Source organism: Pedobacter sp. Leaf250 (assembly GCF_920984735.1).
Classification (GTDB): Bacteria; Bacteroidota; Bacteroidia; order Sphingobacteriales; family Sphingobacteriaceae; genus Pedobacter.
The window spans coordinates 1-57,671 of record NZ_CAKLBU010000007.1; the positions used below are offsets into that span (position 1 = coordinate 1).

Sequence of the window (57,671 nt, forward strand, 5' to 3'; positions counted from 1 at the left end):
ATCCTTTTGTTTTATCCAGGCTCGCTCTGCGGCCTTAAGTACTGTTCAGACTCCTGAGAATAAAATCGTGTGGGCTAAACCTTTTTTACGGTATAACTCAAAGTTTACCTAGCCTCGAATGGCCTCAAACGAACAGTCAATATATTTTGCATAACAACAATATAATGACCTTTTTAAAATTCTCAGTAAAAATAAAAGCCTCGATTTCTGATCGAGGCTAGTGTGTTATTTAACTTCTTCGTAATCTACAAAGTCGCCAAGTTTATCCGTTTTACTTTGATCGGGTTTAGGGGGCATGTAATCTATAGAGATCGCACCTTCTGGTTTTGATCGTCTTTGTTGCTGCTGCCCTTGCCCGCTTGCTTGCTGTTGCATTTTGCTTGCCAAATTACTAAACAGCATAGGCAATATCAATCGAATCAACATTCTAATGATCCAAAGAACTAATATTGCAATGAAAATGAATTTAATAAATGCCATTCCTAAATTTATCGTTGTTATAAATATAGACGAACCAAAGCCTATTTTGTTACTTTTTTAGCCATTAATTGCATTTTGATTACAATTATAGCATGTTATAAAATTTCAAATAGAGTTATTCTTCTACAATTTCTGCCACTCTACCAACTTGTCCATCTACCAACCTTACTTTAATTCCCCTTGAATGAAAAGCTGATGATGTAAGTAAATTTTGTACCACTCCATAAGTAATATTTCCCGACCGCTGATCTTTTTTTAAAATAATGCCTACTTCTAAACCTGGATAAATATCTTTTCTATTTTGACCGTTCATTTATTGATTTGTAAGTTTCAAAATTCTAAATAAATTTCCAATTTCAGTAATATCGAAGTGAAAACGTTACTTTCCAAACTTCTCACTAAACATTTTTTCTAGTGCAAACATTTCATCACGCAGTTTTGCGGCCTGTAAGAAATCCATATCCTTGGCAGCTTTTTGCATATCCTTTTTAGTATTATCAATTGCTTTTTGCAACTCGGCTTTACCCATATATTGCACAATTGGATCTGCAGCGATACTGATTTCAGCATTCTCTATATAAGCTCTGGCTTTATTATCACTGGCCTTTTGAGAGAAATCCAATACCGAGGTTTGCTCTAAAATCGCTTCGCGAGATTTTCCAACCGTTTTAGGTGTGATGCCATTTTCCAAATTGTAGGCAATCTGAATATCTCGGCGACGGTTAGTTTCGGAAATTGTTTTCTCCATACTATCTGTAATCCCATCCGCGTACATAATCACACGCCCGCGATCGTTACGGGCAGCACGACCAATAGTTTGAATCAATGATTTCTCTGAACGTAAAAAACCTTCTTTATCTGCATCGAGAATAGCGACTAATGTTACTTCGGGCAAATCCAATCCCTCACGCAGTAAATTAATACCCACCAAAACATCAAACTCTCCCAAGCGTAAACCACGAAGAATTTCTACACGCTCCAGGGTTTTAATTTCGGAATGGATATAACGCGTTTTTATATTTAAGCGATCCAGATATTTAGTCAATTCTTCGGCCATACGCTTAGTTAGCGTGGTAACCAAAATCCGACCACCATCTTTTATGGTTAAATCAATTTCGTCTAACAAATCATCCACTTGATTAATGGCGGGTCTAATTTCGATCACAGGATCTAATAAACCCGTTGGGCGAATTACCTGCTCTACCACAACCCCCTCCGACTTCTCCAACTCATACTCTGCTGGAGTAGCACTCACATATATGGTTTGTGGTGCCAAAGCCTCAAATTCATTGAAATTTAAGGGCCTGTTATCCAGTGCAGCAGGCAAACGAAAGCCATATTCTACTAATGATAACTTGCGTGATCTATCGCCACCGTACATTGCCCTGATCTGCGGAACGGTTACATGGCTTTCATCGATAACCATTAAATAATCATCAGGAAAATAATCAAGCAAACAGAATGGGCGCATGCCTGGTTGCCGGCCATCAAAGAAACGCGAATAATTTTCGATACCCGAACAATAACCCAATTCTTTCATCATCTCAATATCGAAATTGGTCCGTTCTTCTAATCGTTTCGCTTCCAGTAAATGCCGATCTGCTATTAATTGGTTTTTACGAATTTCCAGCTCCTCCTGAATGCCCCAAATAGATTGATTGAAACGATCTTTTGGTGTAACAAAAAGATTGGCAGGGTAAATGGCCATATCAGTTAATTTTTCAAGCGTTTTTCCAGAAACCGGATCGATTGCCGAAAGCTCTTCAATATCATCACCAAAAAATGATATGCGATATGCATGATCTAAATATGCTGGGTAAATATCAACAGTATCTCCTTTTACCCTAAAAGTTCCACGTTTAAATTCAGTTGTGGTGCGAGAATATAAAATCTCTACCAAACTATGTAAAAATGCATTCCTAGAAATTCTTAATCCTACCCCAAAACGAAAAACCATTCTAGAAAAATCTTCAGGATTTCCCATACCATAAATGCAGGAGATAGAAGAAACTACAATAATATCCCTTCTCCCACTCATTAAAGATGAGGTAGTGCGCAAACGAAGTTTTTCAATCTCTTCATTTATGCTTAAATCTTTTTCGATATAGGTATTGCTCGACGCGATAAAAGCCTCTGGCTGATAGTAATCATAATAGGAAACAAAATAATTAACAGAATTTTCAGGGAAAAAATTTTTAAATTCTCCATAAAGCTGCGCTGCCAAAGTTTTGTTATGACTTAAGATTAGTGTTGGCTTTTGAGTTTGCTCAATTACATTAGCAACAGTAAAAGTTTTTCCCGAGCCCGTTACGCCTAATAATGTTTGATAGTGTTCGTTGGCATTCACACCATCAACCAATTGTTTAATTGCACTTGGCTGATCTCCGGTGGGTTTATATTCTGAAGTGATTTGGAATTTCATCGTTAATCAAATATACGAGTTTAGGGGTTAAAGAGTAAACAGGAGAAAGTCAGGAAAGTTCGAAATTGATTTAGAACTTTCAATTGAAGGTTTAGCTCAAAGTGGCTCATTGATTCTTAAACAAGATACAACCTAGTAAATCAAAAGTTAAACTTTTGATTTACTAGGTTAAATTGTATATTTGTATATGATTGTTACTAGAAATTTAGCTCAGCAATTAAGAGATCGATTAAAAAAATCTCCAGCAATAGCAATTTTAGGGCCAAGGCAAGTTGGAAAAACCACATTGGCGAAACAGTTGGAAGATCATTATATCTACCTGGACATGGAAAATCCAAGAGATATTGCTAAACTGCAGGATGCTTATACTTTCCTAGAAAACCTTGAAGATCAAACTGTAATTATTGATGAAGTGCAATTACTACCAGAATTGTTTTCATTATTACGACCTTTAATAGATGCCAAACGAACACCTGGAAGGTTCATACTTTTAGGCTCTGCATCACCAGAATTAGTTAAAGGTGTTTCTGAATCACTTGCCGGAAGAATTTCTTATAACGAATTAAGTCCGATTGGGCTAACAGAATTGCCAAAATCAATAGGTTATGAAGAACATTGGTTTCGAGGAGGTTTTCCTGAATCCCTTTTGTCGGAAACGGGTGATTTGAGCAAAGCATGGATAGATGATTTTATTGTAAGCTATGTGGAAAGAGATTTGGCAAAAATGTTTGGAGTAGATTTAGCGCCAACATTACTGCGAAATTTTTGGAGCATGCTTGCTCACTTAAATGGCAATTTGTTCAATGGAGAATCTTTTGCGAGATCACTAGGTGTAAGTGCACCAACTGTGAATAGGTATCTTGATTTTTTAGAAGGTGGCTACTTAATTAGGAGGTTACAGCCATTGTTTGTAAATGCTAAAAAACGTTTAGTAAAGTCACCTAAAACATATATACGGGATACTGGAATATTACATAGATTATTAAACATCCCAAGCTACAATGAATTATTTGGCAATCCAGCTATTGGTGCATCTTGGGAAGGTTATGTTATCGAACAAATTTATCAGCTAAAAACAAAGCAAACTGAACTTTTTTTCTACCGCACGCAAACAGGTGCAGAATGTGATTTGGTTTTAGTGCAAGGAATTAAACCCTTAGCTTGTATTGAAATTAAGCTATCTAATGCACCTACAGTTTCGAAAGGTTTTATAAGTTGTGCAAAAGATCTTGAGCCTAAATACAAATACATTATTACACCTAAAAGCGAGACATACAAAACCTCAAACGAAATAACAGTAACCAATCTCGAACATTTTCTAGTTAAAATTTTTCCTGAAATTCAATAAAAAAATCCTCGCTGAAATTATTCAACGAGGATTTAATCCATTTATAGATTGATAATATTAAACTATCAACCGAACTATTTACTTCCTGCTACTTTCATTGGGTTTGATCCAACTGATTGGCCTCTAACAGCTGTAGTGGCTTTCATTTTAAACGTTTTAAATTTACTTTCTTTGGCTTTGCCTCCCCAGCCATTATTGCTGGTATCAATATCTGCCGTTTCACGTAATGGATCTACCAAAATGGATTCCACTTCTTTATCTTTTACATAGAATTTAGATGTTTTCAATTCGTTATGCCTCCAGATTTGTGCAGGAATACGATCAATCTCTTTTGTACCATCTTTATAAGTGAACTCTACAATAATTGGCATTACCAAACCTCCCCTATTACTAAAACTTAGTTCGTAAAGGAATTTATTAGCATACTTAGCCTGGTCTGCCTCTGGAACAACTTCGTAAGGCATCGCCATTTCGGTTTTTGTTGCTGTTGTCGTATCAACACTTACTAAGCCTCTATCATATTTATAGTAAAAATCTTGGGCAGCAGTGTTTTTATCAACATAGAAATTAATCTTTTTATCCTCACGGTTTCTGATTTTGGAAATATCATCAAATGCATTTAATGCTGGTTTGTCAACTTTTACCATCCTCGATCTTGCTGCAGGCACATCTTTCGGAAAATCGGCTTTGGCAAACTTTACGCTATCTAATGAGATGTCGCAAGGATCAGTTCCGTAAAACCAACCTCTCCAAAACCAATCTAAATCTTCGCCGCTTGCATCTTCCATAGTACGGAATAAATCTGCAGGTTCTGGATGTTTAAATGCCCATCTTCTAGAATATTCTTTAAAAGCATAATCAAAAAGCTCTCTTCCCATAATGGTTTCACGAAGAATATTTAAACCTGTTGCTGGTTTAGAATAGGCATTTGGACCGAAACGAGCAATATTTTCAGAATTGGTCATGATTGGTTCCAACTCATCCTTTGGCAATTTCATGTAATCTACAATGGTGTAGGCTGGGCCTTTTTTACTAGGGAATTTATTATCCCAAAGCTCTTCTGTTAAATATTCAACAAAAGAATTTAAGCCCTCATCCATCCAGGTCCACTGGCGTTCATCACTGTTTACAATCATTGGAAAAAAGTTATGGCCAACTTCGTGAATGATTACGCCTAGCATTCCATTTTTTGTACTCTCGCTGTAAGTTCCATCAGCATCTGTGCGACCATAGTTGAAACAAATCATTGGGTATTCCATTCCATTTGCCGCCTCAATGCTTTGTGCTACCGGATATGGATAAGGAATTGTAAAATCAGAATAAGTTTTAATGGTATGCGCCACAGCACGGGTAGAAAACTTACTGTATAAATTATAGGCTTCTTTACCGTAAAAACTCATACACATTACTGTATTATTATTGGCTTGGATTTTTTGAGGCATGGCATCCCAAATAAACTTACGTGAGGATGTCCAGGCGAAATCGCGAACATTGTTTGCATTAAAAACCCATGTTTTTTTAGCAGTTGATTTTTTACCTTCAGCAGTTTTTGCTTCAGCCAGTGTTTGAATCTCTACTGGTGCTGTTGCCGTTTTTGCTGTATTGTATCTGCTCAATTGTGTTGGATTTAAAACAGCGCTGTAATTGATGCATTCACCAGTTGATCCAACCAAGTGATCGGCGGGAACAGTCATTTGAACTTTGAAATCGCCAAAGGTTAAGGCAAATTCGCCTCTACCTGTAAACTGATGATTTTGCCATCCCTGAAAATCGCTATACACACATAAACGTGGATACCATTGCGTCATGGTAAATAAATAGTTTCCATCTGCCGGAAAAAATTCATAACCTCCACGACCACCAACACTCATCCGATCAGAGATTTTATAGTTCCAATTGATATTAAAGATAAATTTTTGTCCGGTTCTTAGCGCAACTGGCAAATCTACCCGCATCATGGTTTTATTTACGGTATATTTTAAGTTTTTGCCAGTAGCATCCGTAAGCTTAGTGATATTAATTCCGAAACCGTTATCAGCTTTTGCACTTAACTGATCTAAATTTTGGGTGGTTCCTCCAGCAGGCATTTTAGTAGCATCTTGATAGTTGGCATTTTTGCTGGTACTGTGTTCATTTTCATCCAACTGCAGCCAGATATATGTTAACGGATCAGGCGAATTATTGGTGTAAGTAACCGTTTCAGAACCAGTTAACATCAAATTTTTCTCATCCAATTCACATTTGATATTGTAATCGGCACGTTGCTGCCAATATTTAACACCCGGTGCACCGCTGGCCGTACGCTGTTCATTTGGCGTTGGTAAAATGGTGCCCAGTTGCTCAAACTTGTTCCCATGGTTGCTTCCCGGGTTATTTTGAATGTTTTGTGCCATGGCCAAACCACCTGAAAAAAGCAGCAAGCCGGTTAATGTAAACAGTTTATTCATTGTTGTAGTTAGTTTAAAAAAGGAATTCGCTCTAAAGCCATTTTTAAAGCCAGGCTAAATACGGCTGCCGAAATAAACAACACCCAACTTAGGCGTTTGATTCGGGTATAATTAAAAATAATAAATGTAATGATCAAAATAATCAACACCATAAAAATCTGCCCAGCTTCCAAACCGATATTAAAGCCAAAAAGCCCCCAGCCAATATGCTGATCTTTGGCTAGCATCATTCTAATGGAATTTGCAAAACCCATTCCATGTATCAAACCGAAACCTAATGCTAAAAAGTAATTTATCTTCACAGATCTCATGGAGAAATTTCTTCTAAATAAATTACTAACAGCTGTTATTACAATGGTACAAGGTATCAAAAACTCTACCCATTTACTATCAAACCTGATCACATCCATTACACTCAAAAATAAGGTTAGTGAATGGCCAATGGTAAATGCAGTAACTAAAATTAGTACTTGCTTAACATTTTTGTAACTGTAAATGGCCACCAATGCCAAAATAAATAACTGATGATCTAAAGCATCAATACTTATAATATGCTCCCAACCTAACTTGAAATAGAAAATAAAGTCCTGTAACGGCATGAAAAATTCAAAAATAAAACGGGATGTGATTTTTTAAAACTTAAAATTAAATTAATAATTCTGAAAAGCTACCATTTTAGATAAACATCAGATCATTTTACTGAAAATGTTACCGTTAAGCAGGTAAAAAATGTGGTTATGATGCCTATTTTATTCAAACGATAACGATTGAATTGGATAGATATGTTATTAATGTGGTTAGCGTAATGATTTAAGTTGTAAATTCGTATTCATTGGATTATTATATGAGTAAAATTAAATTCATCTTCGCCTTTCTGCTATGCGCTTATGTTTGCCTTGCAGCTAACATTAAACATCCGCTGCATGTAAGCACAACCGAATTAAATTATAATCAGCAAGACAAGACGATTGAAATAAGCTGTAGGATTTTTACAGATGATTTTGAATCGATATTGGCCAAAAACTACAAACAAAAAATAGATTTATCTAAACCTGCAATGAAAAATGCAATGGATGAGGTGATTAAAAAATATATTGCTGCCCACTTGCAAATCAGTGCCAATGGAAAACCCATTTCCATGAATTATATTGGTTTTGAAATTGATCATGAAGCCACAAATATCTTTTTAGAAGTAGAAAAAATTTCCAATTTTAAATCGGCTGAAGTTACCAATACAATTTTATACGATTTGTTTGATGATCAGATGAGTATCGTTCATATTGTGAGAGGTAAAACCCGAAAAAGTAGTAAAATTTTATATCCCGACAAGAAGTTTGCAACAAACTTTTAACTGTAATTTTTGTATTAGATATTAAATTACCGTTAAAATAGTGCTAATTTTATTATCCCGTTAACAATGAAATCGTATCCGCGGGGAGAATTATTTATAACCTTAGTTTATACATTACCCTGTTAAAATAAGTTATGCATTTAATCATCTTCTCATCTGTTTTAACACCCAGAATAAAATATATCTTCAATTTTATTTTTAAGGATATTCTCAAAGCCGAAATAGAATTTACCGGAAATGCTCAATATTTTTTACAGAGTGAACAGATTAAAATAAGTTATGGCGAAAAGGCACTTGGAAATGAAATTTTCTTCAAAAGCACAACACTACTTTTTTCAAACAAAGTTGATGAAATCAACATAAAAACAACTTTATTTAGTGATTATCAAGTACCTTTTCCAGTAACTAATTCCCTATTTCCTTTCGATGTATTTGCAGCATCATTTTTTATTGTTACTCGCTATGAAGAATACCTGCAGCAAAAAAAATCGAATGAAGATTTTTTGGCCAGTAAGAGTTATCAATACAAATGGAAAATTCTAGACAGACCGATAATTGATGAGTGGGCATTATTGATTAAAAACATTATCCGCAAAAAACACCCGGGTTTTAAGTTTCACGATAAAACTTTCATCAATCAACCAGGTATAAATTTTAATATAGGCGCTAACGTTCCGGCAGGGTTTTTGAACAAAACCAAATTTATCTTTAGTTCTGTTTTTAATAAGGAGAACAATTATCTAAGTTCAAAATTAGATCGATTAACTGGCATGGGCGTTCGAAACGAGACGGTTTTAAGCGAATTAAACATTACACTGGATAAAACAAAAACCAACCCTATATTCTTTATTAATTTCCCTAATGTATCAAACGACTACATTAAAATAAATGGCGTATCTAAAATCCTCACCAATAGAAATGTTGGCTTATTAAGACCATGCGCCAGCACCAAAGAAAAAATGAATGAGATTAAAGAAGGTTTGTTCAAACTAAAAAAGATATTACCAGATCAAATCAATTTAATCAGTCAGCAATTGGATGTTTTAAAATTCCCAATTTGCTACCTTAATTTACTAAACTCTGGCATTACAACCGATTATTCAATGGGTTATCCAGATCGGGCTGGTTTTAGGGCTGGAACTTGTACACCATTTAACTGGTACGATTTACAACTCGAAAAAGTTACCCCATTACTGGTTTACGCTTATTGCTTAAATGATGCATCATTCGAACATCTTTCTACAGATGCCATTGGCAATACCATTAAAGATTATAGCGATGCCGTAAAATTTGTGAACGGACATTTTCTTAGCAATTGGCAACTTCGCAGCCTGTCAAGCCATCTGAAATACAAAAAACTAAAGAGGGCTTTTGATGAAATGAGCAGCTAAGTTAAAACCTACAGATCTTTCTTTATCAGAATTAACCTTCCGATATGAATACGATTTTTATCCTTATCGGTTTTAAAATGTAAGGTGATTGTGTTTCGAAACTCATTGATTTCAAGATCACACAAAAACGTTTTCTTCCTGGATTCTTTCTGATCACTGAAAAATGAAATGGGATTACTTACTTGAGTTTGCCTTTGCCATAAGGTAACTTCTGCACCATCAGGAGCTGTTTCCAAATCAGCATATAGCTTATATTTTCCATTTGGAATTTCTTGTAAATCAATCCTAATCTGCGCACCATTCCGAGATATAATATTATTTCCATCAATCGTTGCCTGGCCATTGAAACTAAAGTTCATTAATTGAGGGTAAACCATCATCGTATCTGGAAGGAAAACAGTTGTTGTTTTATCGTCTGGTGCCTGTGATGTTGAAATCGCTTTTTCAGCATAGTAAAAAGCAACGGAAGTATAATCGACAGGTTTATTATTCTGCTCCGGACCATGCTCTATCGTATGCAGGATACTTTTTTGAAAAGGCATTTTATCGGTTAAAAACAGTCGGTAACCGCCAGTGCGACTAAAAGGAAGTGAATAATCTAACGAGCCATGAAGCGGCAAACTCATTTTACGATCCCAGCGATCGAGCAAAGCATACCAACCACCATTAAAATAATCTTCCGATCCCGTTCCATGCATGGTCATTTTACCATCAATTGCGGTATAGTCGTCGCCCTCGAAAAACAAAGTCATGCCTGGGTTTAATCCTTGTGCCTGCAAAATCGTACCCACATAATGGCCCTTACCTTCACCATTCAAAAGCACATGTGGTTTTCCAGAATTCGCGTTTTTATCACTATTCCAAAAGGCATAAAACTTTCCTTCCGTTTTCGGATCTCGAACAAGAGGTGAAAAATACCATTTGGCTTTGATTTTTAAAGGCTCTTCATTTTTAATTGAAGTACCTTTTCTATAAATCAATTCTACTTTTGCGTTCTTATCAAACGGCATTGGAAAATAGTTATAGTCGATATTATTGGATGTTCCGCTAAGTAAACTTTGCATAGAAATTTTGCCAAAAGCGTAGCCAAAAAAATCGGCAAGTGGCAAATAAACTGCAGCCTGGTTTTCATCATCCCAGGTTATTTTTATATCAATTAATTTTTCTAATCCCTCAAATTGTTTGGCGTTTTCTATTTCAAAACCTACAAAACGACCTGGTTTTGATATTTCGATTAGAGATAAACGCTGCCCGGGAGCAATTGTCTTATCTATTGAAATGGTTTCTACCCCAGAAGCGGAAAGGCTATTTTTTTTAATATCCGACCATGCAGTGCTTACTTGACTTAAGGCTGACTTTTCTTCATCAGATAAAGTGGAGTTAAATGTTTTTACACTAACATTTTTGCCAAAATTTCGATACTGAATTTGATAAAATTCTAATTTCTTGCCCCGGAATACAACTTTACACCCATTTTTATATGGAATGGGAAAATAACAAAAATATCCGCCTACTTGATTGCCGCACAAAGGCAAATTAAAAGGATAAACTTTGCCTGAAAACAAATCGGAAAATTTAATAGAATAAGATGGCTTTTTACTTCCATTAAAATAGAAATCGAGCGTATCATTTGTTGGCGTTGGTGTCCAAATTCTATTGATTACACCAGCACCTTTATCTTCAAAAATAACCAAACTGCTATCTGCATTTTTCCGAATAAAAGAATACTTACCACTAAAACCATCATCGTTATTACCTGTTGTATCATAAGATGAAAACTGCTCAACAACTGCTTCGGTATATTTTGGAAGATTTGCAATATTCGTCATCTTTTCCAATTCAGATTTTACGCTTACCGCATTTCGCTGTGCGAAGGCAACATTTGAAAAGATAACTATCGCAAACAAATTGATGAACGTATTGATGATAAACTTAACGTAGCTCATGGTAACAATAAGGATTTATATTTGGTTAGATTAATAACTAATACGATTTAGTTACCTTAAAACTAAAGTAAAAAAATATTCTAGTCTTGCGTAATATATCTATAAAGATGTTACTCACTTTCAACCGAAAACATTAATTTAGGCCTTAACAGGCTTATAAAAAAGCAAGAAATTATGATGACTTTCGACCTTAGCAAAATCAAATCTATAGCCAACACTTTCATTTCAGAATTGAGAGATGAAAATATTCAGAAAGATTCCATGCGTTTCAGAAAAAACCTGGAGCGTGTGGGAGAATTTTTCGCTTACGAGATTAGTAAATTTTTGCCTTATGTTACCAAGGAGGTAACTACTCCATTAGGGGTTTCGCAATGTGAAGTATTAGAACAACAACCTGTTCTTGCAACCATTTTAAGAGCAGGATTACCATTACAACAAGGCTTACTTAACATCTTCGATAAATCAGAATGCTGTTTTATTTCAGCTTATCGAAAGGTTAAAAAAAGCGGCGATTTTGTGATTCAGATGGATTATATTTCCTCGCCTGATTTGGATGGTAAGGTATTAATAATGGCCGACCCTATGTTAGCCACCGGGCAAAGTATGGTGATGTGTTGCAAGGAATTGATGAATCGCTATAAAATTTCCGAATTGCATATTGTAGCTGCTATTGCCAGTACAGAAGGTATAGCACATGTAAAAGCCAATCTTCCTAAAGCAAAATTATGGGTAGGCGCCATTGATGAGGAAATGACCAGTAAATCTTATATCGTTCCAGGTTTGGGCGATGCTGGTGATTTAGCATATGGAGAAAAAGTGTAACCTTGATTTTTTAGGATTCAGCATGAATATTCTTTTCGTTTGCAGCAGAAATAAATGGAGAAGCACCACCGCTGAAACCATTTATAAAAACCACGCAACACATCAGGTTCGATCAGCAGGAACAGAACCATCAGACAGAATTAAGCTTACCGAAAAGCACCTGTTTTGGTCCGACATTATCTTTGTGATGGAAAAAAAGCACAGACAAAGGATTATAGCAAAATTTGGCGAATGCATAACAGATAAGCAAATTATTGTGCTTGATATTCCTGATGAATATCAATATATGGATGAAGATTTAATTGAAGAGTTAAATGCAAAAACTCAAGATTATTTATAATTAAAATGGATCGGCTACCTTTGTAAAAAATCATCCTAATGAAAAAACACATCTTTTTCGACCTCGATCATACCATTTGGGATTTTGATCGCAATGCCGAAGAAACACTCAACGAGCTTTATCATACCTATAATCTAAATGAGCTTGGCTTACAATCTTGCTCCGATTTCATTCTAAAATACACCGAAAATAATCATCAGTTGTGGGCAGATTATCACCTAGGAAAAATTACAAAAGAGTTTTTGAGGGCAGAGCGTTTCAGCAAAACATTTATTGAATTAGGCATACACCCTGATTCAGTTCCAAATCAGTTCGAAGATGATTACGTAAGTATTTCGCCTACCAAAACCAACTTGTTCGATGCTGCAGAGGAGGTATTAAGTTATCTACAACAAAAATATACGTTGCATATTATATCTAATGGATTTAAGGAGACAACTCTAACGAAAATGAATCTGTCGAACTTAAATCCTTACTTCGAGAATGTGATTATATCGGAAGATGTGGGCGTAAACAAGCCCAATCCAATTATTTTTGAATATGCGTTGAATAAAGCCAAGGCTTCGAAAGAAGAAAGCATCATGATTGGAGATAGTTTGGAAGCCGATATTTATGGAGCTCTTAATTTTGGTATAGAAGCCATTTTCTTTAATCCTTTGAAAAAAGAAAAACCAGGTGATGTAAAAAAGCAAATCATTCATTTAAAAGAATTAATGATTCTTTTCTAATTGATATCCTATCTTTATTAAATGACATCTGCTAAAGTAAAAGTTTCCATACAAAAAATTGTTGCCGCATACAGCGCTAAACTTTCGCAGTACGATGAGGATATTTTTCAGGTTACACCGCCAATAAATGGATGGAGCTACAGCGAAGTATATTCCCATATTTTTGATGCAAGCTTACTCTCACTGATTGCTTTAGAAAATAGTGCGAAAGGCAAAGGCGAAGAGAAACCTACTCATTTTGCAGTCAAAGTAATTTTATTTTTAGGTGCGTTTCCACCAGCGCAAAAATATAAAGTGCCCAAACGGTTAATTGATCGCGTAAAGAAAATCAGTAAAGCCGAAGCCCTGGATTTCATTTTGGAATTTGAGAAATCGTTGGAAGATATTTATCCATTAATTGCCAATGCCGACAAAAAAATTAAGACCAAACATCCTCGACTTGGTTATCTTAATGCAAAACAATGGTTACGGTTTATTGAAATCCATCTAAAACATCATTTAAAACAATTAATTAGGATTGAAGACAGTTTCCAAGCTTAGAAATTATTATCATCTTTGGCTAAAAGACAACGATTTATGAAGAACTTCCTTTACCTCTCGGCGATCATTATTTTTTGCTCGTGTAATAGCGAGAAAAAAGACTCAAACAAAACCGTTATTTCTACACCAGCGGGATTAGAAGGATTACCAAAAGATACAACTACAATAACAGCACCTCAAAACCCAAATAAAACATTAATATTTAATCCGAAGCATGGGCAAGCAGGGCATACCTGTGCATTAGCCGAAGGAGCACCATTAAATCAAAATGCCGCTGCCCAACCACAGCAAAATATAAATTCAACTCAACCTGCAGCAGTTAGCATACCCGCTCCCGTTACAAATACTAATGGCAAAAAGCTAAACCCGAAACATGGAGAGCCTGGCCATAGATGTGATATTGCAGTTGGTGCGCTCTTAGATTCAAAACCTGTTCAGGCAGCTCAAGCAAGCGTGAGCCAGCCCGTAGTTACCCAAACGGCAAATACAAAAGTGGCTAAAGGAATAAATCCACCTCATGGTCAACCGAATCACAGGTGCGATATTGCCGTAGGTGCACCATTAAGTTCAAAACCAGTTCAGGCCGCAGCAGTAAACCCGGCACCCAATACAACTATTACACCTGCAGCTGTGAAAACTTCTGAAACGCAAACGGGCGCAAAGCTTAATCCGAAACACGGTGACCCAGGCCACAGATGCGATATTGCTGTTGGCGCACCACTCACATAATTAACGCACATTTTTTTACATCTTTGCGCTAATGAAATTACCAACCATAAAAGGCTTTGATGAGGCGGCATTTAACAAGTATTTAAAAAATACAGGTTGGTTAATGTTTGGGAGGATCCTAAGCATGATTGTTGGCTTTGTTGTTGCTAGATTTTTAGGCCCTATTTCATTTGGCGATTTAAGTTTTGCAGATGCCTTTACAGCAATTGCTGCTGCTATTGGAGCCTTAGGATTAGACACTTTTGTGATTAGAGAAATCATAAATGACCCTACAAAGAAAGATGAAATACTGGGAACCTCGTTATTCTTAAGGCTAATAGTTAATCTACTTTTGATTCCCATTTCAATAGGCTTATATTTATTATTCCATCATCTTTCTGATAAACCTGGGGAACCGCTAACTTATGTGGTAGCATTGCTTTCATTTGCAACATTCTTTAAATCTTTTAACGTAATAGATTCATATTTTCAATCGCAGGTTCAATCAAAATATGTGGTTCAGGTTCAAAACATTTGTGTAATAGCATCTGCAATATTTAAAATTATCCTAGTGTTTTTGAAAGTACCTGTAATTTGGTTTGCTTGGGCACTAGTTTTTGATGGATTTATTTTAGCATTGGGTTTAACCATTATGTACCAGTCGAAAGGATTCAGTATTTTTAGGTGGCATTTTAGAAAAGAGCGGGCAAAATCCTTACTAAAGCAATCTGCACCCTTGATCTTATCAGCTGTAATGGTTTCTATTTACATGAAAATAGATCAGGTTATGTTGAAGAGTGTGGGAAGTGCAGCAGTTGGTATTTACAGTGCCGTTGCAAAAATTAGTGAAGCTTGGTATTTCATTCCTGTTGCAATAGTAACGTCAGTATTTCCTGCTTTGATACATGCGAGGAAAACTGATCACCCACGATATATTAAAAGACTGCAAAACTTATATGATTTGTTAATTGCAATAAGCTTACCTGTTGCACTAATTATCACATTTACTTCTAATATCATTATTAGTATTATTTATGACAATCGCTTTGCAGGAGCGGAAGAAATGTTACCAATCCATATCTGGTCTGGCATTTTTGTTTTCCTTGGAAGTGCGAGTTCACAATTTCTACTTGCTGAGGGATATACTAAAATATCATTTTACCGAACTGCATTTGGTGCGGTTATCAATATTCTACTAAACCTTTGGTTAATACCTTTGTACGCAGGCCTTGGCGCATCTATAGCTACGTTAATTGCATGCGCAAGTTCGGCATTTTATATTCTACTCATTCCAAAAACTCGTCAACAAGGAATAATGATGTTAAAATCATTATTTTTGGTCACCGCATTTCAAAAAATATTTAAACGTTGAGCACATTAAAAGCACTTTCTACATTAATTGCAAAACCAAATAGGTTAAAGGCATTATTATCCTACGGACATAAAGGTTATTTAAACTCCATCGGCTGGTTCACAGCTTTTGATCAAAAACAAGCAGTTGATGGAACTGGGAAGGCCTTGCCCTGGGTAACTTATTCCTTTATCGATTTTATAAAGGAAAGGATTAATAAAACGCTGCATATTTTTGAATATGGATCAGGAAATTCTACCATTTTTTATGCTGAACGAGCGGGTTCGGTAACTTCAGTAGAGCATGATAAAGGATGGTACGAAAAGGTAAAAGGCACGAGCCCTGCCAATGCAGAATTGATTTATTGCGAATTACAACGCGATGGAGAATATGCTAAAAAAGCAGCCTTGTTGGGCAAAAAATTCGATATTATAATTGTTGATGGTCGTGATCGGGTTCGTTGCTGCAAATATAGTTTGGATGCCCTAACACCAAATGGTGTGATTGTTCTTGATGACAGTGAGCGTGAAGTTTATGAAAATGCTCGTGTTTTATTAAAAGATAAAGGTTTTAAGGAAATCAGTTTTAGCGGAATTTCTCCTGGTTTATTTTATGAAAAGGCCACATCTGTATTCTACAAGGCCGATAACTGTTTAGGCATCTAATCTTCAATATTTATGTTAAGCGAAGAAGTAAAAACAGCATACGATAATTTTTACACAAACAGTGATGTAGCATGGCGTATGCTTGGCGCCAAATACAAGGCTAAAAATATCGTTGATGTTTGTAAGGGTATTAAACCAAAAAAAGTTTTGGAAGTTGGCGCAGGCGATGGCAGTATTTTACACTTTTTAAACGACTGGAATTTCGCACCCGAACTTTATGCTTTGGAAATTGCCCAAAGTGGCGTTGATATTATTAATGATAGAAAATTACCGCGCTTAAAAGAAGTACAAACCTTTGATGGTTACAAAATTCCATATGCTGATGACAGCTTCGATTTAATAATACTAGCCCATGTTTTAGAACATGTAGAGCATGAGCGTATTTTAATTCGCGAACTAAAAAGGGTGGCAAAATACATCGTTGTAGAAGTGCCCAAAGATTATCGTTTTGGTGTAGACCATAGAATGAAGCATTTTCTGGATTATGGCCACATCAATATGTACACGCCAACATCATTAAGATTTTTATTGCAAAGTGAGGGTTTGGAAATTTTAGAAGATAAAGTTTCGATGACTGCTCCAGAAACAGTTAAATTCAATGAGTTTGTAAATAGAAAGGCGCCTAAAACCTTTACTAAAAACCTGAAGATTGAACTGGAATACAAGATCAAAAAAACTTTGGGCAATCTGTTAGGGAAGAAGAAACAAGAACAATTTGCAAATGCGTATACGGTTTTAACCAAAAAATCAGATCAAAATCTTCATATTTTTTAATTTAGAAAATCTAATAAATTCGTCATCCTGAATTTATTTCAGGATCTTAATAGAAAGATGCAGAAATAAACTAAGCATGACGATAAGATAAATGGTGAAAAATTAACATCAATGCAAAACCTCGCCCCTATAGCCCTTTTTGTTTATAACCGTCCGCAGCATACTGAGCGAACGATAAAATTCCTGAAACAGAATAACCTTGCAAAGGAAAGCAAGTTGTTTATCTTTTCTGATGGCGCCAAATCAAAATCTGAAGAAGAAAATGTTGCAGAAGTAAGGGCCATTATCAATAATGTCGAAGGTTTTAAATCTGTAAAAGTAATTGAACGCAAAGAAAATGCCGGCTTAGCGAATGCTGTTATTGAAGGGGTAACCAAACTCATAAATGATTATGATCAGGTAATTGTTTTTGAAGATGATTTGATTACCTCACCACATACCTTGGCCTATTTCAATGATGCACTAAATCGGTACCGTAAGGAAGAGAAAGTAATGCATATTGGTGCTTACATGTACCCTTTAAAAACTGATGACCTACCACAATTATTTTTTTACAGGGCTGCCACAAGCTGGGGATGGGCAACCTGGGGAAGGGCGTGGAAGAATTTTGAACCTAACATCGATACGCTGATTAAACAATTCGATAAAAAGAAAAAATCTTTATTTTCCATTGAAGGGAAAATGAATTTCTGGAAGCAAATGCTCGAATTTAAAAAAGGCAAGAATAACAGTTGGGCCATTCGTTGGTATGCTTCAATTTTTTTAAAAGCTGGGCTAACTTTGAATCCTTCTCAATCATTGGTGAACAATATTGGGCATGATGGAACTGGTGTACATTCTGGCATTAATGATATTTATAATGTTATCATAAATCCGAAACCCATCACCGATTTTCCAGAAATAATTGAGGAAGATAAAAAAGCTTATCAAACCATTAAAAGCTTTTTAACCACTCGCAAAGGAAATATGGCTACCCGAATAAAAAGGTTTGTTAGAGAAAAGTTATCGCAATACTTTTCGAAATAAGATTTTATTAAACCAAAGTTTTGAATTGGCTTATAAAAAAATAGGATTTTGACGGTTATCCCAAAAGCACACGATTTGTACTCTATCATTATCGATGTGATAAAGAATAGCACAATTTGCATGAATATTACATCTTCTGATGTTATTCATTTCTTCAATAACCTGAAATTGAAAGGGATTTATAGCAATCTTTTCAACATAAATTGATGTCAACTGCTGAAATTTAATTACAGTTTTTAAACCCCAATTCTCTAACAACTGATCTGATATCAAATCAAATGTTTCTTCAGATTCGGGGGTAAAAACCACCTCATATCTCATTTATAGTGTCTAGATTTAAATTCATCAAAAGAAATAGTTAAATCATTTTTCGCTTGGCTTAATCCTCTTTCAATACTTTTTAAGACAGTATCTGGCAATGTATCGCTTGGCTTAATCTGAAAATTGATCTTTTGCTCCTCCATGAAGGTTTTCAAAATCTCTAATTGTTTACTATTTTCAGGATGTATCACAATTGTTTGCATAATCAAATTTAATTTAAATTATTCAGAATTCCCAAAAGCTGAACAATCACCGTCAGTAGGTAAAAACAAAAAATCTTATCAAACCATTAAAAGCTTTTTAACCACTCGCAAAGGAAATATGGCTACTCGAATAAAACGTTTTGTTAGAGAAAAGTTATCGCAATACTTTTCGAAGTAATTTCAGTGACAGGATAGAAAAAATCAATAAATAGCCAATAACGTTTATATTATTTAATCGATTTTCTTTCTAATTTAGAACTCTCCTAATACAACTATTATGAAGTGGTTAACATTGGTATTCATTACCCTATCAACCTTAACTTATGCGCAAAACGCTCCAAAACCTTATGGTGCGTTACCATCTAAAAGGCAATTGGCATGGCATAACCTTGAGGTCTATGGCTTAATACATTTTACACCGACAACTTTCGAAAATAAAGAATGGGGATTTGGCGATGCTGATCCAAAAGCATTCAATCCTACTGATTTTAGTGCCGAACAAATTATTAATGCCGCCAAAGCCGGAGGTCTAAAGGGTATTATTTTAGTGGCTAAACATCATGATGGTTTCGCACTTTGGCCAACTAAAACAACCGAATACAACATTACAAAAAGCCCTTTTAGAAATGGCAAGGGTGATTTAGTTGGAGAAATTGAGCAGGCGGCTCGAAAGGCTGGCTTAAAATTCGGCGTTTATTGCTCTCCTTGGGATAGAAATAATGCGCTATATGGTACTGATAAATATTTAGCCATTTATCAGGCGCAACTGAAAGAACTTTACAGCAATTACGGCGAATTATTTATGAGCTGGCATGATGGTGCCAATGGTGGCGATGGATATTATGGCGGCGCAAAAGAAAAACGCTCAATAGATAACACCACTTATTACGATTGGACAAATACCTGGGCCATTACCAGAAAAATGCAACCTATGGCCAATATCTTTAGTGATATAGGTTTGGATATCCGTTGGGTTGGTAATGAGGATGGGCATGCCGCAGAAACTTCGTGGGCAACCTTTACCCCAATGGCGCCCGATGGAAAAAATGTAGCTGTTCCTGGCCAGGCTAATTACCCGCAAAGCCCTGAAGGAATACGAAATGGCAAATTTTGGATGCCAGCAGAATGTGATGTCCCTTTGCGTAAAGGCTGGTTTTTCCATAATAGTGAGCAGCCAAAAACCCCTGAAAAACTTTTCGATTTGTATCTAAAAAGCGTTGGTCGTGGTGCAGGACTAGATTTAGGATTGGCACCTGATACACGTGGACAATTGCATGATGATGATGTGCTGGCCTTGAAGACTTTTGGGAATATGGTTAAAAATACTTTTGCACAAAATCTTGCCAAAGGCGCACATATTACAGCAAGTAATACCAGAGGTAAAAATTACACCGCCATCAATCTATTGGATGCCAACAAGCAAAGTTACTGGGCTACAATGGATAAAAACCATAATGCCACCCTAGAAATTGATTTAAAAAACATTAAAACTTTTGATATTGTTAGTTTGCAGGAATATATCCCGCTAGGACAAAGAATCGAAGCCTTCAACATCGAAATATTTGAAAACAACAGCTGGAAAAAAATTTATGAAGGAACAAGTATTGGCGCAAAACGATTGATCAAACTAGATCAACCTGTAACCACAAAAAAAGTAAGGATTAACATTACCAAATCTCAGGTTTGCATAACGTTAAGCGCATTTGGATTATATAAAAAAAGTTTATAAAGGCTTTTTGGCTTGTAAAATAATATATGGCGATAAAGCTTGGCTTTCGAAAGGAATAATTTTAGTAAGTACTTTGCCTGTTACCCAAACAGCCTTCTTAAATAAACGAACGCCCGCAGATTTTTGATTTTCATTTTCCAACCACACACTGAAACGGCCAAAATAGCCTGACTTCACTTCTTTCAATCCAGCTTCAAGGCAGATCGATTTTAGTAATTCAGGATTCATGCTATTGATGTTGTGTTTATCGTAGTTCTCCTTATCGAAGTTTCTTTGAAACCATCCATTCACTGCTTTAAAATTTGGCAATGTAATAAACAAAGTTCCGCCAGGTTTTACGAAAGCAATGTGTCGTTTAATGATATCAGCTGTATCATTAAAATGTTCGATTAAACCGCAGCTTAAAACCAAATCATATTGCTTTTCTGGTTGATAACTGAAGAGATCTGTTTCAATAATATGGATATCCTGTTCTTTTAAACCATTTTTTCCCAATAGCTCGTTTACTACTGGTGGGTGAACGAAATAATCCAAAAGGGTAACATCGAGCTGTAGGTATTTTCTTAAAAAAACAGCATAATATCCTGGAAAACCACCTAACTCAATCGCGGTTTGAATATTGTTTTGCTTAACAACCTCCTCCAATTGTTTATGGAATACGTAATTTGATGGTATTTGAACCGCAAGTCCTTTTTTACTCTCCCAATAATTTACCCAAAAAGCTCTGTCGGTTAATAAATTTGCCATGTTTTAAATAATTCCAATTCCAAAGAAACGGAAAATTTGGTTAACTGTGTAAATTGATTAATTGTTTGAAATGCAAAATTTCATTCGCTAAATACAATTGGTTAATCGCAATCGACATCCTGCCAATAAATAATTAAACAATTTATCAATTAACCCTACTTTAAATCCTTCAATATCTCTGCTACAGCTTTTTCCAATTGTGGATCTTTATCTGCCAGTCGATCTTCGAAAGTATTTTTAACAAAGATATCTGGTTTAACGCCTTCACTTTCCAGGTTTTTTCCATCCATCGTATAACAACCCCAAGATGGCAAACGGTAAGAAGATCCATCAACCAGGCCTTTAGCTGATGTAAAAATGATCCAGCGATAGGTTTCTGTTCCGATGATTTTACCTAATTTTAATTGCTTAAATCCAGCTGCTGTCATTTCAGCATCACTTAAAGACTGTTCGTTAATCAACAATACAATAGGCTTGGCAGCGGGTCCGAAGTTACTTTGTGGGGCCAATTTACCCCCACGATATTTCCATTGCAAATACGGACGTTGAGAAAGAAACTTTAATACTTCATCATGAACATTTCCTCCTGTATTGTAGCGTAAATCAAGGATAATGGCATCTTTATTTTCTTCTTGCGCAACCATATCCAACAAGAAAACTTCCAGTTCACTACCACCCATATTTTTCATGTAAGAATAGGCAATTCGGTTATTCCCCCATTTATCTACATTTTTGCGGTTATTGCTAATCCATTCATCATAAAGATTTCCACGTAATGTACCGGCACTTTCCGGATGGATATTTACATAAACCTGTTTACCTTTTCTATCGAAGGTTAAAGTCATCTCTTTATCCAACGAAGGCTTACTGAAATAATAATCACGGTCGATTTTTTCATCAACCTTTACCCCATTTACCTCAGTTAAAATATCTCCAGCCAAAATGTTGGTTCCTGTACGAGAAGCATTACTTTTAGCGGCAATGCGTTCTACTTTAAGTGGATTTTCATTATTAAAAATAATTCCGGTCTCATTGGTGATATAATTAAGATTTTTCTTTTCCTCTGCGCCAAAGCTATTAAAACCCATGTGTGATGAGTTCAACTCACCTAACATATCATTCAAGAGAATTCTTAAATCGCTGCGGTTGTTTACATACGGAAGATAAGCGGCGTAACGCGTTCTCATTTTATCCCAATCTACACCATGAAATTTCTCATCATAAAAATTCTCATCTAAACCAACCCAGGTTTCGTAAAACATCTGATTAAATTCTGCATTCAAATTTCTGGTAAATTTGTAACCATGGTCAATTTTATCAAGTTTGTTTCCTTCCAAAGTATATTTATTGATAACACCACGAGATAAAACAAAAAATTTATCGCCAGCCTGAACCATCGAATAATCGCCACCATCAGCTACTTTTTCTGTTTTGTTGGCTTCGAAAGGCTCGATAGTTGTTCTGTAAACTCCTGGCGCCCCACCTTCGTGATTTGAAGAGAAAAATACATAAGTTTTATCTCCTTTTGCAAAAGCATCTGTTCCAAATTGTCCACCAAAAGCCGGACCTACTAATTCGACACGATCCAAGATATCCTGTGTATTAATGGTGATTACATTTGCTGGTTTAGGTGTCGGCTTTACTTCGGTCTTTTTCTTCGCCGTATCGGCTTTACCCCTCTTATCTGTTGTAACAGGAGCAACTGGCTTTACTTCTGCTGGTTTGGTTTCTTTAAACAAATCATCAAATTTATCCGAGCGATAAGGTTCATCGTAATTATTTAATGCCATCCGGTAAATGTGCGCACTATTCATCCCCATTGGGTACGAGGGTTTAGTGCGGGCACTTGTAAAGAAAATATATTTGCCATCAGGCGACCAAGAAGGACCAGTTTCGGTTACGCCAGTATTGGTTAAATTAATGGTTTTATTATTCTTTAAATGGTGTACAACGATATCTTGCTCAAAATTCCGGTAAACAGTAAACAACACATATTCATCATTTGGAGAGAAACTTGGCGATGAATTCTGAAAAGCCCAAAACTCATCGGTTACCAACGTTTTACTATCAAAAGTTTTCAAATCCATTAACTTCAATTCGTTTCTACCACTTAAATAAACAGCCATGGTTTTGGTTTTATTTAAAGTAATATCGCGGTCGTTGGCTTTATCTTTTGTTAACTGTTTAATGGTTCCTTTACCATCGCCAGTAATGGTAAACCAGTTTTGGTAGCCATTTGCAGTTTGGCTAAATAATATTGTCTTATTATCTGCAAGCCATTTACATTCCATAGCCCGTTCGCCACTGTTGGTAATTTTACGGATAAATTTTCCATCAGCATCACTTACAAAAATCTCTCCACGAGATATGAATGCAATTTTCTTACCATCTGTTGATGCATCAAACGCAGAGATATTTGCTCTCACATCGTATTCCTGTTCTTTGCTCAAAACCTGGTTTCTTGATGTACTGATATTTACTTTCTCCGTTTTTTTCGAAGCAACATCATAAATGTATAACTGATAATCTTTTTCGAAAACAATAGTTGTTCCGTTTGCAGCCACAAACGGACGTTTGATAGAGGTTTCAAATTTGGTTAAGCCAGTTTTCTTTCCACCATTAAACGTGTAAAGATTATACTCATCATTACCTTCATCCGAAACGAAAAACACATTGCCTTTTTGATCAATGGTGGTCCAGAAATCCTTGCCAATGTAATCGGTATAACGTTTATAAGCTTTGGTTTTAGGGTTGTATGATTGAATATCGGGATTGTATGCACCTTTATAATGTTTGCGATTAGCAAATCGCATACTTTCCCATGTATCATTAAAAAATAATTCACCCGTCGGCGATTCAGCAATATGGTGTGTGGTGTTAAAATAGTTATCAAACAAACGAACAGCTGTTCCACCATTTATATTTACCTTATAGCTTGAAAAAGAATTATATCTACCCGAAGTAAAATATATGGTTTTCGAATCCCAACTCCAATTATCAACTTCGTCTGATGCATCATTGAATGTTAGCTGTTTAATATCTCCCCCATTAATTGGCATGATATAAACATCATTATTCCCAAACTGGTTAGATGAAAAAGCCAACCATTTACCGTCGGGCGATACTTTAGGATTAATTTCTTCTCCTTGCATGGCTGTTATCCGATCAGCAATGCCCCCTTTAACTGGTACCTTCCAAATGTCACCGTCATAACTGAATACTATGGTCTGCGCATCTGGCGTTAAAGCTGGGTAAGAAGCAAAGTAAGTTTGATTTTGTGCAAAAGAATAGTAAGGAAATAAAAACGCTATGGCCGTAAGCGATTTTAGTAGGGTTTTGATCATGATTTTTTTGTTTGGCTTTGGAAGTTGAATTTACGCAACAGATTTTATATTCTTAACAATAAATGTATTTTTGATTGATTTGAAAGTTGTACACCTAAATACCTATGATGGAAATGGCGGAGCAGGAAGAGCCTGTTTGCGCTTAAGCGATGCGCTGAAAGCAAATGGCATCGATTCAAAAGTTTTGGTGTATTATAAATTTGGACAAAATCCGAAGATTGATTCTTTCAGCAAATCTCCCATCCAGAAAGCCAAAGCTGTTTTTAATATCCTTTCGGAGCGATACTATTCCAAATGGTTAAGCAAATCGGTAAAAACACCATTTAGTTTACAGTGGTTTGGCCAATCAATTAAAGATCATCCAGAGGTTAAAAGTGCAGATATCATTCATCTTCACTGGATTAATCATGGTTTCCTTACACCCAAATTTTTAGCAGAGTTAGATGAACTGGAGAAGCCAATCGTTTGGACATTTCATGATAGCAATGCCTTTACAGGTGGCTGCCATGTACGTTATGGTTGCGAGAATTTTCATCAGCAATGCGGCAATTGCCCGATTTTAAAGTTTAGCGGAAAAAATGATATTTCACATAAAACCTGGTTGCGCAAACAGAAAGCTTACACAAAGTTAAATTTTCACATTGTTGCACCAAGTAACTGGATGGCTAAATCGATAAAATTTAGCAGTTTATTGGGCACTAGAAAAACTTCGGTAATTCCAAATACCATCGAAACCAACATTTTCAAACCTTATGTTAAAGCAGAAGCGAAGAAAATATTGAAAATCAATCCGGATAAATTTGTATTGATGAGTGGTTTTATGCCTTCAAAGAACGATAAGCATAAAGGAACACCTTATTTAATTGAGGCTTTAGAAATTTTATCCAGCAGGGCTGGAATTAAAAAAGAAAATATAGAACTGGTTATTTTTGGCAATAAAGAAAATGCAGAAATGCCAGCATTTCCTTTCAAAACAACATTTCTTGGTACCATTAACAAGGATGATCATTTAGCAAAATGTTACTCAGCTGCTGATGCATTTATCACTCCATCGTTGGAAGATAATCTTCCCAATACGGTAATGGAAAGTTTGGCTTGCGCTACACCAGTAATTGCATTTACTACAGGTGGAATTCCAGATATGGTAACGCACATGCAAAATGGTTATTTGGCCGAATATGAAAATGCTGAAGATTTGGCGAACGGAATTGAATGGTTGTATCATCGCCCGAATAAAGAGGAAGTTCAAAAAGCAGCCAGACTAAGTATTTTAGCCGATTTCTCGGAAGAAGTAATCGCTGCGGAACACATTCACCTGTACGAAACTTTGATTGATTTGCAACCGAAGTAATATGGAATTATCTAAAAGTTACCTCGATAATATCAAAGCCTTGAAATCGGCGATTTTACAGAGCAGGTATCAGGCTGTTTCTTTGGTGAATAAAGAACTCTTAACGCTTTATTTTGCGGTAGGTAGATTTATTTCCAACAAAATTGAAGAAGAAAAGTGGGGAGAGAAAGTTATCGAAAACCTTTCGGCTGATTTACAGCTCGAACTGCTGGGCTTAAGAGGATTTTCGGCTACAAATATGAAACGAATGAGGCTCTTTTATGAGTCTTGGGAAGAATACTATTTAATTAGCTCGCCAATGACGGCCAGATTAAAAACAATTGATTTACAAGAAATTACATTTAGACCAACAGTGTCGGTCCAATTGGAAAAATCTTTTTTTGGATTAAGTTTTTCACATCATTTAGAAATCATACAAGGCATGTTTTGCCAGCTGCATACAAAGGTCTTTTGCCTGATGTGGAAACCTTAAAAAATTAATGGATTAGCATGCCTAAACTAACTGTAATCACCATCGTTTACAATAATGTTCGAGATATTGAGCGAACGATTAACTCTGTGCTCAACCAAACGTATCTAAAAATTGAGTACATTATTATTGATGGAAAATCAACTGACGGTACTTTAGCAATTGTCGAAAAATACAAAGAAAAGATTTCTAAAATTGTATCAGACCCTGATAAAGGAATTTATGATGCCATGAACAAAGGTTTAGCTTTGTCCACAGGCGATTATGTTTTATTCATGAATTCTGGTGATGAAATATATGATGATCAGACGGTTGAAGACGTTTTTGCCTCTGCTCCCGGTGCCGACATTTACTATGGCGAAACGGAAATGTATAATGATAATTGGGAAAGCCTGGGACGAAGAAGACATGAAGCACCAGAACAATTTGATTGGAAAAGCTTTAAATACGGAATGAACATTAGCCACCAGGCGATATATGTTCGCCGCAATATCATTACTCCATATGATTTAAATTACAAGTACAGCTCTGATATTGACTGGATTATTAAAGCTGCAAAAAAAGCATCGAACATTGTAAATGTTCATCGTTATGTTGCCAAGTACCTGGTAGGCGGAATGAGTAAGAAAAAGCACCGTGAAAGCCTTAACGAACGTTTTAAAATTTTCACAAAATATTATGGTTTGATTCCAAATATTTTTAACCATATGATTATAGCTGTGAACCTGGCTTTTTATTTTCTAAAGAATAAAAGAACGAATGATTAGGTTATGAATGAAGAACTTAACGAACTAATAGTATCGTATGAGGATGAAAGAGAAGAATTAACAAAGCGCCTAAATGAATGCCTAGAAGATTTTGATTACTTAGGGGCTCATAAATTTCAAAAGGGCATTGCAATTGCAAATCATCAATTAGTGATTCTCAATTCAATAAAAGATCCCTCTTACCAAAAAAAAACAGAGTTGGAGAATATGATCAGATATTATGATAGACTTAAAACAATTAGCCCACTGATTTCGGATTATATTGATGAGCAAGTAGCAAAAACTAACGTCGAATTAAACATACTAAGTAATCAAAAGGTAGATCCGTTTTATGATGGACAAGAATTTGATGACGCCATATTTGATTTAGCTTATAGTAAAATTTTGTCCATTGTGTTCCATCTTAAAAAAAGCTCAAATCTGTATCTGAAATTTAAATGCAAAAAGAATAATTTTATAATTTCAGTAACACCAGATGAGCAAATTGGAAATGAAGTATATTTCCCAAAGGATAAAAAAAGATTGCTGAAATCACTAGGCTTCAAAAGAAATAAAACAAAAGAATATTTTCATTTGAAGTTATCTCTTATACATTTTAAAGATTCGCAACAAGTAAAAACTATCGTAAGCAGAGTGATCTATGACGTATTTTATAGGAATGAATTAGATACGGAGACAACACTCGTTATTCAATCAATTTTCTAAAAACAAATTTTCGCTTAATTCTGTCTTTAATATATACTTATCAAAAACAGAAAAAGATTATGGGACAATTAAGTAACCGCACAATTGCTGTTCTTTCAGAAAGCGGATTTGAAGAAGTTGAATTAACCGAACCAGTAAAAAGGTTAAAAGAAGAAGGTGCAACCGTTCACATCATCTCCTCCAAAAGTGGAAAAATTAAAGCTTGGGATCAAGATCATTGGTCGATAGAAGTTGATGTAGATAAAACCATTTCAGAAGCAAATGCCGAGGATTATAATGGTTTACTCTTGCCAGGAGGTGTAATCAATCCAGATCAATTACGTGTTAATGAAGATGCTATTGCATTCGTAAAATCGTTTTTTAGCGATGGAAAACCAGTCGCAGCCATTTGTCATGGTCCACAAACTTTAATTAATGCTGATGTTGTTCAAGGTAGAAAACTAACTTCAGTAAAAAACATTTCGAAGGATTTGATTAATGCAGGTGCAATTTGGAGCGATGAGGAAGTAGTGGTAGATCAAGGTTTGGTTACCAGTAGAACACCTAAAGATTTACCTGCTTTTAATGATAAAATTGTAGAGGAATTTGCAGAAGGAATACATGAGGGGCAGCATGCTTAAACATTTTGGACGCTCTTTCTAGATTCACTCAAGAAACGGTTGGCAATTTGTCAACCGTTTTCATTTATAACTTAACCTGCCGAATGATATTTTTGATATTTAATTCTATAATATCCGTCATATTTTTACACCTCAAATAATTTTTATCCTTAAAATATTCACTCATACTCTGTTTCAAAATGGCAATATTTTCAGGTGTGGTTAATTCCTCCTTATTCGAAACATCACGAAGATCTGTTAATCGATGGCGCTCGCTACGAACACGGTGAACAATTGAAGAACGTTCTTCTTGTTGATATTGAAGAACTGTTTTGTCGGTTAACTGTTCCATACTCATTTTTACATACGGCAAGTTTTCTTTAAAAAATTGTGGAAGATATACCTTCAAATTTCCTTCATAAAACTGCTGATCAAAATCTATCGCCCTGATACGAAATTGAATATCATCAAAATCTGGCGTAATCTGAACCACGAAATTATATGCCCGCATGTCGCCTAAAAGCATAATTAAGCATCGTTCATTAAACTTTACAAACTCTTTTGCAATACGTGTGGGATTAAATTCTGGCGTATATAATTGTCCTTTCGTAAACACATCACCAGGAATACCAGCAATATGTTCCTCAACCAGAGTATCGCCATCAACTAAATAATTTACCTGATTTGGCGATAAAATCTCTTCCATTTCTAAACCATAAATACGGGATGCATCGGCCTTTTTAATATAGAAATAATCGTAAACATCATTTAAGCGGTTAACGATTCTAATCCGAAAAGGATGCGTATTTCCGAACGTACAATATTCAATTTTGTCGATGTATTTGTGTTCAACGATGCGAAGATTTCCTGATGCTTTTAAATTAGCGTAAACTTCTTTTAAACCATTATGCAAAGTTTCAATTAAATCTTGGGCATAAATCGGACCTTCCCAAAGCGAGTCTTTGCCAAACTTATCCATCAAAGGAAAAGCCTCATTAAATTGCATTAAATCGTTATAACCGATAGGCAATTTAGCCTCACGTTGGTAGGTTCGTAAATATTTTTGCAGCGCTGGTGTAACCGGGAAAATTGGTTTCTTTTTAAGGATTTTTACGTCTTCGTTTTCCATTGAGAGCAATGTAGCATTTTAAAAATTTAACAACAAAGAAATTAAAGAGCAAGCGCAAAGAGCGCCAAGCTAAACGTAAAACTCTACTTTCTTTGCGAATATTTTTTGCGTACTTTGCGGTTAACTCAGTTTTTCGGATAATTAAACGGCAATCCAGCTAAATATCTGCTTATTTTCCGATAAGGATAATCGCCTGCGCCATGGTCTGCGAATTGAATAATGATCGTATTGGTTTTTGGATCTACATAGAGCCTCTGCCCCAACATACCTTCCGCAGCATAATCTCCGTTCTCGTCATCTTGCGGAATCCACCAGAGGTGATGATGGGCGGATTTTTGCCAGCCTTTTGAAGATGCCGGCTGCTCATTACCAATATTAATCGATTGCCTTACCCAACCTTCCGGAACAATTTGTTTTCCAGCATATTTACCAAAACTTAAATATAAGCGACCAATTTTCGCTAAATCAATTGCTGTAACCTGAAACCTGCTTGCCGTATTCGCCAAGCCACCTGGATGATCTAATCCAAAAGATGCATTATATTCTGCACCTATTTTACGCCAAATATTTTCTTCAAAAAATTGAGCAACCGATTTTCCTGTTGCCATTTCTAAAACCCAACCTAATAAAATGGGATCGATGCTTTTATATTTCCAAACGGTACCAGGTTTATTTACAAGCTTAACTTTCATTAGCTCGGCTTTCATATCATGCGTGTAATAGTATTTTGCTTCATCTGAAAAAAATGCTTTAACAATTCCACCAAAAGTATCTTGAAATTCCAAGCCTGACTTCATATCCAGGAGATTTTTTAATGTAATGGTTTTAAAAGCTGGGTTAGGATTTAATTCGGGGATATAATCAGTTACCTTATCGTTTAAACTTTTAACATAACCTTTATTCAAAGCCTGTCCGAGCATTATCGACACCATGCTTTTTGCACCAGAAAAAATCGTTGTTAAAGTGCTATCAGAATAACCCGCTGAATATTTTTCGTATAACACGCTATCATTTCTAATCACAATAAATGCATTCAACTGTCCCTGTTTAAAATATTCGGAGAAAGGAATCATTTGTTTATTGCCATTGCGAACTTTGAAACTATCCAGATCAATTCTCGTTTTTGTAGTTCGGTAGAAGTGAAATGTTGTATCACTTTTGCGTACATTTTCTTGTGGAAAAGCCTTATAAGTTACCGCATTAGGTTGGCGATACCATAAAACCCTGGCTAAATAGGGTCGCCAAATAAATAACACAGCAAAAAATAAAATGATGATTAAAAAGAAATAACCAATCGCTCTCTTAAAAAATTTCATTGGCAACAAATATAAAGATCGCCTATCATTTTAAGCCAAACTATCAGAAAGATCTTGTCTTTTCTTACCAAGTATTGGCTTGCTTATTTCTGGTTTATACTTCCACCTGCGATGACTCCATAACCAATATTCAGGTTCTTCTCTGATAATTTCTTCAAGAAAGCGGGTATGCATTTCTGTGATTTTAAATTCTTGGGTTTCTGCCGGATTTAAGCAAAGCGGAACACAATCTACCTCGTAGTAACCTCGCTTTAGCACCTTAACTTTGAAGTAAAATATCGGCTGGTTGGTTTTTTTAGCAATTTTTTCTATACCCAATTGCACCGATGCCTGTTGATGTAAAAAAGTGGTCCAATAGTGCGATTCATCTCTTGATGGTGCCTGGTCGTTTCCAAAACTGAAGATGCTGGGCTTCCCTTTACCAGCAGCCAAAGCCCGCATGGTTTGACGCATGGCGATGAGATTATTTCCATACTGGCTTCTTACTTTTTTAAACCAATTATCAAAAACAGGATTGGTAAGTGGCTTATAAATCGGATAATGATCCTTCTGGAAATTGAGTCCGATGCCTAAAGTTCCCCATTCCCAGTTGCCATAATGTGCCGAACATACCAATACGCTTTCACCCCTATCTAAATATGCTTGTACAAGTTCTTTATTCCTGAATACATACCTTTTTTCTATTTCCCTTCTTGAGATATTATTCATTTTCAAAATCTCGAAAATGAGTGAAGCTAAGTATCTAAAAAACCTTTTCTCGATATTCTCTATTTCAGGCAGGGATTTTTCGGGCAAAGCCCGCAGCAAATTTTCGCGAACTACCTTTTTACGATATCTAAAAAGATAATAGATTAGTACATAAACACCATCAGCTATAGCATATAAAATAGATAAAGGTAGTAGAGATAATACGCCTAAAAAAAATATTCCCAGCTGGGAAATGCCCTTTTTAATCATACCAGATTAGTTATTTAACAAAATTAAAAATGAGCTAAAAAACTTATGCCATAAAAATGTTAGATTTTTATCGGTAAAAATGGTTTGAGATTATACTGACAGAAAACGATAATCTTGATTAATTTTAAACAGTTCCGCAGTAACATAATTGATTACATTACTACAGGTATTTAGACCTTATTTAGAGGAATACTTTTGGCTAAGAGCTTTGCAGTTCACTACAAAAAAGACTTTGGTTATAGCCTAACAGATATAGTAAATAGAAAACTAAAGCTAAAATATGGATAGAAACCTGCTATATCTTTACATCAAGGTAAATTGAAATTTTTAGTAGCCAATAAAAAAAGCCCATCTCAATTAAGAAATGGGCTCAATTTATTTAATTCCCCCTTAGGAAATTTAGGGTTATTAGTTTTTACTTCCGTTTGCTTTACGTTGTTGTTCTGTTAAGAAAATTTTACGTAAACGCATGCTTTGTGGTGTAACCTCAATATACTCATCAGCTTGGATATATTCCATAGCCTCTTCTAAAGAGAATTTAATTGCAGGTGCAATACGAGCATTATCATCAGTACCAGAAGCACGCATGTTGGTTAATGCTTTTCCTTTAACAATGTTAATTACTAAATCGTTATCGCGAATATGCTCTCCTAAAATCTGACCTTCGTAAATATCAGCTCCTGGATCTACAAAGAAACGACCTCTATCTTGTAATTTATCAATAGAATAAGCAGTAGTCATACCTTTATCCATAGAGATTAAAACACCATTTAAACGACCAGGAATTACACCTTTCCAAGGCTCGTAAGCTTTGAAACGGTGAGCCATAATTGCCTCACCAGCTGTAGCTGTTAATACGTTGTTACGTAAACCGATAATACCACGAGATGGGATTTCGAATTCTAAGTGTTGTAAATCGCCTTTTGGTTCCATAATCAACAACTCACCTTTACGTTGAGTTACCAATTCGATTACTTTACCAGAAACTTCACCCGGAACATCAACAATTAAAGTTTCAATTGGCTCATGTTTTTTACCATCAATTTCCTTAACGATAACCTGTGGCTGACCAACTTGTAACTCATAACCTTCACGACGCATCGTTTCGATTAATACCGATAAATGGAGAATACCACGACCGTACACCAACCATGAATCTGCACCTTGAGTTTCAACAACTTTAAGAGCAAGATTTTTTTCCATTTCTTTCATCAAACGATCCTTGATACGTTGTGAAGTAACCAATTTACCCTCTTTACCAAAGAAAGGTGAGTTATTAATGGTAAACAACATGTTCATTGTTGGCTCGTCAATGCTAATTACTGGCAATTGTTCTGGAGCCTCAAAATCAGCGATAGTATCGCCAATATCAAAACCATCAATACCTACAACAGCACAAATATCGCCCGAACCTACTTCTTGGGTGCGGATTTTTCCTAAACCTTCGAATGTGTAAAGTTCTTTTACTCTTGATTTTACGATTTTTCCATCGCGTTTAATTAAAGTAACTGGTTGGTTTTCTTTAATTGAACCACGGTGAACACGACCGATTGCAATACGACCTACGAAAGATGAATAATCTAACGAAGTAATTTGCATTTGTAAAGTTCCATCGTTAATTGGTGCAGGTGGAATGTTAGCCACAACAGCATCTAATAATGCGAAAATATCAGTTGTTGGTTTTTGCCAGTCAGTACTCATCCATCCTTGTTTAGATGAACCGTAAATAACCGGGAAATCCAATTGCTCTTCAGTTGCTTCAAGGTTAAAGAACAATTCAAAAATTTGCTCATATACCTCTTCCGGGCGACAGTTTTCTTTATCTACTTTATTTACAACTACAATTGGTTTTAAACCTAGTGCCAAAGCTTTTTGCGTTACGAAACGCGTTTGAGGCATTGCACCTTCAAAAGCATCGCAAAGTAAAAGTACACCATCTGCCATTTTCAAAACACGTTCTACTTCACCGCCAAAATCCGCGTGACCAGGTGTATCAATGATGTTAATTTTTACATCTTTATATTGTACTGAAACATTTTTAGATACGATAGTGATACCACGTTCACGCTCTAAATCGTTGTTATCCAATATCAACTCTCCTTTTTGTTCGTTATCACGAAAAACAGAACAAGAGTGTAAAATTTTATCAACCAATGTGGTTTTACCGTGGTCAACGTGTGCTATAATAGCTATATTTCTAATCTTTTGCATAAAATGCGCCTATAAATTTGGCGCAAAGATAGTGTTTAAAAATGGCTTTTCTATTATACCGCTTACTATTTAATGCTATGATAATGTTGCAATTATCTCATTTTTAAATAGAAACGCAATTTTAGCAATACTTCGGCTCCTAAGTTGTGGCTTACCTTATACCGATACATAATCGACTTGACACTCTTGTTGCGATCAGGCTTGTAAAATTCCGTAGCAAATATTATAAATGGCTTCAAAATCAATTGCTAATAATTTAATAGGGATTTCAAATAATCCACTAGTCATGCCGTGAAGTTATGCCTTTATCATATTTTGGAAAAATCATGTTTTTCGATGTGTACATCAAAAAATCGATTTATATTTATGGGTTACCCTTACAGGAATATCTGTATTAAGATCGATGAGCAAAAGGTTTTTAAAATATGCAGCCATGTTTACAGTGATGATTTTATCATTAATTGCATTATATTTTTTAGCTGCTTTTTGCTTATCAAAAATTACAGTGAACAACAACACTTTTAATAAAAAAGAGATTGCTATTTACATCATGACAAATGGTATTCATACCGATATCGTTTTGCCAGCTAGTAATTTTCAAAAAGATTGGACCCAAGAAATAAAATACGAGCATACTTTATTAACAGATACCAGCTATAAATTTTTAGCTTTTGGCTGGGGAGATAGAAAATTTTATCTGGAAACACCAGAATTTTCTGATTTAAAATTAAGCACCGGTTTACGGGCAATTTCTGGCTTAAGCACTTCAGCTATGCATACGACTTACTACCTATTGATGACCGAAGATCGGAATTGTAAAAAATTATACATCAGCAAAGTACAATATCAACAACTGATAAAGTATATCTCGGCCAGCTTTACCAAAGATAATAACGGACATTTTATTAGTATAAAAAGCAATATCCATTATGATAATGCTGATGCTTTTTATGAAGCTGTTGGAAGTTACAGCATTTTCAAAACCTGTAATACCTGGACAAACAACGCTCTAAAAGCAAGTGGTCAAAAAGCCTGTTTTTGGACTATTTTTGATACGCCAATTCTTCAAAAGTATCAGTAATTGCTTTAGCCTACACCTAGAAGGCCCAATCTAAAAAAGCTGGCATCACACTTTCCCAGGTCTGAACATCGTGTTTGCCTCCAACTTTTTCGTAGTAAAAAATATTTTCAGGACGTTTATAACCTTTATTCATCAAGCTTTTAACTACATCGATGGTATCATCTATGGAGTCGATGATTAAATTTTTGTTACGGTCCGCTTTTTCATCTTCCGTTCCGGTCATCAGCCAGAATTTCATATCAGGTTTGGTAGCAGTTGAATCAATTAATGCATGCATAATTCTATCGGCATCCGTGTAACCATCAGCCAAATCCTTTTTACGCCACCAAAAAGCGCCAGAAAAAACACCAATAGCATCAAAAACTGAAGGGTTATTCCAGGCGATATCAAAAGCAGATAATCCACCTAAAGAAAAGCCACCAAAAGCCACTTTTCCGGTAATTGGCATCGCGATTTTCTTTTTAACAAAAGGCAAAAGTTCTTTAATGATGAAATCGGTGTATAGGTCAGCTTTCGCTCCACGGCCTTTAAAATCAGGTTCTCCGGCAATGCCATATTCCATTAAACGTTCGGTAGATGCTTTAATGGCTACAACAATCAACCGATGGTTTCTTTTATTATGATGCGCTTCTTCCAGAATAGTTTTAAAATCCATTTTAGCCACATCCTGCCCATCATTTAATAAAAGAAGCTCAATTTTTTCATTGCCTAAAATACCTTCAGGCGCATAGATATCTATTTCAACCTCACGCTTTAAATAAGCGGAAGGCAGTTTAAAATTACTGGTATTAACTTTTACTGATAAAATTGTAGTATACATCATATTCAAAATCCCCAAATCACTTGGCATTGCCACAGAATTTGCAAAGGTACAAATCTTGATAAACTATCAATTATCAGCAATTAATTTTTACATTATGCTTTTATTTTAAAACGATTAGATTCTTTTTCTTGAATTTAATTTCTAACTTAAAACATTCAATTTTATATATGGTTAAAGAAGAACATAAAAAGTGGTACAGCCCGAATTTAAGTGCTGAAATCGATATGCTCACCTTTGGTCACGGCGGTATCCCTATTCTGCTGTTCCCTACGAGCATGGGACGATATTTCGAAACTAAAGACTTCAAATTAATAGATTCTGTAGAAGGATTTATCAACGAAGGAAAAATTAAGATTTATTGCCCTGATGGCATTGATAAATTAAGCTGGTACAACAAAAGCATACATCCCGCAGATAGAGTTAAAAATCATATTTGGTACGATAAGTATCTACTGGAGGAAGTAGCACCTTTAGCCAGACACGAAACCGGGCACAGCAAAATTATTACTGCTGGCTGTAGTTTCGGCGGTTACCATGCCGCAAATTTTGCCTTCAGGCACCCATGGTTGGTAAACCATATGTTTAGCATGAGCGGAGCATTTGACATTACCGGGCAGTTAGATGGTTTTTATAATGATGATGTTTATTTCAACAATCCAGTTGATAACCTGATGAATAACAGTAATCCGGAACTTCATTACATGAAAATTGTTTTAGGTACAACAGATAGAGATATGTGCAGGGCCGATAACGAAAGATTATCTGGCATTTTGGCACAAAAAGGAATCAACCACTGGCTTGATATTAGACAAAATGCTGATCACGATTGGCCAATTTGGAGAGAAATGTTTCCAAATTATATAGCACAACTTTAAACAAACATAAACCGTAGTATAGGTTTACAAACAATTAAGCAATTACTCAATTAAACATAATAGTACCAATGAAAAAAATAGGGATTTTATTTGGCCAGGAACGCTCTTTTCCTGAGGCCGTTGTAGAGAGAATTAACCAAAAAGCAGAAAAAGGCATCACCGCCGAACCTGTTCAAATAGAGAAAATACTTCAAAATAGTCCTTTGGATTATGCGGTAATTATCGACCGTATTTCGCAAGATGTTCCTTTTTACCGTGCATCGTTAAAAAATGCAGCCATCACCGGCACAGCTGTAATCAACAATCCTTTCTGGTGGAGTGCCGATGAAAAATTTTTTAATAATGCATTAGCCGAGCAAATTGGAGTTCCGGTACCAAAAACAGCTTTAATTCCATCTCGTCAACACCCTACGGGCACAACCGGCGAATCGTTTTCAAACTTAACGATGCCTTTAAACTGGGATGCGATTTTTGATTATGTGGGTTTCCCGGCATACATGAAACCTTATGATGGCGGTGGATGGAGAGACGTTTATAAATTACACGACAAGGAAGATTTCTTCGATAAACACAGCGGTACTGAGCAATTGGTAATGCTGTTGCAAGAAGAAATCATTTTCGATGAATATTTTAGATGTTATTGTATTGGCGGCAAACATGTTCGCATTATGCAATACGAGCCACGCAATCCTCACCACTTGCGTTATGCAGTGGATGGTAAAAAACCGGATCCGAAATTGTTAAAAACAGTTGAAGAATATACGTTGAAATTGTGCCAGTATTTAGGTTATGATTTTAATACGGTAGAATTTGCGGTTAGAGACGGTGTGCCTATCGCTATCGATTTCTGTAACCCTGCACCAGATGCTGACATTAAAAGTGTTGGTCAGGAAAATTTTGACTGGGTTGTTGAAACGACTGCAAATTATGCGATTGAAAGGGCGAAAGCGCAAAAACCTGGACAGGATAATTTAACCTGGGGTGAATACATCAAAGCATCAGTTGCTGGCAAACCACTAGTTGCAAAAGCTGCACCTAAAGTAGATGCTCCAAAAGCTAAAGCAGAAAAAGCACCAGCAAAAGAAAAGGCTGCACCTAAAACGGATGCAAAACCAGTGGCAAAGAAAAAGCCAATAAAATAAAAAGGGATTATAACCAAATATTACTAGAATGAATGAATTCACGCTTGGCATAGAGGAAGAATACATGGTAGTTGATCCCGTTACCAGGGAACTTACCTCGCATGACCAAAAAATTGTAGAGGCCGCACAAAAAATACATAAAGACCAGGTAAAAGCAGAAATGCACCAGGCCGTTGTAGAAGTTGGAACAGGCATTTGCAAAACGACAGAAGAAGCCCGTAAAGAAATTTCTCAATTGAGATATACGGTTTCGCAACTTGCCGGTGAGCAGGGTTTAAGAATCGGCGCAGCCGGCACACACCCATTTTCGCATTGGGAAAAACAGTTAATAACAGAACATCCCCGTTATAACGAAATTGTAAATGAGTTGCAGGAAGCAGCCCGTTCGAATTTAATTTTTGGTTTACACGTTCACGTTGGCTTTCAATCTCGCGAATTGGCCATTCACATTGCAAATCAGGTAAGGTATTTCTTGCCACACGTATTTGCTTTGTCAACCAATTCTCCTTTTTGGGAATCGAGAAATACGGGTTACAAATCTTTTAGAACTAAAATTTTCGACAAGTTTCCTCGAACAGGAATTCCTGATATTTTCAACAGCATTGAAGATTACGATAATTACGTAAAGCTCTTAATCAAAACCAATTGCATGGATAATGCAAAGAAAATTTGGTGGGATATCCGTGTACATCCATTCTTCGATACCGTTGAGTTCCGCATTTGCGATTGCCCAATGTTGATTGATGAAACCATGGCTTTTACGGCACTATTCCAGGCATTGTGTGCAAAATTGTATAAACTTCGCCTGCAAAATATGGAATTCATCAGCTATTCCAGAGCCTTAATTAACGAAAATAAATGGCGTGCTGCCCGTTACGGAATTGATGGAAATTTAATCGATTTCGGAAAAGAAATGGAAGTGAATTGCCGCAATTTAGTTTTAGAATTACTCGATTTTGTGGATGATGTGGTGGATGATTTAGGCTGTAGAAATGATTTGAATTACGTTCATAAAATACTTGAGCATGGCACCGGTGCAGACAGACAGTTGGCAGTTTACCAACAAACCGGTAACTTTGAATCGGTGGTAGATTACATTACTACTCAAACACTTATAGGCGCAAAGTAATTTTACAATGGATAAAAGAGACTTAAAGGTCGCCGTTATTGACATGAATAACGGCGCACCTAATCAAGGTATGCGGGGAATTCAGGAAATTTTATCCCGATTTAGAAACGAAAATAATATCAACCTGTCTTTCGATATTTTTGATTTAAGGCAAAGAGGTGAAATACCAGGCATTGAATACGATGCTTATATTTCCAGTGGCGGCCCTGGTAGCCCAATTGAAAGTAAAGGCGAAAAATGGGAAAACGATTTTTTTAATCTTTTAGATCAAATTGAAGCATTTAATGCATCAAATGATGAACAAAAAAAATATGCTTTTTTAATCTGTCATTCTTTCCAGCTGGCATGCAGAAAATTTGAGCTTGGAAACGTTACCGAAAGACGATCAAATGCTTTTGGAATTTTCCCTATTACTTTAACTGCAGATGGAGAACAAGACGAAATTTTTGATGGCATTACAAATCCATTCTTCTCTGTAGATAGTAGGGATTGGCAAGTAATAGAGCCTGATTTCGCTGCATTTGAAGCAAAAGGCGCTAAACTTTTAGCCATAGAAAAAGAACGTAAATACGTTGATTTGGAAAGATGTATGATGTCGATTCGTTTTTCTGATGAAATTATAGGCACGCAATTCCATCCGGAAGCAGATCCAATTGGTATGAAAATGTATTTACTTCAAGACGAGAAGAAGAAAGCTATTACTGATTTGCATGGAGAGCAAAAATATTTGGATATGCTTAACAGCTTAGATGATCCAGCCAGAATTGTATTAACCCAAAGCGTTATTCTTCCTAATTTCTTAAACAAAGCAATAGGAAATTTGCAGGAGGCATAAAGCCACGAAATCAATTTTATCTATTCTTTAGGCAATCTTCATTGCGAGGCACGAAGCATTAAGATTGCTTCATGTCTCGCAATGAAGACATTATTAAAAGAAAAATATGATACCAGCTCTAAGACATAAATATAACCAACAGTTTACTGACGAAAAATATAAAAATTTCATTACTGAACTAGAAAGTGATTATATTGAAATCCCATTTCGTGTGGCTGAAACGCCAATTTTCATCCCAAAGGAATTAAAGAATAAGTTAATAGCAGCCGGAGAGGAAATTATAAGCTTAATAAAACAGCCAAACTTTAAGGACCTAACACAAAATTCAATTCCTGCAGATTGGAACGTTCCAAATGAAAATGAACAACCACACTTTTTAACTTTTGATTTTGGCATTTGTAAAAATGAGGCAGGCGAATTAACCCCAATGTTAATCGAAATGCAGGGATTTCCATCGCTTTATGGTTTTCAAATTCATTTGGCAAACACCTTTCGTAAGTGTTTTGACATTGATAATGCTGTAAATCATTTTTTAAATGGTTTTGATGAAGAAAAATACATCAAACTTTTTAAAGAGGTTATTATAGGAAAGCATCAGCCACATCAAGTTGCGCTGATGGATGTTGATGCGCCAAACCAAAAAACAGCAATCGATTTTTTTGTCACCCAAAAAATGCTGGGTATTAAAGTCCTCGCTTTAGAAGACATCAAGAAAATTGGAAAGCAATTATTTTACGAAGAGGATGGCAAGCAAATTCAGTTAAAAAGAATTTATAACCGATTAATATTCGATGAAGTTGCCGGCGATACGGAAATATTCAAAAACAGTTTCGACCCAAGGGAAGAATTGGATATTGAATGGGTAACGCATCCAAACTGGTTTTACAGAATCAGTAAATACACCATGCCATTTTTAAACAGTGAGTTTGTTCCCGAAACCTGTTTTTTAAGCCAGGTAGAAAGTATTCCTGCAGATTTGGAAAATTATGTTTTGAAACCATTGTTTTCTTTCGCCGGAATGGGTGTTATTATTGATGTAACGGAAAGTGATATCAACAATATTCCTGATCCTGAAAACTGGATTTTGCAAAGAAAGGTTATTTATGAACCCGCTGTTCAATCGCCTGATGGTAGTGTAAAGGCAGAAATTAGGATGATGTATTTGTGGCCGGATGGTGGCGAACCTCAACTTTGCACCAATTTGGGCCGATTAAGCAAGGGCAAAATGATTGGTGTTCGTTATAATGCAGATTTCGATTGGGTTGGCGGAACGGTAGGATTTATGGAAGAATAACCTTTTTACATTTATCTGAACCCAAAACCTTCAGATCAACTTATATTTGCTTTATGGATACTCAAACGATTTTAGTCTTTTTACTTTTTGCGGTTGCATTGGTATATGTTGGCCGTTTGGTTTATAAATCTCTAAAGGTAAAAAAAGATGGCTGCGGCGGCAATTGCAAATGCGGTGTAGATTTTTCGGATATCAAGCCTGCTAAAAAGTAATCCGCTCTTTTATGATTAATCAGTTTAAAAATTACCTTAAAGAAAAAATTCAAATAACTGATGAGCAATTCGACAGCATTTCTGCCGATTTGAAAATAAAGAAGTTTGATAAAAATGAAATTATTCAATACACCGGCGACATTACCAAACATGGATTTTTTGTTTGCAAGGGTTTACTAAGAGCGTACTCAATAGATTCAAAAGGCAAAGAACACATCCTTCAATTTGCTCCAGAAAACTGGCTAATTTCAGATAGAAACAGCATGAATAACGAAGCATCAGTATTTTTTATTGATGCCATCGAAGCAACTGAGGTGATAATTATGCCAAATGATTTTATGGAACAAGCCGCCATACAAGTTCCATGTTTACAACCTATGCATACCCGACTGTTAAATAATTCAATTCGTTTTATGCAGAAAAGAATTAATATGCTTTTAAGTGCAACTGCCGAAGAACGTTATCTCGATTTTATTAAACTCTACCCTAACCTTACTCTACGCGTTCCTCAATGGATGATTGCCTCTTACTTAGGCATTACACCAGAATCGTTAAGCAGGGTAAGAAAAGAACTGGCGAATAAACACTTCAGACCATAGGATCAGGATTTTCGGGATTGGAGGATTTGCATGATAAGATGTAGAAAATAATTTTAATCCACTATTTCTTAACTCGATACTGTTTAGTAAGCACTTTAATCATGAAAATCTTATCGACCTTAAATTCTGCTAATTAATTACCATACATCAATTTCTACATAATATCCTTGCTGTACTTTTGTATTGTAAACATTAAACATCTCAAACACAAAAAGATATGGCAACTACTAAATGGGCATTAGACCCAACCCACAGCGAATTACAATTCAAAGTAAAACACTTAATGATTACTACCGTGACAGGTAGCTTAAAATCTTTCACTGCAGATTTAACTTCTGAAGGTGATGAATTTGAAAACGGAGAAATTTCTTTTAAAGGGGATATTGATTCATTAGATACCGGAAATACAGATCGTGATAACCACTTAAAAAGCGGCGATTTTTTTGATGCTGAAAAATTTGCGCACATTGAATTCAAATCAACATCAATAGAAAAAGACGGTAGCGATTATATTGTTAAAGGCGATTTAACCATCAAAGGCGAAACTAAACCTGTAAAATTAACTGCAGAATTTGGCGGTATTGCAACTGACCCATGGGGAAATACAAAAGCTGGTTTTACATTAAGCGGAAAAATTAATCGTTCTGATTTTGGCCTAACTTGGAACGCTGCATTAGAAACAGGTGGTGTTATGGTGAGTGAAGAGGTACGTATTTTGGGCGAATTACAGTTCGTAAAAGGAGCTTAAGCGTTAGGTGTTTGGAGGTATGAGTTCTAAATACATATCGCCAAATGCTAAACTAAATCTTCAAATTATGGAAACAAAACACATAGCCAACATTTTAAAAGCACCAGCTCCACATATGGTTGGCGATGGCTTTAGGGTACATAATTTTTTCCCTGGCGGATATCAAATCAATATGAGTCCGTTTTTCTTGATGGATTACGGCTCGAAAATAGATTTTTCTGCAAGGAAAGAACCTCGTGGCGTTGGTGTTCATCCACATCGTGGGTTTGAAACGGTAACCATTGCATATCACGGGGCGGTTGCACATCACGATAGCTCTGGCAACAGCGGTGTTATTTATCCTGGCGATGTACAATGGATGACGGCGGCAAGCGGCATTTTACATAAAGAATATCATGAGCAGAATTACAGTTTAACCGGCGGCCCGTTTCAAATGGTACAGCTTTGGGTGAACCTGCCTGCGAAAGATAAAATGAGCAATCCAAAGTATCAGGGAATTAAACAGGCCAATATGGCTAATTTTGTTCTGTCTGAAAATGGTGGAAAAATCGAAGTTATTGCAGGCAACTACCAAAACATTCAGGGTAATGCCAGTACATTTACGCCTATTGAATTATATAATGCAAGGTTAAATAATGGTGGAAAAGCCGCTTTTAACTTCCCGGCCAATTTTAACACCGGCTTTATGATAATCGAAGGTTCAGTTAAAATCAATAATAGCCAAATTGTTTCTGCAGATAATTTTATACACTTCAAAAATGAAGGAGAAGAAGTTATAGTTGAAGCACTGGAAAATTCTGTTCTATTAATTTTAAGTGGTGAGCCCATTAATGAACCTATTGCTCAATACGGCCCATTTTTAATGAATACCGAGGCAGAAATAAACGAAGCAATTTCAGATTATAACCAAGGAAAGTTTGGCTATTTAGAAGAGTAAACAGGTTTATAGTTTATATTTTGAGCCGGCATCTTTTTTAAATTTGCCGGCTTTTTTGCACAAATTTATTTTCATAGCCCTGATTGAAGTGATATCTCCCGATTCTTTTTTCATTGGGAATATAGCATATGAGCAGGACGAACATTAAAATAAGCTGCTGTCATTGCGCTTCAAATCTATTTTCATACAATCTTCATATTCGTTCTTGACATTTGACTATAAATCAGAAGAAAAATGTCCGGAAAACAAATATTTCAAACTGAGACTAAAAGACGATGGAACACCTTTACATGGGTAAGCCGTTCCTTCTTTTTGGTTTTCATTATCGCAATCATTTGTGTTGCATTCACCTTATCATCAGTACAGGCACCCAATTTGCCCTTTATCAACACGAACTCTCCACTCACATCAAAGCAATTAGAAAAACTAAAAAAATCGAAGCAATACAAAGCCTTCTTTATAGAAAAGTCAAAGCTTCAGAAAATTAAAAAAGATCGTGAGCACCGAATTTTAACCAAACATTGTGATCATAAGCGAGTTAATATGGCATTTTATGTGAGCTGGGCAGGAACAAAAAATGAATCTCTTTCAGATCTTAAACGAAATATTGGTCATTTAGATATGGTAGCCACCGAATCACTTTTCTTAAATGGCGATTCAATAGTTGATAAAACAGATACGGCAGCTTTGAAAGTGATACATTCAGGCAAAAAATCTGCGATTGCCGTGGTATCAAATTTCAATAAAGACCATTGGGATGGTTTAGCCGTAAAACGTTTGCTAAATAACATTCCGGCGCAGCAAAAATTAATATCCAATTTAATTGCTATTGTTAAAAAACAGGGATACAAAGGTATTAACATTGATTTCGAAGAACTTAACTTAGAGAATAGTGCACCATTTAATGCATTTATGAAGAATCTTTACGTTCAGTTTCATGCAGAAAAATTAATCGTTTCTCAAGATATTTCCCCTGAAAACGACGATTATCAACCAGAAATTTTACAGCAATACAATGATTATATCGTATTGATGGCTTATGATCAGCATACCGACCAAAGTAATGCCGGAGATGTATCGAACCAACAATGGGTGGAGGAAAAACTCGATCAGATTTGCAGTAAAGTAGATGCGAACAAAGTGATTCTTGCTTTAGCTTGTTACGGCTACGATTGGCCTAAAAACAGCGTAGGTAAATCTGTAACCTACGAGGAAGCCATGACAGTAGCTGTGAATTATAAAAGTAAAATCAATTACAATCCAGGCTCTGCAAATTTAAATTACAGTTATAGCGATGGCAGTGGAATTAAACATGATGTATATTTTACTGATGCAGCTACCTATTTCAATATTATACGCAAAGCGGATGATTGGGACATTGCAGGGATTGCTTTGTGGCGTTTAGGTTCGGAAGACAAACGTTTATGGTCGTTCATTTCTGATGATTTGAGTTTAGATACACTTCAGAAAAAACCGTTCGATCTCCGTAAAATATCAGTTTTGAATATGGGTGGTATCTCTTATATCGGCGATGGAGAGATTCTGGATTTGGTTTCTACCCCAAAACTTGGATCTGTACAATTCACGCTTAACAAAACTGATTTTACCATTGCCAATCAGGAATATATTCGTTTACCAGAAAAATATGTAATTAAAAGATTTGGCGAAGCCGATAAAAAAATTGCCCTAACTTTTGATGATGGTCCTGACCCGGTTTACACACCGCAAGTACTGAATATTTTAAAGCAAGAAAAAGTTCCGGGCTGCTTTTTTGTAGTGGGCATAATGGCCGAAAAAAATATGGAATTGTTGCGACAAGAATATGATGAAGGCTACGAAATTGGTAACCATACCTTCTTCCATCCAGATATGTCGGCCATTGGGCCACGCCGTGTAAAATTTGAGCTGAATGCCACAAGAAGATTAATTGAAGCAGTTACCGGACACAGCACAATTTTATTTCGGGCACCCTTTAATGCCGATGCAGAGCCACAAAACATCTCCGAAATTCTTCCTGTAGCACAAAGTCGTAAAGAAAACTACATTAATATTGGTGAATATATCGATCCTGAAGATTGGGAACCTGGCAAAACTGCAGATCAAATTTTTAATGAGGTGGTGAAGCAAAAAGACAATGGGAATATTCTTCTTTTGCATGATGCAGGTGGAAACCGCGAAGCAACAGTTGCAGCCTTGCCCAGAATTATTAAATATTTTAAATCGCAAGGTTATACTTTTACTACCGTTGGCGATTTGATGGGAAAGAAAAGATCTGAATTAATGCCTGCCGTAAATTCTGATGCAACGAGTGGTTTCACTGGTTCGGGAGATTATTTCTTTATCCGATTCTTTTACTACGGCAATATCATTTTGAATACCGTGTTTTCTGTTGCCATTGTTTTAGCAATTTTAAGAACAATTTTTATAGCTTATTTAGCCATCAAACAAAATAAAAAAGCAAAAAAGAATGGAAAACTGATTCAGCATCCTAATGAAAAGGTGAGCATTATTATTCCGGCTTACAACGAAGAAATTACCGCAGTACAAACCATTAATAGTTTATTAAAAATCGACTATCCGAATTTTGAATTGATTTTTGTTGATGATGGATCAAAAGACAAAACTTTCGAAATCATTGATGCTCATTTCGGAAACCATCCACAAGTTAAGGTTTACCGCAAAGAAAATGGAGGTAAAGCTTCTGCACTAAACTATGGAATTGCCATGGCCAACGCTGAATATATCATTTGTATAGATGCCGATACGCAACTGAAAGCGAATGCGGTAACCGAATTGATGCGTTACTTTTATGATGCGCAAATTGCAGCAGTTGCTGGTACGGTGAAGGTTGGGAATGCGCATAACTTAATTACCAAATGGCAATCGATAGAATACATCACCGCACAAAATATGGATAGGCGGGCTTTTGATATGCTAAATACCATTACCGTTGTACCTGGAGCAATTGGCGCATTTAGAAAACAGGTTGTTTTAGAAGTTGGCGGTTTTACTATTGATACTTTAGCGGAAGATTGCGATTTAACCATGCGAATTTTGAGGGCAGGATACCGAGTAAAAAACTGCGATTCGGCAATAGCGTATACAGAAGCACCAGAAACGGTCAACATGCTATTGAAGCAACGCTTTCGTTGGAGCTTTGGCGTAATGCAAAGTTTTTGGAAAAACAGAAAAACATTATTGAACAAAAAATACGGCTATTTTGGGATGGTGGGAATGCCAAATATTTTAATTTACCAGATTATTTTGCCTTTATTTTCACCGTTAGCAGATTTATTTATGCTTATTTCCTTAATTAGCGGACTATGCTCTTTAAGCGCCATTAACAATCTAACGCTCACGGGTTTTTCAGGAATACTAAGTTTGCACAATGGTTTCGGGCAGGTATTTTTTTATTATTTGATTTTCATTTTTGTGGATATGATTTTTGCTTCAATTGCCTTTAAAATGGAAAAGGAAAAATTCAAAAACCTGCTTTATCTTTTTCCTCAGCGTTTTTTCTGGAGGCAATTGATGTATTTGGTTTTATTCCGCTCGTTTAGAAAAGCCATAAAAGGAGAATTGGAAACATGGGGAACACTTAAAAGGACTGGAAATGTGAAGGAGGCGATGGTTTAATGATTATGGAGCGAGATACATAAAACATCCATAAAACCCGAGAAATTATGAATTGGAAATGAACGGCTGAGCTCCTGGCAGCCGGCAGCCCTGCCATCCGCTATAGTGCCGATGAAAAATCGGGAGCTGCCGCTATTGTTAGGTTTAAAAACAAAGTTTGGCAGCATGCAGACCTCACCATGAAATACAATTTTTGATTTCTAGCCCCGGTTGCAGCGTTACCCAACAGCGAGGAATCATGACGAGCGAAGTGTAAAAGCGAAAAACGGGAAGTCGCTTAAATTTGTAAGCAGGCCTTGCCCTACAAATTCTCTCAGTTTTTTTCAATTAAACACACTGCGTAGGCTACAACACCTTCTTCCCTTCCAACAAAACCCATCGTTTCGTTAGTAGTGGCCTTGATGGAAATTTCCTCTGTGCTAATTCCAATTGCACTGGCAATGTTTTCTTGCATTGCTGGAATATGAGGATTAATTTTTGGCGCTTCCAAACAAAGCATGGCATCAATGTTTCCAACTTGCCAACCTTTATCGGCTAATAATTTTACCGTTTCTTTAAGCAAAATAATACTGCTAATCCCTTTCCAGCGATCGTCGGTATTTTTGAAGTGGAAACCAATATCACGCAAATTTGCCGCTCCGAGTAGCGCATCGCAAATGGCATGGAGCAATACGTCAGCATCCGAATGACCAAAAGCACCTTTATGATGATCTAAAGTTACGCCACCAACCACAAAAGGGTGCTGATCTTTAAGTTGATGTACATCAAAGCCAAAGCCTACTCTAATTTTCATTATGAAAGGGAATTATTTAAAACTGATAATTGTATGTTAGTGAAACGTTATTTAACGATTTTCTTATCGCCGAAGTTAAACAAAAGACCAAAACGGAGGGTATTGGCCAATGGACTTGTTTGTGCGTTTGCCAGCAAATAGGAAAAATCGATATTGAAAACGTTGTATTTTAAACCCAAACCCAAAGTGAAGTATCTGCTATCGCCTTTCATAGGACTTTGATAATTGTAACCTGCTCTTAACGCAAATTGCTGATTGTACCAATATTCCAACCCTGTAGAAATACCAACTTCTCTTAATTCTTCGCTAAAGCCACCCGGCGCATCAGAAAATGAACCAAAAATACCAGCAGGAACAGACCGGTTTGGATCTTTACCGCTGATAATGTTGTTGTTCGAATCGTAAATGGGTTGTGTGGGTACCAATAATTTATTAAAATCAAGCGCAAAGGTAAAGGTGCTGTAATCATCAACAACAATTGTAGAGGCGCCACCTAATTTGAAATTGGTTGGTAAGAAAAAATTTTCTCCCCCATCCGAATAACTCATTTTAGTACCAATGTTTGATATGTTGGCGCCAGCCGATACTATGGCTTGCTTGCCGAACATTGTGGTGGCGGTTTTATACAATCCTGAAACATCAACAGCCACAGATTTACCGCCGCGTACCTGACCAGATGATGATAGTTGGCCAGATGCTAAATTTGAATAAATATATCTTAATGATGAACCAAGTGAAAATTCTTCTCCAAAACTTCTGGCAAATGAAACATCAAATGCCAATTCATTGGGGTTTGCTATGCCTAAATCTCTTTGATTAACATCTGTTAATTGAATAGAACCTAATGAAAAATATCTTAGTGAAGCCCCAATCGTATTTCGATCATCAAGTTTATAAAATCCGCTTAAATAGGCCAGGTTAATATCGGGTACTAAGCTTTTTAACCAAGGACTATAAGAAACTGAAAATCCGTAAGGTTTATCAATGAAAGCCAATTTTGAGGCATTTATACTGGCAGAATTTACATCACCGGCAACGGCAACACCTGCATCGCCCATGGCACCTGAACGGGCATCAGGCGTGATTAATAAAAAAGGAACAGCTGTTACAATGTTATTGGATTCGCTACCGTTGGTTTGAGTTGTACCTATAGCCACTTGCGCATTTGTTTTACCAAATACCAAGGCCAAAGAGAGTGCAGAAAAAGCAAGTTTACTGATGTACTTGAAATTCATCCTTTAAAGGTACGTAATTTTAGATCTTCGGGATATTGTTATACTGGAGATTACCCTGATAACGCAAAACCGAAAATTATATTTTACCAAATTACGAAATATGTGATTATTTACTAATTTAACCTACGAATTTTACAGTTTGATGAAACCGTAAAAACCGTAACTAATAACTAATAAGCACTTACAGCTTTAAGATTTTATTCATTATTTTTCATTTTAAAAAGGCTATTCTATATATCGGCAATTGCATCATTAATTTTCGGTTGCTTTTACTTTTACACAAACAGCTTTTGCCAGTAGTTCAATTTATAATCAAGCATTTTTCATGATAATAACTGAAATAATGGCACCATTTGCTGCTATCTTTTGCTAGCAATCATCATATTAACTGCCTATAGTTCGTAAAAAATGATTCCACACAGTGATAACTTCGTTGTTACTTTGCGCTATTAAGCCTAGCACCTGTCGCTTCCTTTAATTACAGCCCAGCCTGATTTTATCTTTTATATCACAATTTCTGGGCACATTCCCAGTCAATAAATGAACTAATTTTATAACGCTTAATCATAACTAATTATCAAATAAATCGGCTAAAATTTTAAAAGACACAATACGTCATAAAATAATACGTTATGGGATAAAAATATAATCTGTATTTTATTGTCACAATATTTATATATTCACTAAAATTACTTAATTTTATCAGTTGAATCGTCATCAGGCGATCGTCCCCTGTACTATATATGAAAAAACTTATACTTTATTCTTTTACTTGTTTGTCGTTAGCGGCATTGCTAAGTGCTTGTAGCTCTAAGGGAGGAAACAGTTCTAGCAAAACTGGTGTTCCTTATGCAGATAGAAAAAGCAAAACAAACCAATCTGGTGCTTTTGCCGTAGCTACCCAATACAAAAGAGCACCTGGACCTGGATTAATTCCAATTGAGGGCGGTGTTTTAGTTGTAGGCGGAAGTGCAATCGAAGTTCCTGGTATCGAGCCAAATATTTACAATTATAAAAGACAGGTAACAGTGCCTTCTTTTTATATGGATGAAACTGAAGTATCGAATACTGATTGGCTGGAATACTTACATTGGATTAGATATAACTTCCCTGAGGACCAAGAGTTTTATTACAATGAACTACCCGATACTTTGGTTTGGCGTAGCGCATTATCATACAATGAGCCTTACGTAGACAATTATTTACGTCACCCGGCTTACCGCGATTACCCTGTTGTAGGCGTATCATGGGAGCAGGCTTCCCGCTACTGTCAGTGGAGAACGTCACGTGCCAACGAATTTATTTTACGTGAAAAAGGTATCTTAACAGATTATAAAACGTTAGCCGGTGGAAATACCGGTAAAAACGGCGCTACTACTGCGGCTGCAACTCCCAGACCAGATAAACCTTTCAATACTGACGCTTATATCAATGGCCAATATCAGGATATTGGTAAATCTGCACCAATTGACTATAATACTAAAGCTGGGGCGGCTACAGGAACTGCTGGCGCTACTGCAGGTGGCAAAGGAAATACTCAGCCAAGAAGAACAGCAACATTGGAAGATGGTGTAATTATGCAACCATATCGTTTACCAACTGAAGCAGAATGGGAATATGCTGCATTGGGCCTAATTGGCAATACTGAATACGAAAATATCAATCAAAATAAGATATATCCTTGGAATGGCTTAGGCGTTAGTTCTGCTGCTAAAAAAACACGCGGTATGATCCAGGCCAACTTTAAGAGAGCTCCTGGTGACTATATGGGTGTTGGTGGTTCATTAAATGATAAAGGTGATTTAACCGTTCCGGTAATTCAATATACTCCGAATGATTTCGGATTGTACAACATGGCTGGTAATGTAAACGAATGGGTTAATGACGTTTACAGAACAGGAACATTTACCGATGCCGATGCCTTTAATCCTTACCGTGGTAACTACTTCGAAAACAAGAAGCTGGATAACGCACAAACTGGAAAAATTGCATTAGATAAATATGGCAACCCCATTAAAGAAAATGCTTATTCAGGAAGAAAACAAACCTGGGCTGAAAAACAGGCACAGGCAAAACGTGTAGATTCTATTTCAAAATCAACTGATCCGCAAAGTGCTACAGCAGCTACAACTTATCAAGCCGATCAGAGAGGTTATAGAGATAAGCAAAATCTTCTTCTAAATGAAGAAGGTGTTACTTTGATTAATGATAAATCAAGAGTATATAAAGGCGGTTCATGGAATGACATGGCTTATTGGTTAAACCCAGCGACCAGACGTTTCTTATCACAGGATGAATCATCAGCTGAAATAGGTTTCCGTTGCGCTATGACAATGTTAGGCGCACCAGAAATTAGTACATCAGGAAAAAGAAGTTTTAAAACACCTCCTCCAAGACCATATAGAGTAAGTAGAGGTAAATAACTAAAAAGTCCCAACTCGAAAGAATTGGGACTTTTTTTGTGCTTCTAAAACTGTTTGATTATTTAAATTGAATCAGTATTTGATTCTTTTCTACTTTATCCCCTTTTTGAATCAACACCTTTTTTACGATGCCATCGGCTGAAGATTTCAAAATATTTTCCATCTTCATGGCCTCCAATATCAAAAGATTATCTCCTTTTTTAATTTCCGCATTTTCTGCTACCAAAACATTTAAAACTAAACCTGGCATTGGTGCTTTTATCTCCGAAATTTTATTTGAAGCGAGATTATCCATCCCCATCTGTTTTAGTAACTGATCAAATTGATCCTCCACTTTAACCTGATAAATTACACCATTAACTTTTATAGAACAGGTTTTTTCAGCACCATCAAACGATACCACTTCGGCATTATACGATTTATTTTGATAAAGCACGTGCGAAGAATTGTTGTTTGAATTTATTGAATCCAAAGCCAGTTCCTCTCCATTCAGTTTAAGCACATTATGGTTAATTTCAATATCAAATTGAAACTGATCATTAACTTTTACCTTATACATATTGTTATTGCGTTAAAGCGTATTGAACTAAATTAGCGCCCATTTTAAGCGCTTTGTTACGAGTATCTTGAGTATCTTCGGGATAAGTGCCAAAATCTTCCCAACCATTGCCTAAATCGCACTCAAAAGTATAATAACAAACCACTCTACCTTTATATATCAACGCAAATCCCTGTGGTCGTTTATTATCGTGTTCGTGAATTTTTGGCAAACCACCAGGAAACTTAAACTTTTGATTGTAAATGGCGTGATGGGATGGCAGTTCCACAAAATTTAGTTCTGGAAAAACCTTTTTCATTTGAGGCCTGATAAATTTATCCAAACCATAATTATCATCAATATGCAGAAAACCGCCGTTACTTAAATACTGCCTTAGGTTTTTAATCTCCTGATCATTTAAAACTACATTACCATGCCCTGTCATGTAGACAAATGGATAGTTGAATAGTTCTTTTGAGCCAACCTCTACTATGCTTTCTTCGGGATAAAAATTTGTTTTCAAATTGGAATTGCAGAATGCAATCAAGTTAGGCAATGCTGTTCTATCAGCATACCAATCTCCACCACCGCTGTATTTCAATTTTCCCATTCGATAAGATGGAACGGTAAATGAGACAAGAATAAAGAATAAGGAGCAAGGAATAAAGACAAACGCTTGTATAACTAATCGTTTTAACAATAATAAACCAAGACCTAAAACTTTTAACTTATAACTTTCAACTCTTTTCATCGGTTAAGATAATTGATTTCAAAACAAACAGATAATGCTGCAGTTTCGGTGCGCAATCTGTTATCTCCTAAAGTTAATGGTTTAAAGCCTTTATTCAAAGCTAAATCAACTTCTTCAGGGGTGAAATCTCCTTCAGGGCCAATAAGGACAAGATATTTTTGATGAGGTATTATTAAGTCTGAGATATATTTTTTGTCGCCATTATCGATGCAATGCGCAATTAATTGATCTCCTTGAAAGGGAGTTTTTAAAAATGAATCGAAAGAAATTGCATCGTTTAATTTTGGATGATAAGCTTTTATGGATTGCTTTACAGCAGATGTTATTACTTTGTTTAGCCGATCTTCCTTCACCACTCTCCGTTCAGATCGATCGGTGATGATTGGTGTAATTTCATCAATTCCAAGCTCTGTTGCCTTTTCCAGAAACCATTCTATACGATCGATGTTTTTGGTTGGCGCAACAGCAATATGTAGATAATGATTTCTTTTATGAAATGCTGTTACTACGTTTAGGATTTTTAAACTAACCTTTTTAGGATTATCAGAAGTGATTTCGGCTGTGTAAAAACCACCTTTACCATCAACCAAATTAACTACTGCGCCAATTGATAATCTTAATACCCTAACACAATGTTTGCTTTCCTCTTCATTAAGTGTGTAGGTATTTTGGTCAATATCTGGCGTATAGAAAATATGCATTGTTGAAATTAGTGATTATCAACCTGATCTTCTTTATTCAATACCAATTCCAATTTTATGGTTTCGATGTTTTGTTCGGTTTTCTTTAAGATGGTAAACAGGTAACCATAAGACTCATTACTTTCGCCCACTTCTGGAATCCTTTCAAAGACGTGAGACACCAAACCACCAACAGTATCAAAGTCTTCGTCTTCTGGTAAATCGTGAGGTAAATGTTCGTTTACATCATAAACCGTTGCAAAAGCATTCACAATAAATTCGTTATCAGATACTTTTTCAACTAAAGGTTTTTCTTCATCGTACTCATCTTGAATTTCGCCAACAAGTTCTTCAACAATATCCTCAAGGGTAACCATACCAGCCGTACCGCCAAACTCATCCAAAACGATAGAAATCTGAATGCGGTTGCTTTGTAGCTCGCTCATTAAATCGTTAATTTTTTTGGTTTCTGTAACGAAATAAGGTTTACGAATGATATCGTTCAATGTCCAATGCTGGTTGCCTGAAGCCACTAATGGCAAGATGTCTTTCGCGTGAATGATACCAACGATTTTATCCATTATCTCATCATAAACAGGCAAACGAGAATACCCTTCAGCAATAATTTTATTAATAACTTCTTCTTTTGATGAAGATAGTTCGATACCCGAAATTTTAGTACGAGGCACCATAATGTTTTTTACAACACGCTCATTAAAATCGAAAACGTTTTTAATTAATTCATGCTCGTTATTATCTAAAGCCCCACTTTCCTTTCCTTGATCTAACAAATATTGAAGTTCTTCGGTACTGTGCAAAGATTCATGACCTGCGGAGGTATCAATCCCAAAAGGCTTGAGAATAATCGCTGCAAGGCTGTTCAATGTCCAAATAAATGGTTTGAAAACCACATAAAAAATTTGAAGTGGCACTGAAACGAATAAGGTAGTAGCTACTGGTCTTTGAATAGCAAATGATTTAGGAGCCAACTCACCAAATACAATATGCATTACTGTAATCAATGAAAAGGCTACTATTGTTGATGCGGTATGAATAGTTGCATCGCTAAAACCCCATTCCAAGCTATCAAAAAGATTTTTGAAAATTGTATGCATAACGCCTTCACCAACCCAACCTAAGCCAAGTGATGCAAGCGTTATACCTAGCTGTGTGGCGGCTAAATAACCATCCAGATTATGGATGATGGTTTTAGCCATTTTACCAACCCGGCTACCTGTTTTTGCTTTGATTTCAATTTGAGAGGCACGAACTTTTACGATGGCAAATTCTGCAGCAACAAAAAATCCATTTAGTAATACCAGAAATAATGCTAGAAATAATCTCCAGCCCACAGATGTGGTATCCGGTTCTTCTAAAGCAACCAAAATAAAATTGGTGGGCAATATTGTACTAATCTCAATATTTAAAAACAAGCAGGCCGTGGGTAAATCCATTATGCTAATTCTTTAAATGTTGTATTGTAAAGCTCTATACTTTCTTTAATTACTTTGTGCGCATAACGAACACCTAATAAATGTTCGATAGTTACATTTTTCTCTTCTAATGCTTTATAATCTTGAAAGAAACGAACAATTTCCTTCATTTGGTGTGGAGGTAATTCATCCAAATCATTGATGTAGTTAACCGACATATCATGTGCTGCAACAGCAATAATTTTATCGTCTTGTTCACCATTATCAACCATGTGCATTACACCCACAACTTTAGCTTCGATTAACGTCATTGGGAAAACATCAACTGAACAAAGCACTAAAATATCTAATGGATCTTTATCATCGCAATAAGTTTGCGGAATAAAACCATAATTTGCCGGGTACATTACTGATGAAAAAAGAACCCTGTCTAACTTAATTAGTCCCGATTCTTTATCTATTTCATATTTGGCTTTCGAGCCTTTAGGAATTTCAATGATTGCGTTTACAATTTCTGGAACGTTTTTACCAGGAGATACGCTATGCCATGCGTGATGATCGTCTTTTGCCATTTTTTAATTTAAATCTTTTTTTTCCCCTTCGGGACTTTTCACTTTTCTTTTTACAAAGGTAATCAATAAAGGGATAGTTGTGATAGTGATAAACCCAATAATAATATATAATAGATAATGGTTTATTTCCTTTTCAAATCTTTTGCCTAAAAAATATCCCAAAAGCGTTAATGAACAAATCCAAAGTATTGCACCTACAACATTATAAAATGCAAATCGTTTGAAATCTAATTTAACAACGCCTGCAAAAATTGGCGCAAATGTTCTAACAATAGGTACAAAACGGCCCATGATTAAAGCAAAGGCACCTTGCTTATTGTAATATTCTTCTGCCGCCTTCAAATATTTCTTTTTAAAAAAGAATGTATCCTTTCTTGTATAGAGCAAAGGACCTGTTCTTCTTCCAAACCAATAGCCAGTAAAATTACCGGAGATGGCTGCAACACATAACCCAGCTAATAAAACCGCAATATTTACATCTAATTTTCCTGTTGCAACGAACATTCCTGCCAGGAATAACAAATAATCTCCAGGAAGGAAGAAACCAAAGAATAGGCCTGTTTCGGCAAATATGACAAATACGACTAGATAGAAACCGCCCTCCCTCAATAATTTTTCGGGGTCAATCAAATGCTGTAGGTGGTTCCAGAAATCCTGCATATTTCAATTATTTGTAAAACTACAAATAATTATCTAACAGTGCATATCTATATTAGGTTTAAAATTATTGTAGGATAAATACCCAAAATTATTGTTATTGCCACTGAAACAGCCAAAACAACTTTGTATTGCACAGGAGTAGAAAGTTCTGTTTCTGCACCATCTCTAAACCATACTGCAACAATAACCTTAAAGTAATAGTAGAAACCTACTAAAGCATTTAAAATTGCGAAAGCAACCAATAACATTTTGTATTCGCCCATTACGTTTAGAAACATAAGGTACTTGCCTATGAATCCAGCAGTTAAAGGAATACCAGCTAGAGATAACATCGCAACCGTTAAAGATAATGCTACCAATGGATTTTTCTTTCCAAGTCCATTAAAGCTTTCAAAGCTGTCGCTTCCGGTTTTTTGTTTTACCAAAATTAATACCGCAAAAGCGATGATTGATGCAAAAGTATAAGCAGCAGCATATACTAATACACTATTTTGAGAGTTGGCTCCAATTACTACCAAAGAGAACAATAAATATCCAGCATGAGAGATACTCGAATAAGCCAACATACGCTTGAAATTCTTTTGGAACAAAGCCGTAACGTTACCAATAAATAAGGTTAAGCAAACGATAACAATTAAAGGCGCAACCCAAAAATCGTGAAGTGGTGCAAAAGCATCCGCAAATAATCTTAAAAAAGCAGCAAAACCAGCTGTTTTTACCACAGTACTCATGAAAGTAGTAATTAAAGTTGGCGAACCCTCATATACATCTGGTGTCCAGAAGTGAAAAGGCGCAGCACCAACTTTAAAGCATAAGCCAATCATCATCAGGATTAACCCCGGATAAAAGATTGGTGAGATTGCTTTGCTGTTATCTACTAAATAGGCTTGAATTTTATCTAAATCGAATGAACCAGAAGCACCGTAAATTAAGGTGATCCCGAACAATAAGAAACCAGTTGAAAAAGCACCCATCAAGAAATATTTTAATGAGGCCTCGTTTGATGCGAAATCCTTTTTACGGATACCTGCAAGGATATATAAACTCACAGACATAATTTCCAATCCAACAAACAACATCGCCATGTT

At 36.0% G+C, this 57,671-nt stretch carries 54 protein-coding genes (1 of these 54 running past the window's edge); 30 read left to right on the plus strand and 24 right to left on the minus strand.

Annotated features, from left to right (window positions below; all coding sequences use genetic code 11):
- Window positions 1-225: 225 nt before the first annotated feature.
- The 3 genes from LUA91_RS07455 to uvrB form a co-directional block, all read right to left on the minus strand.
- Window positions 226-480: a DUF4834 family protein gene (locus tag LUA91_RS07455; RefSeq protein WP_231425408.1), complete on the minus strand. Its 255-nt coding sequence runs from the start codon at window positions 478-480 to the stop codon at window positions 226-228.
- Window positions 481-595: 115 nt separating this feature from the next.
- Window positions 596-793: a YwbE family protein gene (locus LUA91_RS07460; RefSeq protein WP_231425409.1), complete on the minus strand. Its 198-nt coding sequence runs from the start codon at window positions 791-793 to the stop codon at window positions 596-598.
- Between the two features lie 66 nt (window positions 794-859).
- Window positions 860-2,902 carry an excinuclease ABC subunit UvrB gene (gene uvrB / locus LUA91_RS07465; protein WP_231425410.1) on the minus strand — a complete coding sequence of 681 codons (2,043 nt, stop codon included), beginning with the start codon at window positions 2,900-2,902 and terminating at the stop codon, window positions 860-862.
- Between the two features lie 187 nt (window positions 2,903-3,089).
- Here uvrB and LUA91_RS07470 point away from each other — a divergent pair, with 187 nt between their 5' ends.
- Window positions 3,090-4,250: an ATP-binding protein gene (locus LUA91_RS07470; protein ID WP_231425411.1), complete on the plus strand. Its 1,161-nt coding sequence runs from the start codon at window positions 3,090-3,092 to the stop codon at window positions 4,248-4,250.
- Window positions 4,251-4,324: 74 nt separating this feature from the next.
- Here LUA91_RS07470 and LUA91_RS07475 read toward each other — a convergent pair whose 3' ends face one another.
- Window positions 4,325-6,697 (minus strand): M1 family metallopeptidase, encoded by a 2,373-nt coding sequence (locus LUA91_RS07475; protein WP_231425412.1) that lies wholly within the window; start codon window positions 6,695-6,697, stop codon window positions 4,325-4,327.
- An 8-nt stretch (window positions 6,698-6,705) separates the two neighbouring features.
- Window positions 6,706-7,296, minus strand: coding sequence for a HupE/UreJ family protein (locus LUA91_RS07480; RefSeq protein WP_231425413.1), 591 nt, complete (start codon window positions 7,294-7,296; stop codon window positions 6,706-6,708).
- Between the two features lie 245 nt (window positions 7,297-7,541).
- Here LUA91_RS07480 and LUA91_RS07485 point away from each other — a divergent pair, with 245 nt between their 5' ends.
- Window positions 7,542-8,048 (plus strand): DUF6702 family protein, encoded by a 507-nt coding sequence (locus LUA91_RS07485; RefSeq protein ID WP_231425414.1) that lies wholly within the window; start codon window positions 7,542-7,544, stop codon window positions 8,046-8,048.
- Between the two features lie 134 nt (window positions 8,049-8,182).
- Window positions 8,183-9,439, plus strand: a complete 1,257-nt coding sequence (locus LUA91_RS07490) for a hypothetical protein (protein ID WP_231425415.1) — start codon at window positions 8,183-8,185, stop codon at window positions 9,437-9,439.
- An 8-nt stretch (window positions 9,440-9,447) separates the two neighbouring features.
- Here LUA91_RS07490 and LUA91_RS07495 read toward each other — a convergent pair whose 3' ends face one another.
- A complete protein-coding gene (locus LUA91_RS07495) occupies window positions 9,448-11,385 on the minus strand; it encodes a glycoside hydrolase family 172 protein (protein ID WP_231425416.1) in 1,938 nt (645 codons plus the stop codon).
- Between the two features lie 177 nt (window positions 11,386-11,562).
- Between LUA91_RS07495 and upp the strand changes: the two genes are divergently transcribed.
- From upp to LUA91_RS07540, 9 genes are all read left to right on the plus strand, one after another.
- Entirely contained in the window at window positions 11,563-12,207 is a 645-nt protein-coding gene (gene upp / locus LUA91_RS07500) for a uracil phosphoribosyltransferase (protein WP_231425625.1), read from the plus strand.
- Window positions 12,208-12,229: 22 nt separating this feature from the next.
- Complete coding sequence (locus LUA91_RS07505; protein ID WP_231425417.1) at window positions 12,230-12,547, plus strand: low molecular weight protein tyrosine phosphatase family protein; 318 nt, start codon at window positions 12,230-12,232, stop codon at window positions 12,545-12,547.
- A gap of 38 nt (window positions 12,548-12,585) precedes the next feature.
- Complete coding sequence (locus LUA91_RS07510; protein ID WP_231425418.1) at window positions 12,586-13,275, plus strand: YjjG family noncanonical pyrimidine nucleotidase; 690 nt, start codon at window positions 12,586-12,588, stop codon at window positions 13,273-13,275.
- Between the two features lie 21 nt (window positions 13,276-13,296).
- Window positions 13,297-13,815 (plus strand): DinB family protein, encoded by a 519-nt coding sequence (locus LUA91_RS07515; protein ID WP_231425419.1) that lies wholly within the window; start codon window positions 13,297-13,299, stop codon window positions 13,813-13,815.
- 36 nt (window positions 13,816-13,851) lie between these two features.
- Window positions 13,852-14,544: a hypothetical protein gene (locus LUA91_RS07520; protein WP_231425420.1), complete on the plus strand. Its 693-nt coding sequence runs from the start codon at window positions 13,852-13,854 to the stop codon at window positions 14,542-14,544.
- Window positions 14,545-14,575: 31 nt separating this feature from the next.
- Window positions 14,576-15,895, plus strand: a complete 1,320-nt coding sequence (locus tag LUA91_RS07525) for a flippase (RefSeq protein ID WP_231425421.1) — start codon at window positions 14,576-14,578, stop codon at window positions 15,893-15,895.
- Window positions 15,892-16,539, plus strand: a complete 648-nt coding sequence (locus LUA91_RS07530; protein ID WP_231425422.1) for a class I SAM-dependent methyltransferase — start codon at window positions 15,892-15,894, stop codon at window positions 16,537-16,539. Before LUA91_RS07525 ends, LUA91_RS07530 begins: the two co-directional genes overlap by 4 nt.
- A 12-nt stretch (window positions 16,540-16,551) precedes the next feature.
- Window positions 16,552-17,313 (plus strand): class I SAM-dependent methyltransferase, encoded by a 762-nt coding sequence (locus tag LUA91_RS07535; protein ID WP_231425423.1) that lies wholly within the window; start codon window positions 16,552-16,554, stop codon window positions 17,311-17,313.
- 111 nt (window positions 17,314-17,424) lie between these two features.
- Window positions 17,425-18,339: a glycosyltransferase gene (locus LUA91_RS07540; RefSeq protein ID WP_231425424.1), complete on the plus strand. Its 915-nt coding sequence runs from the start codon at window positions 17,425-17,427 to the stop codon at window positions 18,337-18,339.
- Between the two features lie 30 nt (window positions 18,340-18,369).
- On the opposite strand, the gene LUA91_RS07545 is transcribed toward LUA91_RS07540, so the two are convergent.
- Both LUA91_RS07545 and LUA91_RS07550 read right to left on the minus strand, forming a co-directional pair.
- Window positions 18,370-18,660, minus strand: a complete 291-nt coding sequence (locus tag LUA91_RS07545; RefSeq protein WP_231425425.1) for a type II toxin-antitoxin system RelE/ParE family toxin — start codon at window positions 18,658-18,660, stop codon at window positions 18,370-18,372.
- Window positions 18,657-18,863 carry a DUF2683 family protein gene (locus LUA91_RS07550; RefSeq protein WP_231425426.1) on the minus strand — a complete coding sequence of 69 codons (207 nt, stop codon included), beginning with the start codon at window positions 18,861-18,863 and terminating at the stop codon, window positions 18,657-18,659. The genes LUA91_RS07545 and LUA91_RS07550 overlap by 4 nt, the downstream gene beginning before the upstream one ends.
- A 277-nt stretch (window positions 18,864-19,140) precedes the next feature.
- Here LUA91_RS07550 and LUA91_RS07555 point away from each other — a divergent pair, with 277 nt between their 5' ends.
- The gene (locus LUA91_RS07555) at window positions 19,141-20,592 is read left to right on the plus strand and encodes an alpha-L-fucosidase (protein WP_231425427.1); all 1,452 of its coding nucleotides are present in this window, start codon (window positions 19,141-19,143) and stop codon (window positions 20,590-20,592) included.
- On the opposite strand, the gene LUA91_RS07560 is transcribed toward LUA91_RS07555, so the two are convergent.
- Both LUA91_RS07560 and LUA91_RS07565 read right to left on the minus strand, forming a co-directional pair.
- Window positions 20,587-21,339 (minus strand): bifunctional 2-polyprenyl-6-hydroxyphenol methylase/3-demethylubiquinol 3-O-methyltransferase UbiG, encoded by a 753-nt coding sequence (locus LUA91_RS07560; protein WP_231425428.1) that lies wholly within the window; start codon window positions 21,337-21,339, stop codon window positions 20,587-20,589. The two genes, LUA91_RS07555 and LUA91_RS07560, sit on opposite strands and share 6 nt — an antisense overlap.
- A 155-nt stretch (window positions 21,340-21,494) precedes the next feature.
- A complete protein-coding gene (locus LUA91_RS07565; RefSeq protein ID WP_231425429.1) occupies window positions 21,495-24,683 on the minus strand; it encodes a S41 family peptidase in 3,189 nt (1,062 codons plus the stop codon).
- A gap of 70 nt (window positions 24,684-24,753) precedes the next feature.
- Between LUA91_RS07565 and LUA91_RS07570 the strand changes: the two genes are divergently transcribed.
- The 5 genes from LUA91_RS07570 to LUA91_RS07590 are packed head-to-tail and all read left to right on the plus strand — an operon-like array spanning window position 24,754 to window position 28,595.
- Window positions 24,754-26,034: a glycosyltransferase family 4 protein gene (locus LUA91_RS07570; RefSeq protein ID WP_231425430.1), complete on the plus strand. Its 1,281-nt coding sequence runs from the start codon at window positions 24,754-24,756 to the stop codon at window positions 26,032-26,034.
- Window position 26,035: 1 nt separating this feature from the next.
- Entirely contained in the window at window positions 26,036-26,506 is a 471-nt protein-coding gene (locus LUA91_RS07575) for a DUF1016 N-terminal domain-containing protein (protein WP_231425431.1), read from the plus strand.
- A 17-nt stretch (window positions 26,507-26,523) separates the two neighbouring features.
- Complete coding sequence (locus LUA91_RS07580) at window positions 26,524-27,270, plus strand: glycosyltransferase family 2 protein (RefSeq protein ID WP_231425432.1); 747 nt, start codon at window positions 26,524-26,526, stop codon at window positions 27,268-27,270.
- Between the two features lie 3 nt (window positions 27,271-27,273).
- Window positions 27,274-27,975: a hypothetical protein gene (locus tag LUA91_RS07585; protein ID WP_231425433.1), complete on the plus strand. Its 702-nt coding sequence runs from the start codon at window positions 27,274-27,276 to the stop codon at window positions 27,973-27,975.
- A gap of 59 nt (window positions 27,976-28,034) precedes the next feature.
- Window positions 28,035-28,595, plus strand: a complete 561-nt coding sequence (locus LUA91_RS07590) for a type 1 glutamine amidotransferase domain-containing protein (protein WP_231425434.1) — start codon at window positions 28,035-28,037, stop codon at window positions 28,593-28,595.
- Between the two features lie 64 nt (window positions 28,596-28,659).
- On the opposite strand, the gene LUA91_RS07595 is transcribed toward LUA91_RS07590, so the two are convergent.
- The 4 genes from LUA91_RS07595 to typA all read right to left on the minus strand — a co-directional run bounded on the left by LUA91_RS07595 (window position 28,660) and on the right by typA (window position 34,187).
- The gene (locus LUA91_RS07595; RefSeq protein WP_231425435.1) at window positions 28,660-29,703 is read right to left on the minus strand and encodes a hypothetical protein; all 1,044 of its coding nucleotides are present in this window, start codon (window positions 29,701-29,703) and stop codon (window positions 28,660-28,662) included.
- 125 nt (window positions 29,704-29,828) lie between these two features.
- Window positions 29,829-31,019, minus strand: a complete 1,191-nt coding sequence (locus tag LUA91_RS07600; RefSeq protein ID WP_231425436.1) for a serine hydrolase — start codon at window positions 31,017-31,019, stop codon at window positions 29,829-29,831.
- A gap of 30 nt (window positions 31,020-31,049) precedes the next feature.
- Complete coding sequence (locus LUA91_RS07605) at window positions 31,050-31,976, minus strand: lysophospholipid acyltransferase family protein (RefSeq protein WP_231425437.1); 927 nt, start codon at window positions 31,974-31,976, stop codon at window positions 31,050-31,052.
- A 408-nt stretch (window positions 31,977-32,384) separates the two neighbouring features.
- Complete coding sequence (typA, locus tag LUA91_RS07610; protein ID WP_231425438.1) at window positions 32,385-34,187, minus strand: translational GTPase TypA; 1,803 nt, start codon at window positions 34,185-34,187, stop codon at window positions 32,385-32,387.
- A 403-nt stretch (window positions 34,188-34,590) separates the two neighbouring features.
- Between typA and LUA91_RS07615 the strand changes: the two genes are divergently transcribed.
- The gene (locus LUA91_RS07615) at window positions 34,591-35,268 is read left to right on the plus strand and encodes a TIGR02117 family protein (RefSeq protein ID WP_231425439.1); all 678 of its coding nucleotides are present in this window, start codon (window positions 34,591-34,593) and stop codon (window positions 35,266-35,268) included.
- A gap of 16 nt (window positions 35,269-35,284) precedes the next feature.
- Here LUA91_RS07615 and LUA91_RS07620 read toward each other — a convergent pair whose 3' ends face one another.
- On the minus strand, window positions 35,285-36,118 hold the full coding sequence (locus LUA91_RS07620) for an esterase family protein (RefSeq protein WP_231425440.1): 834 nt from the start codon (window positions 36,116-36,118) through the stop codon (window positions 35,285-35,287).
- 140 nt (window positions 36,119-36,258) lie between these two features.
- On the opposite strand from LUA91_RS07620, the gene LUA91_RS07625 reads away from it, so the two are divergent.
- The 10 genes from LUA91_RS07625 (at window position 36,259) to LUA91_RS07670 (ending at window position 47,498) form a co-directional block, all read left to right on the plus strand.
- Window positions 36,259-36,966, plus strand: a complete 708-nt coding sequence (locus tag LUA91_RS07625) for an esterase family protein (RefSeq protein ID WP_231425441.1) — start codon at window positions 36,259-36,261, stop codon at window positions 36,964-36,966.
- 68 nt (window positions 36,967-37,034) lie between these two features.
- Window positions 37,035-38,108, plus strand: coding sequence for a RimK family alpha-L-glutamate ligase (locus LUA91_RS07630; RefSeq protein WP_231425442.1), 1,074 nt, complete (start codon window positions 37,035-37,037; stop codon window positions 38,106-38,108).
- 28 nt (window positions 38,109-38,136) lie between these two features.
- Complete coding sequence (locus LUA91_RS07635) at window positions 38,137-39,237, plus strand: carboxylate-amine ligase (RefSeq protein ID WP_231425443.1); 1,101 nt, start codon at window positions 38,137-38,139, stop codon at window positions 39,235-39,237.
- Window positions 39,238-39,244: 7 nt separating this feature from the next.
- Window positions 39,245-40,072: a type 1 glutamine amidotransferase gene (locus tag LUA91_RS07640; RefSeq protein ID WP_231425444.1), complete on the plus strand. Its 828-nt coding sequence runs from the start codon at window positions 39,245-39,247 to the stop codon at window positions 40,070-40,072.
- 106 nt (window positions 40,073-40,178) lie between these two features.
- Window positions 40,179-41,366, plus strand: coding sequence for a hypothetical protein (locus LUA91_RS07645; RefSeq protein ID WP_231425445.1), 1,188 nt, complete (start codon window positions 40,179-40,181; stop codon window positions 41,364-41,366).
- Window positions 41,367-41,419: 53 nt separating this feature from the next.
- Window positions 41,420-41,578, plus strand: coding sequence for a FeoB-associated Cys-rich membrane protein (locus LUA91_RS07650; protein WP_231425446.1), 159 nt, complete (start codon window positions 41,420-41,422; stop codon window positions 41,576-41,578).
- An 11-nt stretch (window positions 41,579-41,589) separates the two neighbouring features.
- Complete coding sequence (locus LUA91_RS07655) at window positions 41,590-42,177, plus strand: Crp/Fnr family transcriptional regulator (protein ID WP_231425447.1); 588 nt, start codon at window positions 41,590-41,592, stop codon at window positions 42,175-42,177.
- Window positions 42,178-42,394: 217 nt separating this feature from the next.
- Window positions 42,395-42,925: a YceI family protein gene (locus tag LUA91_RS07660; RefSeq protein ID WP_231425448.1), complete on the plus strand. Its 531-nt coding sequence runs from the start codon at window positions 42,395-42,397 to the stop codon at window positions 42,923-42,925.
- Window positions 42,926-42,992: 67 nt separating this feature from the next.
- Window positions 42,993-43,862, plus strand: coding sequence for a pirin family protein (locus LUA91_RS07665; RefSeq protein WP_231425449.1), 870 nt, complete (start codon window positions 42,993-42,995; stop codon window positions 43,860-43,862).
- Window positions 43,863-44,096: 234 nt separating this feature from the next.
- The gene (locus LUA91_RS07670; RefSeq protein WP_231425451.1) at window positions 44,097-47,498 is read left to right on the plus strand and encodes a glycosyltransferase; all 3,402 of its coding nucleotides are present in this window, start codon (window positions 44,097-44,099) and stop codon (window positions 47,496-47,498) included.
- A 313-nt stretch (window positions 47,499-47,811) separates the two neighbouring features.
- On the opposite strand, the gene ispF is transcribed toward LUA91_RS07670, so the two are convergent.
- Together ispF and porV are read right to left on the minus strand one after the other, a co-directional pair.
- Window positions 47,812-48,291 carry a 2-C-methyl-D-erythritol 2,4-cyclodiphosphate synthase gene (gene ispF, locus LUA91_RS07675; RefSeq protein WP_231425452.1) on the minus strand — a complete coding sequence of 160 codons (480 nt, stop codon included), beginning with the start codon at window positions 48,289-48,291 and terminating at the stop codon, window positions 47,812-47,814.
- 47 nt (window positions 48,292-48,338) lie between these two features.
- Complete coding sequence (gene porV / locus LUA91_RS07680) at window positions 48,339-49,526, minus strand: type IX secretion system outer membrane channel protein PorV (protein WP_231425453.1); 1,188 nt, start codon at window positions 49,524-49,526, stop codon at window positions 48,339-48,341.
- 743 nt (window positions 49,527-50,269) lie between these two features.
- Between porV and LUA91_RS07685 the strand changes: the two genes are divergently transcribed.
- The gene (locus LUA91_RS07685; RefSeq protein ID WP_231425454.1) at window positions 50,270-51,949 is read left to right on the plus strand and encodes an SUMF1/EgtB/PvdO family nonheme iron enzyme; all 1,680 of its coding nucleotides are present in this window, start codon (window positions 50,270-50,272) and stop codon (window positions 51,947-51,949) included.
- 58 nt (window positions 51,950-52,007) lie between these two features.
- Here the strand turns inward: LUA91_RS07685 and LUA91_RS07690 are convergent, their stop codons facing one another.
- The 7 genes in view from LUA91_RS07690 to LUA91_RS07720 are tightly spaced (at most 47 nt apart) and all read right to left on the minus strand, a layout consistent with a single transcriptional unit that may run on beyond the window.
- The gene (locus LUA91_RS07690; protein ID WP_231425455.1) at window positions 52,008-52,508 is read right to left on the minus strand and encodes an acetyl-CoA carboxylase biotin carboxyl carrier protein subunit; all 501 of its coding nucleotides are present in this window, start codon (window positions 52,506-52,508) and stop codon (window positions 52,008-52,010) included.
- A gap of 4 nt (window positions 52,509-52,512) precedes the next feature.
- Window positions 52,513-53,238 (minus strand): DUF4159 domain-containing protein, encoded by a 726-nt coding sequence (locus LUA91_RS07695; protein ID WP_231425456.1) that lies wholly within the window; start codon window positions 53,236-53,238, stop codon window positions 52,513-52,515.
- On the minus strand, window positions 53,235-53,939 hold the full coding sequence (locus LUA91_RS07700) for a 16S rRNA (uracil(1498)-N(3))-methyltransferase (protein ID WP_231425457.1): 705 nt from the start codon (window positions 53,937-53,939) through the stop codon (window positions 53,235-53,237). Before LUA91_RS07700 ends, LUA91_RS07695 begins: the two co-directional genes overlap by 4 nt.
- Window positions 53,940-53,947: 8 nt before the next feature.
- Window positions 53,948-55,372, minus strand: a complete 1,425-nt coding sequence (locus LUA91_RS07705) for a hemolysin family protein (protein WP_231425458.1) — start codon at window positions 55,370-55,372, stop codon at window positions 53,948-53,950.
- Window positions 55,372-55,923 (minus strand): inorganic diphosphatase, encoded by a 552-nt coding sequence (locus LUA91_RS07710; protein ID WP_231425459.1) that lies wholly within the window; start codon window positions 55,921-55,923, stop codon window positions 55,372-55,374. Before LUA91_RS07710 ends, LUA91_RS07705 begins: the two co-directional genes overlap by 1 nt.
- A 3-nt stretch (window positions 55,924-55,926) precedes the next feature.
- Entirely contained in the window at window positions 55,927-56,583 is a 657-nt protein-coding gene (locus tag LUA91_RS07715; RefSeq protein ID WP_231425460.1) for a DedA family protein, read from the minus strand.
- 47 nt (window positions 56,584-56,630) lie between these two features.
- Window positions 56,631-57,671 carry the 3' portion of an NADH-quinone oxidoreductase subunit N gene (locus tag LUA91_RS07720; protein ID WP_231425462.1) on the minus strand. The gene runs 333 nt beyond the window's last position, so the window shows 1,041 of its 1,374 coding nt (coding positions 334-1,374); its start codon lies off the right edge, out of view; the stop codon is at window positions 56,631-56,633.

What these genes read in the sequence shown, in the direction of transcription:
- LUA91_RS07455 (WP_231425408.1), bottom strand. Translation starts at nt 480, where the DNA reads ATGGCATTTATTAAATTCATTTTCATTGCAATATTAGTTCTTTGGATC.
- LUA91_RS07460 (WP_231425409.1), bottom strand. Translation starts at nt 793, where the DNA reads ATGAACGGTCAAAATAGAAAAGATATTTATCCAGGTTTAGAAGTAGGC.
- uvrB (WP_231425410.1), bottom strand. Translation starts at nt 2,902, where the DNA reads ATGAAATTCCAAATCACTTCAGAATATAAACCCACCGGAGATCAGCCA.
- LUA91_RS07470 (WP_231425411.1), top strand. Translation starts at nt 3,090, where the DNA reads ATGATTGTTACTAGAAATTTAGCTCAGCAATTAAGAGATCGATTAAAA.
- LUA91_RS07475 (WP_231425412.1), bottom strand. Translation starts at nt 6,697, where the DNA reads ATGAATAAACTGTTTACATTAACCGGCTTGCTGCTTTTTTCAGGTGGT.
- LUA91_RS07480 (WP_231425413.1), bottom strand. Translation starts at nt 7,296, where the DNA reads ATGCCGTTACAGGACTTTATTTTCTATTTCAAGTTAGGTTGGGAGCAT.
- LUA91_RS07485 (WP_231425414.1), top strand. Translation starts at nt 7,542, where the DNA reads ATGAGTAAAATTAAATTCATCTTCGCCTTTCTGCTATGCGCTTATGTT.
- LUA91_RS07490 (WP_231425415.1), top strand. Translation starts at nt 8,183, where the DNA reads ATGCATTTAATCATCTTCTCATCTGTTTTAACACCCAGAATAAAATAT.
- LUA91_RS07495 (WP_231425416.1), bottom strand. Translation starts at nt 11,385, where the DNA reads ATGAGCTACGTTAAGTTTATCATCAATACGTTCATCAATTTGTTTGCG.
- upp (WP_231425625.1), top strand. Translation starts at nt 11,563, where the DNA reads ATGACTTTCGACCTTAGCAAAATCAAATCTATAGCCAACACTTTCATT.
- LUA91_RS07505 (WP_231425417.1), top strand. Translation starts at nt 12,230, where the DNA reads ATGAATATTCTTTTCGTTTGCAGCAGAAATAAATGGAGAAGCACCACC.
- LUA91_RS07510 (WP_231425418.1), top strand. Translation starts at nt 12,586, where the DNA reads ATGAAAAAACACATCTTTTTCGACCTCGATCATACCATTTGGGATTTT.
- LUA91_RS07515 (WP_231425419.1), top strand. Translation starts at nt 13,297, where the DNA reads ATGACATCTGCTAAAGTAAAAGTTTCCATACAAAAAATTGTTGCCGCA.
- LUA91_RS07520 (WP_231425420.1), top strand. Translation starts at nt 13,852, where the DNA reads ATGAAGAACTTCCTTTACCTCTCGGCGATCATTATTTTTTGCTCGTGT.
- LUA91_RS07525 (WP_231425421.1), top strand. Translation starts at nt 14,576, where the DNA reads ATGAAATTACCAACCATAAAAGGCTTTGATGAGGCGGCATTTAACAAG.
- LUA91_RS07535 (WP_231425423.1), top strand. Translation starts at nt 16,552, where the DNA reads ATGTTAAGCGAAGAAGTAAAAACAGCATACGATAATTTTTACACAAAC.
- LUA91_RS07540 (WP_231425424.1), top strand. Translation starts at nt 17,425, where the DNA reads ATGCAAAACCTCGCCCCTATAGCCCTTTTTGTTTATAACCGTCCGCAG.
- LUA91_RS07545 (WP_231425425.1), bottom strand. Translation starts at nt 18,660, where the DNA reads ATGAGATATGAGGTGGTTTTTACCCCCGAATCTGAAGAAACATTTGAT.
- LUA91_RS07550 (WP_231425426.1), bottom strand. Translation starts at nt 18,863, where the DNA reads ATGCAAACAATTGTGATACATCCTGAAAATAGTAAACAATTAGAGATT.
- LUA91_RS07555 (WP_231425427.1), top strand. Translation starts at nt 19,141, where the DNA reads ATGAAGTGGTTAACATTGGTATTCATTACCCTATCAACCTTAACTTAT.
- LUA91_RS07560 (WP_231425428.1), bottom strand. Translation starts at nt 21,339, where the DNA reads ATGGCAAATTTATTAACCGACAGAGCTTTTTGGGTAAATTATTGGGAG.
- LUA91_RS07565 (WP_231425429.1), bottom strand. Translation starts at nt 24,683, where the DNA reads ATGATCAAAACCCTACTAAAATCGCTTACGGCCATAGCGTTTTTATTT.
- LUA91_RS07575 (WP_231425431.1), top strand. Translation starts at nt 26,036, where the DNA reads ATGGAATTATCTAAAAGTTACCTCGATAATATCAAAGCCTTGAAATCG.
- LUA91_RS07580 (WP_231425432.1), top strand. Translation starts at nt 26,524, where the DNA reads ATGCCTAAACTAACTGTAATCACCATCGTTTACAATAATGTTCGAGAT.
- LUA91_RS07585 (WP_231425433.1), top strand. Translation starts at nt 27,274, where the DNA reads ATGAATGAAGAACTTAACGAACTAATAGTATCGTATGAGGATGAAAGA.
- LUA91_RS07590 (WP_231425434.1), top strand. Translation starts at nt 28,035, where the DNA reads ATGGGACAATTAAGTAACCGCACAATTGCTGTTCTTTCAGAAAGCGGA.
- LUA91_RS07595 (WP_231425435.1), bottom strand. Translation starts at nt 29,703, where the DNA reads ATGGAAAACGAAGACGTAAAAATCCTTAAAAAGAAACCAATTTTCCCG.
- LUA91_RS07600 (WP_231425436.1), bottom strand. Translation starts at nt 31,019, where the DNA reads ATGAAATTTTTTAAGAGAGCGATTGGTTATTTCTTTTTAATCATCATT.
- LUA91_RS07605 (WP_231425437.1), bottom strand. Translation starts at nt 31,976, where the DNA reads ATGATTAAAAAGGGCATTTCCCAGCTGGGAATATTTTTTTTAGGCGTA.
- typA (WP_231425438.1), bottom strand. Translation starts at nt 34,187, where the DNA reads ATGCAAAAGATTAGAAATATAGCTATTATAGCACACGTTGACCACGGT.
- LUA91_RS07615 (WP_231425439.1), top strand. Translation starts at nt 34,591, where the DNA reads ATGAGCAAAAGGTTTTTAAAATATGCAGCCATGTTTACAGTGATGATT.
- LUA91_RS07620 (WP_231425440.1), bottom strand. Translation starts at nt 36,118, where the DNA reads ATGCCAAGTGATTTGGGGATTTTGAATATGATGTATACTACAATTTTA.
- LUA91_RS07625 (WP_231425441.1), top strand. Translation starts at nt 36,259, where the DNA reads ATGGTTAAAGAAGAACATAAAAAGTGGTACAGCCCGAATTTAAGTGCT.
- LUA91_RS07630 (WP_231425442.1), top strand. Translation starts at nt 37,035, where the DNA reads ATGAAAAAAATAGGGATTTTATTTGGCCAGGAACGCTCTTTTCCTGAG.
- LUA91_RS07635 (WP_231425443.1), top strand. Translation starts at nt 38,137, where the DNA reads ATGAATGAATTCACGCTTGGCATAGAGGAAGAATACATGGTAGTTGAT.
- LUA91_RS07640 (WP_231425444.1), top strand. Translation starts at nt 39,245, where the DNA reads ATGGATAAAAGAGACTTAAAGGTCGCCGTTATTGACATGAATAACGGC.
- LUA91_RS07645 (WP_231425445.1), top strand. Translation starts at nt 40,179, where the DNA reads ATGATACCAGCTCTAAGACATAAATATAACCAACAGTTTACTGACGAA.
- LUA91_RS07650 (WP_231425446.1), top strand. Translation starts at nt 41,420, where the DNA reads ATGGATACTCAAACGATTTTAGTCTTTTTACTTTTTGCGGTTGCATTG.
- LUA91_RS07655 (WP_231425447.1), top strand. Translation starts at nt 41,590, where the DNA reads ATGATTAATCAGTTTAAAAATTACCTTAAAGAAAAAATTCAAATAACT.
- LUA91_RS07660 (WP_231425448.1), top strand. Translation starts at nt 42,395, where the DNA reads ATGGCAACTACTAAATGGGCATTAGACCCAACCCACAGCGAATTACAA.
- LUA91_RS07665 (WP_231425449.1), top strand. Translation starts at nt 42,993, where the DNA reads ATGGAAACAAAACACATAGCCAACATTTTAAAAGCACCAGCTCCACAT.
- LUA91_RS07670 (WP_231425451.1), top strand. Translation starts at nt 44,097, where the DNA reads ATGTCCGGAAAACAAATATTTCAAACTGAGACTAAAAGACGATGGAAC.
- ispF (WP_231425452.1), bottom strand. Translation starts at nt 48,291, where the DNA reads ATGAAAATTAGAGTAGGCTTTGGCTTTGATGTACATCAACTTAAAGAT.
- porV (WP_231425453.1), bottom strand. Translation starts at nt 49,526, where the DNA reads ATGAATTTCAAGTACATCAGTAAACTTGCTTTTTCTGCACTCTCTTTG.
- LUA91_RS07685 (WP_231425454.1), top strand. Translation starts at nt 50,270, where the DNA reads ATGAAAAAACTTATACTTTATTCTTTTACTTGTTTGTCGTTAGCGGCA.
- LUA91_RS07690 (WP_231425455.1), bottom strand. Translation starts at nt 52,508, where the DNA reads ATGTATAAGGTAAAAGTTAATGATCAGTTTCAATTTGATATTGAAATT.
- LUA91_RS07695 (WP_231425456.1), bottom strand. Translation starts at nt 53,238, where the DNA reads ATGAAAAGAGTTGAAAGTTATAAGTTAAAAGTTTTAGGTCTTGGTTTA.
- LUA91_RS07700 (WP_231425457.1), bottom strand. Translation starts at nt 53,939, where the DNA reads ATGCATATTTTCTATACGCCAGATATTGACCAAAATACCTACACACTT.
- LUA91_RS07705 (WP_231425458.1), bottom strand. Translation starts at nt 55,372, where the DNA reads ATGGATTTACCCACGGCCTGCTTGTTTTTAAATATTGAGATTAGTACA.
- LUA91_RS07710 (WP_231425459.1), bottom strand. Translation starts at nt 55,923, where the DNA reads ATGGCAAAAGACGATCATCACGCATGGCATAGCGTATCTCCTGGTAAA.
- LUA91_RS07715 (WP_231425460.1), bottom strand. Translation starts at nt 56,583, where the DNA reads ATGCAGGATTTCTGGAACCACCTACAGCATTTGATTGACCCCGAAAAA.